Origin of the sequence: Leisingera sp. S232, assembly GCF_049800895.1 — a bacterium.
GTDB lineage: Bacteria > Pseudomonadota > Alphaproteobacteria > Rhodobacterales > Rhodobacteraceae > Leisingera.
On sequence record NZ_JBNAFX010000022.1, the window covers coordinates 1 to 48,615 of the forward strand.

Sequence of the window (48,615 nt, forward strand, 5' to 3'; positions counted from 1 at the left end):
GGCGCCTTCTGGATTTTTCAGAAGTCCTGCCAGAGATCGCGTGCGGCGTTGCTGCCGCTGTCGGCTGCCGCGGCGGCTGGGGCCGGGCTGGCTTCGAGATCCCAGCTGTTGTCGCCATGTGCGGAAGGGGCCGGGCTGGCGGCCGGTGCGGTCGGTGCTGCGGCAGCGGGGGCTGCCCGGCGGGCGGCAGGTGCTGCGCTGCCGGAGACCCGGAAATGTGCGACCATCTCCGCCAGTTTGCCTGCGTCGGTGTTCAGCATGTGGCCAGCCGCGGTGGCCTCTTCGACCATTGCTGCGTTCTGCTGGGTCACCTGATCCAGCTGGGTCACGCCGGTGTTGATCTCATGCAGGCCGGTCGATTGTTCGGCGGCGCCTTCGGCGATGCCAGACACCAGCTGCGAGATATGGGTGACCTGTTCGACGATGCTCTGCAGCGCCTCGCCGGCCTTGCCGACCAGATCGACGCCGCGTTCCACCTGTTTGGAACTGTCGCCGATCAGCGTCTTGATCTCCATCGCCGCGTCAGAGGACCGCTGCGCCAGGGCGCGCACCTCGCTGGCAACCACCGCAAAGCCCTTGCCGGCCTCGCCTGCCCGTGCCGCCTCGACGCCGGCGTTCAGCGCCAGCAGGTTGGTCTGGAAGGCGATGTCGTCGATCACGCTGATGATCTGGCTGATGTGGTTCGAGCTCTGCTCGATCTCGGTCATCGCCGAGACCGCGCTCTGCACCACTTCGCGGTTGTTCTCCGCCTCGGTGCGGGCCTCGGCCATGGTGGTTTCGACGCTGCGGGCGCCGTCGGCGGCGGATTTGACGCTGGCGGTCAGCTCATCCAGTGCCGCAGCTGTCTGCTCCAGCGTTGCCGCCTGGCTTTCGGTGCGGTGCGACAGGTCGTCGGAGGCCTGGCTGATCTCGGCGGCGCCATTGCGGATACTGCCGGAAGCTTCGATCACCTGCTGCACAGTGCCGCTAAGGTTGCTGACGGTGCTGTTGAAGTTCTGCCGCAGCTGCTCGTATTCTTCCGGGAAGGCAGAGGTGATCGGCTGCGAGAAATCGCCATCCGCCAGCTGCACCAGGCCGGCGCTGAGGTTTTCCACCACCTGCTGTTGCTGGCGCTGCATCTCGGCGCGCTCCTCTTCGGCGGCGCGGGCCAGCTTCAGGTCGTCCTGCATGGAGACCAGGGTCCGGCCGATCTTGCCGATTTCATCGCCGCGGTTTGCCGCGTCGACCTCGATGTCGAGATCGCCGGAGGACACGGCCTCCATATCGGTGCAGATCCGGTCAATCGGTCGGGTCACAGACCGCGCGAACAGCCAGCCAAAGAGCGACACAAAACCGGCGCAGATCAGCGATGCCAGCAGCAACATGTTGCGCTTCTTCACGGCGGGAGCCATCAGTTCAGCCCAATCCTGTTCCGCGATGATGGCCCAATTGGCAAAGGCCAGCGGCAGCGGTTCCGAATAGGCCAAAACCTTTTGCCCGTTCAGGCCGCTGACACCGCGCAGAACATGTGAGTCGCCGTCAAATGCTGTTTGCACCTGCTCTGCGTCCGGCAGTCGGGAGAGCACGTCAAAGCCGCCTTCAAAACGGGCCGGTGTCCGCGCCAGCAAGTCATCGCCTGCCAGATATACTTGGGTGGTGGTACCCATGCCCTTCTCACTGTTGACGATGGCCGCCAGCAGATCCACTGGGATCTGAACAGCCAGCACGCCGACGGTCAGATTGGCATCATTCACCACCGGCACAGCCGCAAAGGCTGCAGCCGAACCGCCAGACGGCGCATAAGGTGCCATATCTGCAAAAAACACCTCGCCGCGGTTGCCTTCCAGCGCTGCACGGTAAACGTTAGCCAGGCCGGAATCCTTGAACGGGCCGGACATCATATTGGTGCCGAAATCGTTTTCCTTGAACACCGAGTAGACGATATCGCCGGCCAGGTTGATCAGGAAGGCATCGTAATAGCCCTTGCTGTCAATCAGAGTTTTAAAGGCTGGATGAAAGGTTTCATGATGCATGTGGTAGGGCGAATCGCCTGAACCGCGGATCAGCAGGTGCTTCTGCCCCAAAGGATTAGGGTTGTCGTCGATATAGGCCTGGCGCAGGATCTGGCCCGCATTTCCGTCCAGATCATTCCAGGTCATGGTCAGCCATTCGATGGCAGTGGCCGTTGACGGCACCGCCGCCAGGGTCTTCACATCCGCGTGAATTCCATCCAGCAGTGTCTGAATTGAAAATTTCCGGTCTGCCACCATGGACCGGAACTGGTCCTCGGCATTTTTTTCAGCGCTGTTTTGGAAGCTGATAGTGCTGATGGTGACAAGAATCGCAGTCACAAGCACACCGAACCCAACAACAAAAAGCGGCAGTTTATGCGCCAGCTTGAGCGATTTGAACACTTTCATTCCGTCCTCCTAAGAGCAGTGCGGCCTAGGCTGCCGCAAGAGTAATGCCGGTCAGATTGCGCCGCAGATGTTAATTTGCCGCTTACAGGGGACGGTTTCTGCGGCATTTTTAGGCAGAAACACGCTCTAAACTGCTGCGCTCCGGCGTCACTTTCTGAAGGTTCGGTAAAGATGCAGCTGAAGGCTGTGCGCAGGGCGAACAAGGCGCCTGATTCTTCGCGGCGAAGTGATTCTCTGGTCACTGGCACACAGATAAAAATTGATCGGAATTCTTCCGTAAAATTGCTGCCGTTCTCCTTATGAATCTCTCTTTGCGCGGGTGGGGCGGCAATCAAATGTTAAGGCCCGGCACCTAAGACTTGCCTCATCGAACTCGAATTGATCGCCGACAACGGGGGTGCGAATCGCCGAATATGACTATGGAAACGCAAAAGCACGTTTTGGATCTGCCAAACGCCTTCGCGGAACTGGATCCGCTGATCGCCTTCCTTCAGGGAGCGCGCGCCAAGGCAGTCGAAATCGACTGCAGCGGCGTTGCCCTGATGCCCTCACGCTGCTTGCAGCTTCTGCTTGGTGCAGAACAGCAGTGGCGGTCCGAGGAGGTAGGCTTCGCAGTCACCAATATCACTGAATCCTGCCGCAAGTCCCTGACGCTTCTGGGGCTGGAGCCAAACCGTTTTGAAGACGAGGAAACAGCATGAAAACCAAAGTTCTGGCAATCGACGATTCCCGCACGATCCGGAATCTTCTCGCCGCGACCCTGGAAGAGGCCGGATTTGAATACCATTGTGCGGTCGATGGCCGCGATGGTGTCGACATGTACCCTGATGTGGACCCGGACGTGGTAATCACCGATATCAACATGCCGAACCTCGACGGTTTCGGCGTGATTGAGGAGCTGCGCGGCTCCGGCATTAATTCCAAAGTGCCGATTCTGGTGTTGACCACGGAAAGCGCACCGGAGCTGAAGGCCCGTGCCCGCGGTGCCGGCGCAACCGGCTGGATCACCAAGCCGTTTGACGATGCGTCGCTGATTTTTGCGCTCAAGCGCGTGACTGGAGCGGCGGCCTAGGATGTCGGGATCGATTCAGGATACCTTCTTTGAGGAGTGCGAAGAGCTCCTTGAAGCAACGGATGAAGGGCTGACCGCTATCGAAGGAGGCGATCACGACCCTGAGGTTGTCAATGCGATTTTCCGCGCCGTGCACTCTATCAAGGGTGGCGCCGGAGCCTTTGGCTTGGATGATCTGGTGGCTTTTGCCCACCGGTTCGAAACCGTGTTTGACGAAGTGCGCTCCAACCGGCTGGAGCTGGACCCGAAACTGGTTCAGCTGCTGCTGCGGTCCAGCGATCAACTGTCAGCGCTGGTCGAGGCCGCCCGGGATGGCGGCCAGATAGACGAGGCGCATAACGATACGCTGTTGGCAGCGCTGGATGAATATATCCCCGAAGAAGAGGAAGACCTCACCTTCGAGCCAATGGGGCTTGGTGCTGCACCGATGGTCGACCTGGGTGATATCGGCGGTGGTGAACCGGCGGAACCGCAGGAAGAGACCTATCGGATCCGTTTCCAGCCGCTAAAGGAAATGTACGGCACCGGCAACGAACCGTTCTTCCTGTTCCAGGCGCTCAAGGATATGGGTGAACTGACCGTCAAGCTGGACGACAACGAACTGCCCGGCTTTGACGCAATGGACACAAGCGAAGCCTATTTGGCCTGGGACCTGGTTCTGGTCACCAAGGAGCTGCGCTCTGTGGTTGAGGCTGTCTTTGAATTCGTCGAAGGCCTGTGCGAGCTGTCGATCGAAGGCGATGGCGATGCAGAGGCGGAAGCCAATGCGCTGGCGAATCTGGATGCGATGTTCAGCACACCGCCTGCAACCGCTGCTGCTCCTACCGCCCCTGCTGCCGCAGCAGCAGATGCCGCTGAGGGGGAGGCGCCATCAGCCCCTTTTGAACCGCCGGTCCCCGCACCTAAACCCGAAGCCAAGCCGGCACCTGCCGAAGAAAAGGCATCGGCCCCGAAAGCCGAGAGCGGCAAACAGGAGCAGCGCGGTGGACCCAAGCCGACTCTCCGCGTCGAGCTCGAGCGGGTGGACCGGCTGATCAACGCTGTCGGGGAGCTTATCATCAACCATTCGATGCTGGCTCAGCAGATCGCAAATCTTCCGGTATCTGATACGCGGGATGTCGAAACCGAGCTGGAGGGTTTTAAGAATCTGGCCCGCGACATTCAGGAAGGTGTCATGGCCATCCGTGCACAGCCGGTAAAGCCATTGTTCCAGCGGATGGCAAGGATTGTCCGGGAAGCTTCTTCTGCCACAGGCAAGACCTGCAAGCTCGTGAATGAGGGTGAAAATACCGAGGTGGACAAAACCGTGATCGAACGGCTGTCTGACCCGCTGACGCATATCCTGCGCAATGCGGTGGACCACGGTATTGAAAAACCTGAGGACCGCACTACCGCCGGGAAGTCCAACATCGGCGAAATCCGGCTTTCAGCCTCGCACCGCTCCGGCAGTGTCTGCATCGAGATCAAGGACGACGGTGCCGGCGTGAACCGCCCGCGGGTCAAACAGATCGCAATCGAAAAGGGCCTGATCCCGGAGAACGCCGAGCTGACGGATGCCGAGATCGACAACCTGCTGTTTGCACCGGGGTTCTCGACCGCCAAGGAGGTGTCTAACCTCTCTGGCCGCGGCGTGGGCATGGACGTGGTGAAAAATGCGGTAACCGGTCTCGGCGGGCGCATCAACATCTCGTCCACACCCGGCAAAGGGTCCACCTTTACCATCATCCTGCCGCTGACGCTGGCGGTGATGGATGGCATGGTGGTGTCAGTTGCCGATCAGACCATGGTGGTGCCGATCACATCAATCGTCGAGACCATGCGCGGCAGCGACGACATGATCAACAGCCTTGGCGCCGATGGCACCCTGCTGTCGATCCGCGGCAATTTCGTGCCGATCTGCGATGTTGCCGGCAGCCTGGGACTGTACCGCGAAAGCGATCAGCAGGCCGGAGTCTACCTGCTGGTGGAAACCGAAACCGGCCAGCGATGCGCCTTGGCAGTGGATGACATCCACGACCAGCGCCAGGTGGTGATCAAAAGCCTGGACGGCGTCTGCGGAGAGATCGCCGGCGTCGCCGCAGCAACCATCCTGGGCGACGGCAAGATCGCCATGATCCTGGATCCAGAAAGCATCATTGCGGCCTCGCCCACTGCGGCCGCCTTTGACACCGAGCGGAGAATGAGCAATGCAAGCTGAAGTGAAGCAAACAGATCAAGAAGTGAAACACGCTGAACACAGCGAGTTTGTCAGCTTCACCGTGGCCGGGCAGGCGTTCTGCCTGAAGATCACCCAGATCCGGGAGATCCGGCGCTGGTCACCGGTAACGATTTTGCCGCATGCCCCCGCCGATGTGCTGGGGGTGATGAACCTGCGCGGCGCAGTGATCCCCATCTATGATCTCTCTGCCCGTTTCGGCCTGCAGCAGACTGAGGCCAGCGAGCGCAATGTGGTCATCGTCGTTTCGGTGCACGGTAAACCGGTCGGCCTGCTGGCTGAATCTGTTTCCGAGATCATCTCGATCAACCCGGATGACATCCAGGACACCCCGCCGGTGGATAGCCGCAATACGATGGAGTATATCCAGGGCATCATCTCCCATGATGACACCATGGTGCGCATCATCAATCTGGATGCGGTCATCTCGGCTCCGGAACAGGTGATGCTGTGAGCGCAGAAGGTACCATCAATCCCAAAGTGGACAGCTTTTCCCTGTCGGATCAGGAGTTTGAAGCGATTGCGCAGTTCGCGCATAAGAACTTCGGCCTGGCGATGGCGAAAAGCAAGAAGCCACTGGTGTCGTCGCGCCTGGCCCGCAAGCTGCGCCAGCGCAATATCACCAACTTCAAGGACTACCTTGCCAGTCTGGACGGTCCTAATGCCGACGAGGAACGCAGCGGGCTGTTGTCGCTGCTGACCACAAATGTGACCCATTTCTTCCGGGAGCCACATCACTTTGAAACCCTGCGCAACGACGTGCTGCCGCCACTGATCGAACAGGCGCGCCGCGGCGGCCGGGTGCGGCTGTGGTCCGCGGGCTGTTCCAACGGGCAGGAGCCGTATTCGATCGCCATGACGCTGCTGGACGCCTGTCCGGAAGCAGCCAATCTGGATATCAAGATCCTGGGCACTGACATCGACCCGGTTGTGGTGCGCCACGCCCAGGCCGCCAAGTACCCTGAGGATGAGCTGGCCCAGATCGATGCCAAATACAGCAAACTGGTGCCCAAGCGCGATCCGGACGGGCGACTGCCGGACAGCCTGCGCAAGCTGATCACATTCGGGGTGCTGAACCTGATCGAACCCCTCCCTTTCAAGGGTAAGTTCGATGCGATTTTCTGCCGGAATGTTGCGATTTATTTCGACAATCCGACCCAGCAGAAAGTCTGGAGCGCCTTCCAGAATGCCCTGAACCCGGGCGGTACCCTCTTCATTGGTCACTCCGAGCGCATGTCAGGCCCGGCTGCGCAGCACCTGAAGACGGCCGGGATCACCACTTATGTCAACTCACCCGCTGGCAGGTAACCCCAGCCGCGGCTGCATGCAGAGCAGAAGGAAAGAAAAATGAGCTTGAAAGACTCTCTCCGTGTCATGGTTGTCGATGACATGTCGACAAGCCGGGGGATCATCACACAAAGCCTGGATGAGATCGGCATCAAGAATTACATGGTCGAGAATTCGGGCGAAGGTGCCTATCAGAAATTGACCCAAACGCCTGTGCATCTGGTGCTTTCGGACTACAACATGCCGGGTATGGATGGGCTGGGTCTCTTGAAGGCGCTGCGCAGCCACCAGGTCACCCAGCGGGTTGGCTTTATCCTGGTGACCGGTAAGCCCACCCCGGAAATCATCCAGGTCGGCAAGCAGATCGGTCTGAACAACATCGTCCGCAAGCCATTTACTGTGGCAACGATGAAACAGGCCATCGAACAGGTTGTCGGGCGGCTCTGAACATGGAACACCCCGACAAGGCCCTTGGCGAACTCTGCGCGGCATCGGCGTGGGAAATGGAGCAGCTGCGCAGCCAGATGCAAACGTTGGAGGACGTGGTCCTTGATGTTCTGGAGCGGGGCACCCCGCCAACCAGTCAGGAGCTGCGGGCGCTGCAGGACTTTGACCTGGTGATTCAGACCCTGTCGGGGCTTTCTGGGTTCTACCAGCGGGTGCAGGCCCAGGTGAACGAGTCCGGCCCGGCAGATCTGCCAGCTGCAGCTGCCGGGGTCACCCTTGAAAAACTGCGCGACCGGCTGCGCTCAGCCGGCAATTTGGCAAGCACTTAAAATTGCGCGGCCTTCGCCCGTTTCCGGGCGGGGGCTGTCTGCTGCAGACGTTCGTGGCGAATTTTCTTTTTCTTTGCTGCCGCTAAGGACTACATTGGGCATAGCTGAATTCGCTATCCCGGGTGTCCCCATGTCTTTTCTTTTCAAACCTTTGATTTTCACCGCCTGTCTGCTGTTTGCGGCAAGCGCGCAGGCAGCTGCTGACCGCATTGCTCTGGTTATCGGGGTTGCTGACTATCAACATCTGCCGCCGCTTGAGAACACCCGGAATGACGCCGTTGCCATGGCCGACACGCTGGAGGGCATCGGCTTTGATGTCAGCCTGGCGCTCGACCCTGGCACGTCGGAAATGGAACAGCTGCTGGAGGATTTTGCCTTCCGCTCCGAAGTCGCGGATCTGGCACTGGTCTATTTCGCCGGCCACGGGATTGAAGTGCAGGGTGAGAATTTTCTGATCCCTGCTGATGCCAAGGTTGCCAGCAACCGCGATGTACAGCGCCAGTCACTGTCCTTGAAACAATTGCTGAGCGCGGTCGACCGGGCCCGGAAGATGCGGATCGTGATCCTGGACAGCTGCCGCGACAACCCGCTGGGCGATTCCATCGCGCTGGAGCAAAGCAGCAGCCAGACGGCTGAAACCACAGCGACAACCCGTGGCGGCGGCGGCATGGCGCCAGCTGATCCGGACCGCGGCACGCTTGTGGCCTTTGCGGCCAAGGATGGCCAGGTGGCGCTGGACGGCAGCGGCAGCAATTCCCCCTATGCCACGGCTTTGATGGAAAAAATGGTGCAGCCTGGGCTGGAGATCAGCCTGTTGTTCCGCCAGGTCCGTGACCAGGTGCTGCAAAGCACCGCCAACCTGCAGGAGCCGCACACCTATGGCTCGCTCACAGGCGTACCCTTCTATCTGGCAGGCCCTGGTGAAAATGATGCTCCGATTTCTGTCGCCGATGCCTCCGCTGCATGGGCTGCCATCAAACCGGATCAGGAAGAACAGCTGCTGGCCCTGGCAGAGCTGGGAGACACCCGTTCGATGCTGGGCCTGGCCTATATTCGGCTCAACCCGAATGAGGGCCGGTTCGACCCTGCGGCAGCGGTGGATTTCCTGCAACGGGCTGCTGATGCCGGTTCGCCCGAAGCGCAGTTTGAACTGGCCAAACTATATGAGCGCGGCACCGGTGTTGATGTGGACACAGCCAAGGCGCTGGAGCTGTATCAGGCTGCTGCAGATCAGAATTTTGCCGATGCGATCAACGATCTTGGCTTCCTGCATTATCAGGGCGGCCTGGGGCTGCCGGCCAACCCCAAAAAGGCGCTGACGTTCTTTGAACGGGCCGCTGATCTGCGTCACCCGCAGGCACAGTTCAATTTTGCAGCGCTGATAGATGATGGGCTGATCCCCTCGAAAGGCCCCGAAGATTCAGCGCATTACCTGTATGCGGCGCTGCGCAGCGGGAGTTCTGATGTCCTTGGATTGCTGAGTGACCGCCCGAATATGTTCACTGCTGAAACCCGGCGGGCGCTCCAGCAGAAGCTGAAGGAGAACAACTTCTACGCCGGCTCGATCGACGGGGACTTCGGACCTGGAACCCAGCGCGGAATCCGGCAGGCCTATGGTCTGGAGGGATAACCGCCCTGCTTGCAGCCGATCCTGCGCTAAGGCTTTATCCACCGCAAGGTCGGCTCCGAGCCCAACTTGACCAATGCTGCGAAGCGAACCAAGGTCCACAAAGTAGCTTCACTCAAGGTTGCAGGTCAGTTCAAAAATGAGCGTAAGGGAAATGTATCACGACTTTCGAAAGCGCTTCCCTGAAGTGACCCAAGCTGCGGACGCCAGACACATCAAAGTTTGGGACAGCGTTGATGATGAAACTGCGTTTAGCTGGTTTGAAAGCCTTGCTGGCGCAATCAATGATCAAATGGGTGCTCCGGATGAAGGTGTTAATGTGTCGTCGGTTTTCTCCTATTTTGGGGAACAGCTTCAGGGCTCCGACAATGAGGTCAAAAACTGCATTGACGTTAGTTTTGTCGAGAACCTTTTTTGGGAGGTGCAACCGAATTCAGCGGCTAGTGCTTGGGATGTAATGCCAAAGTCTATGCAACAACTGTATCTGAGCTTTCATGGTCGTCCCCCGACAATAGATTAGCTGTACTTGACCCCTTACACCGAACAAAGCGAACTTTGGCGCAGCCGCAGAGAAAGCCCGCTTGGTCCGGCTCAGCCGACCTTCTTTGTCCCAATTAAGCTACTGTCTGTGGCGACCAAAACGCTCTCAAGCAGTTCAAAGGGTTACGGGATGGATTTTCACGCAAGTTCAAATGGTACAGAGCCCCCAAATGTCCTTAGCGCAGGATTTCGCCCCTATATGCACCTGACCCCACAATTCGAAAGCTCTCCGCAGCAGATCACTGGTCAGGTACCAGCGGATCGCCGCAGCGATTGTCTCCAGCAATGGCCTGCTTTGGCCGGCTGGATACTGCCGGGACAAACGGCCTACAGCAGCCCGTTTGCGATCCATTCATCCAGCTGGCGGCGGCTGATTTCGAAATGCATGCTGTCCTCGCGCCGGAACCCGGCACCCCAGACCCAGCCTTGGTCGTAGAAGAAATCCGCCATGATGGTGAGCCCCAGCTGGGTTTTTCCATCGGTGAAGTTATCCAGCTTACCGTCAATATTCAGGTCAACCGCCAGGCCATAGCTATGGGTGGACAGTGAATTGGTTGTGCCGCGAATCCGGCGCACGCATAGCGCGCCAGCGGTGTTGATGCGGGCATAAAGATCGGGGTCAGCCTGGCGGATGTTTTCAAAAACCACTTTCAGGCTTTCGATGGCCGGGCTCAGCATGCTGACACGGATCGGCCCGACCTGCTCGGTCACCAGTTTTTCCTTCAGGTCCGGATTTGTCATCGGCTGGCAGGTGTCGTTCAGATCCTGCCGCGGACGGCCCAGTCTCTCGGTCAGGTATTTGCCGCCGGTGACCCGCAGGCCGCGGTTCACGTTCAGCCGGTCCGCAATCAGAACCACCTGGGCATAATCCAGATCAGCGCCGCCTGTCTGATTCCAGATCGCGGCCTCGCCGGCCGCATCATCAGTGAAAGGGCTGCCTGTGTCAGCCCCTCCGGCAGGCAGGCTGGCAACTTCGTTCTGCAAGTCCGTCATCCTGGCCTGCAGATCCTCAACCTGCTGGCGCAGCATTTCAAGCTCGATCCGCGCTGTGGAATCGACACCACCGGCGCCTTGGTAATCTTCCTCGTTCAGCAGCCAGCTGAGCCCGAACCAGATAGCCGGAGCCAGCACAAGGCCGATGGCAATAATCACAGCTGGCAGTACCCGCATTTTTCCTCCTGGTTCATTTGCGCCCATTTCAATCCTTCACCGGCCGGCAGTAAACCCCCTGATTACAACTTGCCGGAAACACCGTGTTTTTTTCCTGCACAGGGCTCTGCCCGGCATTGGCAGGCTGCTGGTGCTGGTATAAGCTGTCCCCATGTTGCAGCGGTAGGGGAGAGCGCAGAGCATGATCCGCCTGAAAAGTATTTTTACAAGCATTCTGGGGGCCGGGTTGATTTTCGCGCCGATGGCACAGGCGCAATCCAATAGCGGCGAGCTGTCGGTAGAAGAAATCACAGAAGCCTTCAAGAAACAGAAGACCCGCGGCCTGGTCATTGTGCCCAGCAGCGCGGACACGGGCCAGGACACAACCGAGGAAACTGCGACTGTGGCTGCCGCGGCGGAGGAATACTCCCCCTTAGATCAGCAGACACAGATCAATATTCAGATCTCCTTTGATTTCGACAGTGCCGCTTTGCGGTCCGACCAGGAACCGAAACTGGCAAATATGTGCGCCTCGATGAAGGCTCTGGATGACACGGTTTTCCAGATCATCGGCCATACCGACAGTTCCGGCTCGGCAGCATATAACGAACGGCTGTCCCTGCTGCGCGCACAGGAGGTGCGGCGTCATCTGATCAGCTCCTGCGGCGTGCCAGAGAATATGCTGAAGGCCATCGGCATGGGCGAGACCGCCCCTTACAACCAAAACAACACCCGCGCCGATGAAAACCGCCGCGTTGAATTTCAGGCTCTGGGCTGACAACAGCCCGGACCCGCTCCGGCACAAAGGCCAGGGAGACCTCTATGCTTGAATCGCGCCCTGGCGACTTGTTCCAGCCGGGTGATCTGCTGAACAATACCTACAGGATTGAATGCCTGCTGGGCCGCGGCGGCACGTCCGATGTCTACAAGGCGCGCTCTGAAATCTCCGGCAATCTGGTTGCCCTGAAGGTGCTGAAGCAGGAGCTTGCCGCCAACGAGGATTTCACCGTCCTGATGGCGCGTGAAGAGAACATCCGCGAAATCCGTCACGCAGCCGTGGTGCGCTATTCGGAAAACCACCGCACCCCGGACGGCCATATTTATCTGCTGATGGACTATGTCGACGGTCCCGGTCTCGACAAGCGCCTGAAACAGGGGCCGATGTCGGCCGAAGATCTGCTGGTTGTCTGTCGCCGGGTGGTGCAGGGTCTGCAGGCGGCGCATACGCGCAATATCGTTCACCGCGATCTCAGCCCGGACAACATCATCCTGCGCGGCGGCGACCCGGCAGAGGCGGTGATCATTGATTTCGGCATCGCCAAGGATACCAACCCTGGTGCCCAGACCATTGTCGGCAATGAATTTGCCGGCAAATACTCTTATGCAGCGCCTGAGCAGATGAGCGGGAACACCGATGCCCGCTCTGACATCTATTCACTTGGCGCGCTTTTGCTGGCTAACTTTCGGGGCGCGGCGCCGAAATTGGGTGCCAACCCGATGGAAGTGGTTGAAAACAAGCAAAAGCCCGTGGACACCGATGGCCTGCCCGAGCCGCTGAAAGCGCTGATAGACCGGATGTGCGCCCCGGACCCGGATGACCGGTTCCAAAACGCAGGCGAAGTTCTGGCATTTCTGGACGACCCCAGTAGCGGGTCGGACGGCGGCAGCCTGGCAGATTTGCTGGATGCGCCGAATGAAGACGCCACCATCATCGTGCCGCAGACCAGCAGACCTGCGCCACCCCAATCTCCGCCCGCTGCAAAACCCGCAGCAGAAAAGGCGAAAAAGGGCGGTAGCGGGCTTTGGGCCGCTTTGTTGGTGCTTCTGCTGCTCGGCGGTGGCGGGGCCGGCGCCTATTTTGGTGGCTTTCTCGACAGTGTCCTGGGGCCTAGCTATCCGGTGGCCCGTCCTTATTCACTGATTGCAGAGAAACCGGCCGATGGCCCGGTCGAAATCGTTGGCAACGTACCTTCCGAAGCGGTGCGCGATGGCTTGCTGGGTTTATCGCAGGATGCCGACCTTACCCTTGCCTCCGGCGCCATTGCCGACAGTTGGGGCGCTGACATTCTGGACACCGTTAAACCGCTTAGCGGTCTGCGGGAATGGCGACTGGTTGTCAGCAACAACAAGGCGCGGCTGACCGGCACCACAGATGACACCAACGTCGCGGAAATGCTGAATGAGCTGTTTCGCAACGGGCTGCCCGGTGCCTTGGAAGGCAAAGCAGACATCCGGTTTGAACTGCCGATGCTGCCGGTCGCAGAAGTAAAAGCGATCATGAACAGCTTTGCCGATTGCGGGCCGCTGGTGCGCCAGGGCAACGGCCATTTTGAAGGTTACGGCCCAGCCGACCCGATCCTGATCAGCGGCCGCGTCGCCAGCACTGCCACCCGGCTGGAGCTGTTTGACGCGCTGCGCGCGCTGGCACATGAACGGCAGGTGGTTCTGGATGTGGAAGTGCTGAATGACGCTCTTTGTGTGGTTGAACAGCATCTGCCCAAAGCACCGTCCGGCGGGGCTGGGGTGGAATTTGCGGTTGGCGGGACATCCGTGGAGCCGAACCCCTCTGGCCGGTTCTTTGTCGGCGAAAACCCGGTGATCGACGTGGTTCTGCCCAACGGCGTGACCGACGGATATCTCACGGTTTCCATCCTTGATGTATCCGGGAATGTGTTCCACCTGCTGCCGAATATCTCGCGGGAGGACAACGCGGTTGCCAGCCTGCGCGACGGCGCACAGGGCGAGGTCCCGGTGCGGGTCGCCTACAGCTTGGAAGAATCCGCGGCCAATGGCGGCATCGCCTTCAAAGTGGATGACAGTTCGCTGGGCAAGAGCAAGGTGCTGGTTCTGCATTCCGCTGAACCCCTGTTCGATGGTATGCGGCCAACATCAGAAAGTGCGGTGGGATTTGCTGAGGCTTTGAAGGCCAGCTATGATGCAGACTCCAGCCGCATCCGCTCGCTCGACAGCCGTATCCTGGTGACCGCCAAGCCCTGACTGTGAAATCTACAATTCCGGGCCGGGCAGGATTTGCACTCCCGGCAGACATTCCTTGCACGCAGAACAGTATCCGCCTTACAAAATCGACCTTACAAAACGTCGATAACTATCGCGGTAACATTGTCGGCGCCGCCGCCTGTCAGCGCGAGCTGGATCAGCTGATCACCAACGGTTTCCAGCGGTGCGCTGCTCAGCATGTCTTCCAGAATCTGGAAGGTGGCATATTTGCTCAGCCCGTCAGAGCAGATCAGGAACCGGTCCCCAGGCTCTGTGTCGCCGCGGATTTTGTCAATTTCCAGCTCATCCCCCACGCCCACCGCTCGGGTAATGGCGTTGGAATGCGGATGCTGTTCCGCCTCGTCCCAGGTCATCTTTCCTGCCAGCACATATTCTGCTACGGCCGAATGGTCCTCTGTCAGCATTTCGATCTGGCCATTGCGCAGCCGGTAGATACGGCTGTCACCGGCCCACAACCCGACAAAATGCTGGTTTGCCATGATCAGTGCTGCAACCGTTGACCCGATTGTGCCGCCGCCCCGGGCCGCTGCCTCGGCGCGGATTGCCTTATGCGCGTTCTGAATCGCGTCCCGCAGCGCATGCATCCGGGCCGCCGGGTCCAGCCCCAACGGGATCATCGCCACTGAATCGGCAATCAGACGGCTGGCAAAATCACCTGCGTCATGGCCACCCATGCCATCAGCAACAAGCCAGATGTCATGCTCCGGCAGCGCCAGGACTGAGTCTTCATTAACCTTGCGCTTCAGGCCCACATGGGTTTGCGCGGTATAGCGGTATTTGCGCAGCTGGTTCATCACGCGGCCTCAACCCCGGCCCAGACCGGCGCGCCAAGATCAAACAGTGCCAAAGCCACCGCTCCCTGCGGCAGACCTCTGCAAGCCAGCGTCCGGGGCACCCCGTCCAGAACGGCCGTCCACAGGCTGCACCCGGCCAGCCGCGGGTCAAATGCCTGCAGCCGCTCCGGCCCTTGCGGGCCTGCCATGACCACCTCTGTGGCTGTTGGTTGCACTGTATCAGGCGCCGGTAGCGCTGCGAGCCGGTCGGCCAGGCTGTCTTTGGTCATGCTGTCCTCCAATGCGTCCAGTGCCAGCTCCTCAAGCTGCTCGAACAGAGTCTGCGCAGCCAGATGGCCGGGATCGGCAGAACCGGCCCCCGTCCGCGCGGCCACCAGAGTCAGCGGAAACCTGCGCCCGACCCGGTCAACCGACGGCATCATGACCCCCCAGACCGAGGCCGCACCGCCGCAGCCTGCCGGCAAGGTGAAGCGCCAGATCGGCGCTGTCATGTAATGGGCATCAAAGCCGGAGCCATAGGCCGTCTTGCCGTCCAGCATAACCTGCTGCAGCCAGGCATCCCAGACCCGCACAAAGCCGCCGGGGGTGCGCAGCCGGAAGAAATCCCCGGCCGAAGGCATTTTCCCATATGCGCCGAACCCGTCCATTACATCGACTTCGGGCAGCTGAATTTCGCCATGGCCGGCAGGGCGAAGGGATTGATGACAGATCCGGACTGCAGCTCAAACAGGGCCAGCCGCCCGCCAACGCGAAAGTTCACACGCCGACGGTCAGACACATTGGTGCGCCGCACTTCGGCCGCATCCAGCAGCCGGAACCAGGCCCAAGGCCCGTCCCGCGACAGCACGTTTTCGGCATCCCGTTTCTTGGGCAGCAGCGTCAGCCGGGCCAGCCCGACCGAGCCCGGCCAGGTGACGGCCACCGGCGTCGGCGCGCCGGACCGGTGGTTATAGGCGACTTTGGTACCGTCGATTTCCAGCATCACTTCCTTGGCCTTGGGGTCCAAGGCATTGACAGTAATTTGGAAATTCACCGCAGGCTGCGCGCCGCCGGCAAAGAAGGCCTCCTTGATTTCTGCCGCATACTGCATCTGCTGCAGCACTGCCGGGCTGATGCCCAGATCGACGTCGTTGACGCGTTTCCAGGTCCAGGGACGGCTGCGGGTGTCGACGTATTTCAGCAGATGCTCATTGAAGAAACTGTCAATCAGCCCGTTTGGAGAGAACAGTTTGGCAAAATCCGCCATTGCAACATCCGCCCGCGCCGACCGGTTGAACGGATAGCGGTTGGCCAAAGCCTTGTCACAGAACGGCAGCACCGCAGACTGCCAGCGCGCGTTGATTGATGCGCGGGTGCCCTCAGAGGTGATGCCCGAGGACCCGGCTGAAATCTGCGTTGCCCAGCGAGGCAGCGGCCCACCCATCCGGCTGGCGGTCTGCTGGAACTGCAACAGCGCCTGACCGCTCTGGCCACCGGTGGCAACACCGGAAAAGGACATCTTGTTCAGCTCCTGATAGACCAGCTGCAATTGCCCCATCAGGTCGTCCAGCTGCGAGGGCTGGCCTTCCGGACGGTTGACCAGGTCAAACAGCCACTGGAACCGTTCCTGCACATAAGCTCCCGGCGGCTTGGCCGCCTGCCCCGACGCATTCTCGGCAGAACCGACCAGCGCCTCCAGCAGGATCTGTCCCTGGATCGACAGAGTGGAGCGTGCTTCAATCGCGGCCACATTCTGGGCGCCCGCGGCCAAAGTTCCCGTATCCAGAACGGATTTGTCCTCATTCAACCGGGTTTCGTTGCTGACATCGGTCAGGATGTTGACGATGGGTGATGTCGGCCCGGACAGAACATTGGTGACTTCCACGGCGTGGGACAGCGATTCCAGCGGGATGATGTCGATATCGCCCAGGATCTGATCATAACGGCTGATATAGTCGTTGTAATACAGATCCAGAACATCACGGCTGAGCTTCAACAGCACCGCCTCGTTCTGGGCGGCCTCGCTTTGCTCACCCAGCACCCAGGCCTCCCGGTGAACCCGCTCAGCAACGCTGACCGCTTCGGGCAGGAACACATTGTGGAAGCCGTCATAGGTGAAGATGCCTTCGATGCCATCGTTCAGCGGCTTGCCGGAACTTCGGACCAGCACCCGTTTCACCGACGGCCCGCCAACATCCGTAATCCGCCATTTCGGCAGGCTGGTTGCCTGCTGGGAATTCAGAATGCCGTTATAGACCCGCTGCGCCAGCGGCATTTCCGACAGCAGATTCTGCGCCTGCGCAATCAGCGGACCATTCAGCGCAATCTCTTCCATCGGCTGCGATAAAAGCGCGGTCAGGTGATCCATCAGATCCGACCGCAGCTGGGTGCGGGAAATGCCGGGATAGGCAATTTTTTCCCAATCGAGCCGCATCCATTCCTTGACCAGATCCTGGTTCATCGGCCCCTGAAGGCCCAGCATCAGATAGATCTTCAGCGCCTCATACAGCGTATCGGGGTTGTTGATATTGCCCTCGATCTGCTGCTCCAGCCGCACCAGCAGCCGCGGCAGAAGACGCTGGTTCAGCGCCGTCCGATAGGTTTGGGCAGCTTGGGTGCCGATCACCTCTCCCTGATACAGGCCATAGGTCATCGCGCCATCGGGTTCCGGGTCAGACAGCACTGGATTGCCCGGCATGTCGCGCAAATTGTTCAACGCTGCCGCCACCGGCACCAGGTCTGTGTCGCCGATCGGGCTGGGCGGCAGCTGCGCCGCAGCGGCCTGATAGGCAGCCACTTGCCCCTCGGCATCTGTGATCAGGTCCGAGTTCTTGAGATACGACCGCACCCACAGCGTGCCCATCGCAATGGCCACCAGCACGGTTGCAGTAATGGCAATCCGCCGGGTCCAGCGGTAGCGGCGTTCAACCTTGTCGTCAGCCGACACCAGCCCGGCCTCCGGGAACATCACGCTCTCGAACAGACGGGTCAAAAAGAAACTGCGTCCAGTCCCCTGCCCGGTGCCGATTGCCTGACGGCCGATACCGAATGTCTGCGCCATCCCCAGCATCAGCCGGTCAATCGGCGTGCCTTCCTGGGTGCCGGAGGTAAAATAAACCCCGCGCAGCATCTGGCGCTGCTCATAGCGGTTGTCCTGGAACACCTCCATCAGGAACTCGCGGGCGACCCCGCGCATCGACGCGACCTGCGCCGGGAAGCCGGCAATCAGCGCCCGGCGCTGATGATCGGTCTCTGTCTGCATCTTCTCCAGCAGCTGCGCGTTGATCTGCCCCAGCAGCAGGCCGAATTCCTCGTCAAACCCGGCAATCGGCGGCTGTTCTTTCTTGCCCTTGGGCAAAGGCAGCGTGAAACCCCAGACCTGTTCGCGGTCTTCCTTGCCCAGAGAGTCGTGAAACTCCTGGAAGCCGGCAATCAGATCGGCCTTGGTGAACAGCACATAGACCGGGAAACGCACCCCCAGCTTTTCGCGCAGCTCCGCCAAGCGGCGGCGCACCGCAGCGGCGTGGCTTTTCTGGGTGATTTCATCCTGCAAGCTGAGATCAGACAGCGAAATCGCAATCAGCGCGCCATTGATCGGCTGCCGCTTGCGGTACTTCTTCAAGAGGCTCAGGAAGCCAAGCCAGGCGGCGTTATCCGCCTCGGCATCGCTTTCCTGTGTGGTATAGCGCCCGGCAGTGTCAATCAGCACCGCGTCATTGGTGAACCACCAGTCACAGTTGCGGGTGCCGCCGACGCCGCCGATCGCGGCTTTGCCCAGTTTCTCGGCCAGCGGGAACTGCAGACCGGAATTCACAATCGCCGTTGTCTTACCGGCGCCCGGCGGGCCGATCATGATATACCAGGGCAGATCGTTCAGATGCCGCCGTCCGCCCTTGGACTTGCGCAGCTCCTTCATTGCATCCTTGAACTTGCCGCGCAGCTCGCCGATTTCTTCGGACAGCACATCATCTTCCGAGGTATCGACAGCCTCCGCCATCTCCTCGGTCATCTCCTTGTCCTGGCGGCGGCGGCGCCAGAAAATGATGCCGACGGTGATGAAATACAACAGGAAGATCACCCCGATGGTGATCAGCCGCGACATCACACTGTCAAACGGGCGCCAGTCATCGCTGCCGATAAACGGCGCGAAGTACCAGACACAGGCCGACAACGCCGCGGCGAGGATCAGCAGGACCGTGTAGATCGACCGGAACAAAGGCAAGATATAGCGGCGGATCATCCTTTAACCTCCTGAACCAGCAGGATTTCGATCCTGCGGTTCTTAGCCCGCCCTGCGCGGGTACTGTTATCTGCAATCGGTTCCTTGTCGGCCCGGCCTTCGGCCGACAGCCGGTCCGTGTCGGTCATCACCTTGGCCATACCAGCCATCACAGATTTTGCCCGTGCCAGCGACAGCGCCATATTGGACGGGAAGCGGGAGGAGCGGATCGGGATATTGTCCGAATGTCCGGCCACGATAATCTTGCCCTTTTCGTCATTCAGTGCCTCGGCCACCCGGTTCACCGGACCGCGGAATTTCTCACTCAGCTGATCCGAACCAGAGCCGAACATACCGGACCCGGTCAGCCGGATGATCAGCGTGTTGCCCTTCTGGAAGACCTGCACGATGCCTTCCTTGATCTCCGGCTCCAGGAACCCGGACACCTTGGCGATCTGTTCTTCAGTGGTGGGTGCCGGCGGCGGCGGCGGTGGCGGCGGTGCGCGCCGTTCCAGCGCAACCTTGGGGCCAGAATCCACAATGGTCAGCTGACCCACTACATTTTCAGTCTTGTTCGACAGCATCCAGCTGAGCCCAAGAAACTGCAGCGCCAGAATGGCGCAGGTCGCGGCCATGGTGATCCACACCAGCCGCCAGACCGACAGTGCCTTGAACGGTTTGACCAGCCCCTCCCAATGGGGCGACAGGTCGCGCTCGACGGGACCGCGCTGGTTGCGGATGATCCGGGCCAGCGCGCCTCGGATCTGCAGATGCTTTTCCGAACCGCCCTGCTCCACCCGCAGGCGGCCCTCAAACCCCAGCGACAGGCACATATACAGGAACTCGAGCATATCGATATTGTTGCCCGGCTCCTTTTCCAGCCGGGCCAGCAAATCGTAAAACCGGTCGCCGCCGACAACTTCGCGATGGAAGGTCGCCACCATCGACTGCAGCCCCCAGGCGGATTGTCCGCCCCAGGGCGTGTTCAGCACCACATCGTCCAGCGTCGCGCACAGCGCATAGCGCGCAATCTTGACGGTCTGCGCGGCAAGGCCCGCCTGCAAGGCGCGGTTCTCGAACGCGCGCACCTCGGCCACCACATTCTTGCGCAACCCGTCTGGGTCCATGTGCTGCGCCCGGTTGCGGATCCGGCTGATCAGCGCAAACAGGGTCGAGGCACAGGCTGTTAGCTGGTTCATCCCCGTCAGCGCCATCTTCGGAGCCTTGGGGCCACCTGCTGCCGCCTGCGGTTTCGGCGCCGCCGCCTGCGGAACGCCATAGGCATCAAGCCCCGGCTCTTGCGGGATTGCGGGATCATCCGCAACCGGCTGCGACGGCGGAGTCTGCGGCATCGGCGTGGCCGTGCGGCGACCGCCCGGATTCGGCCTGATCACCGTCTTGTCGGTATCCCCGGGTTCGGCAAAGGGATCGTCATAATCAGCCATTTCAGCAACTTCCCTTACGCATTACGGATTGCCCACAGCTCCATCTTGAGCCCCGGATACTGCCCCGACACATGTACCGCGATACCACCCGACGTGGTCATCTTGCGCCAATAGGGGCTGTCTGCATCCATCTCGAAATAGACCACACCAGAGTGATAGGGGATCTGCCGCGGCGCCACCGGCAGCGGGCGCAGGGTGATCCCCGGCAAGGCTGAGTTCACCAGCTGGCGAATTTCCTCGACGGGGCCGATCTTGGCCTGGCCCGAGAAATGCTTGCGCACGTCCTCGGCCGGAATGTCAGCGCTGACCGCCAGCACAAAACCCGCATTGCCCAGCAGCTTGCGGTCGGCAATGACCCCCACCGAGATGCCGTATTTGCGCGCTTCCAGCTTGATCGGGATCGCGGTCTGTTCCAGTACCGAACTCAGATACTGGCGCAGCACCCGGATCACCGGCGCAAAACATGTCATCAGGTTGTCATGGGTGTAGGGCGGAAATTCCGGCGCCTGTTTTTCCGTGGACATGAACACCGACAGTTCCCCCGCCATGCCGGCGCAGGTGGAAAACAGCCGTTCCGGGTGCAGGTTCTCGATGTTGCGCAGGTGGCGGACCTGCGGCAGCATCCGGTTCACCACGGCCAGCAGCATGAAATCTGACACATCCGCCACGCCGCGGGCGCCGCCGGCCTCTGACAGACGGCCTGCCAGCGCCTCCATCCGGTGCGCCAGAAGCCCTTCCAGTTCGCGCAGGAAACCGCTCAGCGCAGGCGCTGCGCGCACATCCAGGCAGGACGGAATAAAGGCCTGATCCAGCACAATCTCCTTGTCCGAGCGCACTTCGATGATACGCGCCACGGGGATCGCCAGCAAGTCGGCCAGATCATCCACTTCCAACGCAAACTGCAGGCGCATCTTGCCCACGTCCAACTGCACCGGCTTGCGTTCGGTCGAGGTCACATCGGTCACTTCCACCGCATCCGGGCGCAGCCGGCTGGCTGACCGTTCGGCGCCGCTCAGATCGACCTCCGTGGCGCCCTGGCGGCGCTGCGGCACAGTCAGATAGACAATGCAGTCCTTCACCGTGGTCGGAACCTCCATGGCCGGCGGATGCGGATCCGCCATCGGCACCCGGAACACGGTGCCGTCATGGGTCAGCCCTTCGCAGGACTTGACTGCAAACTGGCCGATCTTCAGCGCCTCATGGTCGATCTCCAGCCCGTTCACACCCCAGGCATAGGGGCCAAGCCGCCGCGCCAGCCCGGCAACCAGCGCCTCGTTGTAACGGTCGGACTGCTGGAAGTGATGCGGCTGCAGAAACAGCCCCTCCGTCCAAAGTACCTTGCTGTCCCAGGACACCGGGATCTCCTCTCAATTGCAGGCGCGCGCGCAGAACGCGGCGCCGGTCATTCCTTCAGCCGGTCCAGCTGATCCTTGTAGGCCCGCGCGAATTCGCGGCTGAACAGGTCGTGAAAATCATTCTCAGCCTGGTCGGAAATCTCCGTATACAGCTGTTCGTACACATCCCAGTACTGGGCCTTCTTGCCGCGCAGCAGGCCACCCAATCCGCCCTTGGTCTCGATCTGGCTTTCCAGCGCCTTGGGGTCCAGGCGTTTCAGCACGCCTTTCAGCGCGGCCTCCATGCCGGTGACCATGGCCACCTCATGCGCCTTGATGTCCCGCAGCGCCTCCTCGGCGGCGGTCTCGGGCGACAGATACCCCTTGGTGGCTGGGCGCACCATCGCCTCAATTGCCTGTTCCGGGGTGATTGAGAACTTCAGCGGGTTGTTCCCACCGGCAGAAATCATCGTCTGCTCGATCCGGAATTCCGATTTGATCGACGTCCGCGTCATCAGGATTTCACGCAGGCCCGTGACCAGTGTTTTCATCACCCGTCCCATCCGCCCCATGGTGCCGGCATGCTCTGCCGGATCAAGGCTGACCTCAGCCCCCAAACCCTTGAGGAAAGCGGCGACCGCTTCCTGCGCCTCTGTCGAAGACGCCGCGGCAGGGGCAACAGTCTGTCCGCCGCTGTCCTGCTGCGGCGGAATTTCCTGGGGCGATGGCGGCGGTGCCTCTTGTGGCGGGGCCGCTGGCGGCATCTCAGAGGGCGGCGGCGGTGCGGGCTGAGGCGCCGGGACCTCCGGGGCTTCCGGCTCGCCGATGCCAGACAGGAAATCATCATCCCAGTCGTCAGGGATCACATTCGACTGCGCCACAGGCACTGCAAACCCGTCCGATGCGGTTGGATTGTGATTGGCGAGGCTCGCCCCCTCCCCTTCGCGCCCGTCGCTGGCTTTCTGGAAAAACGGATCCTCTTCTTCACCCAAGGGCGGCAGCAGCTCGTCGATCGGATCCACCGGGTTCAACTGCGCAGGCCCTGTCGGTCCCTCGCCCAGCAGATCGTCCAGAAAATCGCCACCCGGCCCGGCATCATCTAGCAGCTGCAACGGATCAGGCGCATTGGCCGCATTGCCGTGCGACGCCGGAGCCTGCGCCGCAGGGGCCGCAATCATGTCGCCGACATCCGTCAGATCATCGCGGATTTCCACCACCAACTCATAGTTGCCGACACATAGAACATCGCCGTTGTTCAGCGGTGTCGGTGTCCGGCCCAGCGGGATCTTGGAGTAATTCAGAAATGTACCGTTGGAGCTGAGATCCACCACCACCACGTTGCCATTGTGGTCCTCAATCACACAGTGATTGCGCGACAGCAGCTGGTCCGGATCCGGCAGCACCAGATCGCAGCTGGCGCCGCGGCCCACCGTAAGGCTCGGCCCCCGCATCGGAACAGGGGCCGCATCGCCGGGCATGGCGCCCGAGCTCTGGAATTTCAGTGTCACGCCCATGCCTGGGTTCAACCTCCCACCAATACGGTGACTTGCCCCAGGGTGATCATGCCGCCGCAGGCTGCTGTGTCCATGATACGCGCTGCAGGCAGGCTGTTGATCAGCACCGTGGCCGATCCTTTGACAATCGGATGCGGCGGCGCGGCCGTGCACATGTCGGACACCCGCGCTGCAGGCAGGCCGCCGACAAGGACAGTCACCGCGCAGGGCGGCAGAATTGGCGTCGGCACCGGCAGCACCGGCGGCGGCGGTGTGGAAGGCAGCATGCAAGCATGCAGATCCGTTACCCGGGCCTGTGGCATTCCCATCTGTGATTTCCTCCCCTTATCCTTGTGTTTCCACTTCCGGCACCCGGACCACCTGTCCCCTGCCGCCGCGGGCAATATCCAGCGCCCGCTCTACCAGAACACCGCCGTGTTCTTCAAACTTATCAGACAATTGACCCAAGGCCACCATATTCATGGCAAAGGCCGCCGCCTCAGAGGCCCCTGCCGGGGCAGGATATTGGTTCAATTCTCCGGGTCCCAGGGTTCCGGCAGCATACAGCACCGCCAGGGCGCAGTTCACCGTGTCATCATCCACATAGGCATGATCCAGGGTGATCCGTGCCTTGTCGCGGTTTTCCTCGGTGGGTTCGAACACCCAGGCCTCCGAAGCGGTCAGCGAGGCCGGGTCCTTGTCGGAACGCGGCCCGATATAGTCACGCGCGGCCAGGCAAGCCCACCACACCCGTTCCCGCGGGGGCAGCAGCACGGCCAGCGTGCGCAGTAAATCCACCAGAGCGCCCTTGCGCTCCAGCTCCTCCAGCACATCCCCTGCCTGCGCCGTAGGCGGCGCCTCCAGCGGCGTTTTCAGGATGACATTTGCCCGCGACAGCAGCTTGGCCACCGGGTCCGCAGGCATTTTCACCAGCTTTTCAAATCTTGCCGACATCTGTGCCCACCTAGTTGATCATCGTGAGGCCGCCCTTCAGGGTCAGCATCGCGTCGCCTTTGACAGTGGTCATCGGCGCTTTGGCTTCAACCATTCCGGTGCCTTCGATCTTGATCATCGGCCCTTTGATAGACACGCCGGAGTTGTCGATCTTCACTTCCGAAGCCCCCACGGTCAGCTTGATCTCCTGCCCTGCGCTCATGGCGATCTTGCCTGCGGTCACATCCACGGTCAGGTTCCCCAGAGACACAGTCTCCTTGTGGTTCCCCTTCGCGATCGTTTCGGTCAGGTTGCCGGTGTTGATGTCCAGTGTCACATTCCCCTTGTCGATCGTTTCGGCCAGGTTGCCCTTTTCCACATCCACCGTCATGTTGCCGGTTTTGACCGTCTCGGTCCGGTCGCCCTTGTTCACCGTCTCAGTGACATTTTCCTCAACTGTCAGAACATAGCTTTTCTCATCCGCCGCAGTGACCTCTGGCGATGGCGCTTCCAGGCCGACCGTCACCGTCGAGCGGTCCTTGACCAGCATCTGATGGTCCTTCTGCGCCTGCACCCGCATCAGCTCGCTGTCTTTCTTGTCGTCGAACATCAGCTCGTTATAGCCGCCGCCGCCCTTTGACGAATTGGTCTTGATCCCCAGCTGGGTCTGATCGTCAGGGTATTTGTAGGGCGGCATGGTCTCTGCATTGTACAGCATGCCGGTGCAGATCGGCCGGTCCGGATTGCCATCCTCGAACTGGATCACCACCTCCTGGCCGATCCGGGGCACCGCCACCATGCCCCATTCCTTGCCAGACCAGGGCGTCACCACCCGCACAAAGCAGGAAGCGGTGTCGTCCTTCTTGTTTTCCCGGTCCCAATGAAACTTGATCTTGATCCGGCCATGCTTGTCCGTGTGGATCTCTTCGCCGCTCGGGCCGACAACCGTCGCCGTCTGCAGCCCCTGCACTTCCGGCCAGGGCGTCACCAGCGGGGCCCGGAACTGATCCGCCTTCAGAATAGCACTGAAGGTGGAGGCATAAACGTCATGCTCCATTTCTTCCGGCACATCCATGTTGCGCGCTTTCAGGTCGCGCCGCATGGCACCTTGCTTGGCGCTTTCCTTTGCCTTCTGGCTTTCGCGCTCGCCGTAATCCCAGGCCACCTTGACGTGATGCTCAGCGTTGATGACCAGGTATTCCTTGTTGTTCTCCGCCACCGGGTGTTTCTTCATGGTAAAGGTGCTGCCGGTGCCCAGTGTCGGCACGCTGGAGGCGCCGCGCCAGGTGATGTGCTTGACCGCCTCCGCTTCCATCCGCACCCGCGCCAATTTGTTGCCCAGGCCGGAATTTTGCCGGTAGTGGCCCTGATAATCGTAGACCTCATAATCCTTGTAAGAATGCTTACCCTTCTGGATCGACGAGGTCGCCTTCAGATCCGCCGACGGTGTCAGGAAATCAAAATCATTCAATGTGACCTTGCCGCGGGTAATCCGCTCATCCTTGGCCCACTCGGAGATATGTTCCTCGCGCCGCCGGTCGCTGTCGTCGCGGGCATGGAATTCCACATCCGCGCCGCCAGCAATCGGGCTGTGGCCGCTGACCCCGTCGCACAGCACCAGCTTTTCAACCGCCGTATCACCGGCAACGCTGTCGAAGTAGAAGTAGATCCCCTCCTCCTCCATCAGCCGGCACAGGAACGCATAATCGCTTTCCCGGTACTGCAGGCAATATTCCCGACTCTGATAGCTTTCGCTCAGCTTGTCGGTGAAATCACTGAAGCCATGCTCATTGAACAGCTGCTTGATGATATCCACCGTGGTCTTTTCCTGGAACACCCGCAGATCCCCAGTCCGCGTCAGCATCCAGAACCAGGGGCGCACCTCGGCCACATACATCTCATAGCCGTTGCGAAAGCCCAGATACTCGACCGAGATGCACATGCCATTGAACTGATGCTCCGTCTGCTGGCGCATCACATGCACATTCATCTGCTTGCCGACCAGATCTTCCAGCTTGGGCTGTTTCTTGGTCGCCGCAAACTCGATCGTCGTCTCGGTAAGCTTGCTCAAGCCTTCGCGCACAATGGCCCGGCTCATCATCAGGCCGTCGGTGGAATATGTCCCCGACATCCAGGCGAGGTCATTTTCATGGCCCTTGCTTACAACCATGTCTCCTCCTTTCCGTGACGGGAACGGGGCCGGTAATTGCCGGCAGTGTTCTCAAACATTCGCATCACAAATCATCCAAAAGCGCGGCGAGGTCCGCATCCATTTCGTCATCGTCCCCATCATTGCCGTCATCGTCATCCCCGAATGATGACAGCAAGTCGTCCAGATCCCCGAGGCTGTCGTCATCGCCATCGTCTCCGCCCAAATCCAAATCAAGATCCAGGTCTTCCTCTTCATCGCCGCCAGCCGCAGGCGGCTTGGGCTTTGGCAGTCCGCGCGGATCCGCAGGCGAGGGCTCCGGCGCCGGCAATCCCGTCCAGGGCCCCAGGATTTCACTGCCCTTCAGCGAGTTGAACGAGGTCAGCCGCACCTCGTCGCGTCCCTTGACCGCGCTCACCGCCATGAACCCGCGTTCCTGCGCCTGCGCGATCTTGTCCAGATCGATATTGCGCTCTGTGCAGGGCAGCGCCACCTGGTCGCCGAACTTGTCGTTTACATAATGATAGGGCATCCCGCCCAGAGACATAATTTTGCCCAGCTGCAGCGACGGCCCATGTTCCGTAAAGGACCGCCCCAGCAGGATCGCCACCAGCACCACCGGGTTGGCCCACAGCATGCCTTTCAGGCCTTCTGCTTCAGTAAATTCCTCGAAATCAAACTCATAGCATGGATCAGTTTTTTCGCCATAGGGACGGCGCAGCAGGAACCGCGGGCTGGCCAGCCCCAGATGCCCGGCCTCTGCCATCCCCTGCAGCGTAGTCCAGGCATCCGCCACCAGCTTGGGCCGCTCCGGCTTGGGGGTTTTCAGGAACTCCGGCGAAATGCCAGCAAAGAACGGCGCATCCACATGCGCGGCCACCCGCGCAATCCGGCCCAGCAATTCCGCATGCGGCGGGGTTTCCTCAAACTGATACATGCCGATCAGCGCCGAATAACCGCCGCGCCCGTTTTCCTCGTCCAGCGGCTCCTCTGTCAGCAGCCGCACAAAGCCGGTTTTCGACAGGTCCTCTTCGGCGGCCAGATCCGCTGCCAGCTCCTCGGCAGAGATGTCATAAAGCATCACATCCAGCGTATCATCCGCCTCAATCGAGCGCGCCATCAGATCAAGCGAGCGCCACTGCGCCTCGACAGACTGGAACTCCGGGTGATGCAGCACCAGCCGCATCGCGTCCGACAGCGCCTCGTCCACCGCTTTTTGCATCGCAGCAACATCCGGGTCCGGCAGCGCCCGGATATGCGGCCCGACAACGCGCGCCAGCAGATCCTCCACCGGTGAGGCCTCGCGCAGGGAATTGCCGGTGTCGCCTATCAGCTGCTGAAACGCGCTCAGCCGCCTGTCTGCAGGCACCGAATTGCCCGCCGATGTCCGTTTCGGCGCCCGCGCCCTGGTGCCGTATTTCTCGGCCCAGACCTTCAGCGTGTTCGCCGCATGATCCGCCGTGGCGCCGCTTTGCAGCTGCTTGCGCAGCCCCACCAGCTCAGAGAACAGATCAACGTTTTCATACAGCTCATCCGGATGCAGCCCGTCCAGATCCGCCAGCTTGACCGCAATCCCGGCGCCATCCTTGCCAATCGGCAGCACCAGTTCAGTGGCAAAGCTCTCGATCACATCCTCGACCGTATCCGGGTCCAGCAGGATCGCCTTGCGCGCCGCCAGCGCATCGCCGGTTTCCAGCTGGCCCTTTGCCGCCCGGCCCGAGAAGTCGCCCAGAATGGCCAGCCGGAACCGCTTGCGCGCCAGCTTCTGCGGCTCAGGACGGTTCGCGCTCATGGTGCCATAGGCAAATTCCGGCTCGTCCGAGGCCGCCGGCGCCGCTGCTGCCGGCTTATCACCATCGGCGTCCAGATCCCCTAACAGCGCATCCAGATCATCACTGCCGGCATCAGCGGTGTCTTCATCCTCGCCGCCCAGACCGCCAAGCAGATCATCCAGATCCAGATCCCCGCCGTCACCGCCCATCAGGTCGTCCAGATCCGTGTCCGCGTCACCCAACCCGCCCAGCAGCGCGTCCAGGTCGTCTTCGGCGCTGTCCGCATCACCGATCTCTTCGGCGGCCGCTTCCTCGCCAAGCCCGGCCAGCAGACCGTCCAGATCGCCGCCCTCTTCCTCTTCGCTGCCAAGATCGCCCAGCAGGTCATCCAGATCGCCGCTGTCGGCATCCGCGCCAGCAGTCTCTTCCGCCTCATCCAGACCGCCCAGCAAGGCGTCCAGATTGTCGCTACCGTCTTCCTCAGCGGCTGGCTCATCCGCCAGCAGCGCGTCCAGATCAGAGGTTTCGCCCTCGTCCCCGGCGTCCAATCCGCCCAGCAGGTCATCCAAACTGCTATCACCTGCGGCATCCTCGGCACCGGCGTCATCTTCCGCCGCCGTCAACAGCGCATCGGAACCGTCCTCGGTGTCACCCTCTGCATCCAGACCTCCCAGCAGGCTGTCCAGATCATCCTCCGCGTCCGCTCCGCCACCCAGCAGCACGTCCAGATCGTCTTCTTCGTCGGTGGGTTCTTCGGTGTCGGCGGCATCTGCGAGGTCAGCCAGCACATCAGCGGTCTCGTCTGCGGCCTCGTCCTCCGGGTCATCGCTGCCAAGATCCGCAAGCAGATCATCCAGCCCGCTGTCTTCGGCGTCCGCGTCGTCTGGTGCGTCCAGCGTATCCAGCGTGGCACTCAGGTCATCGGCGCCGGTCTCCTCTTCCGGCGCGTCAAGCCCGCCGAGGATATCGTCCAGATCCGTGTCATCTTCCGCATCGTCTTGCAGCAGGCCATCCGCCAATCCGGCCAGAACGTCACCGGCGGTATCCGCCTCTTTGGTCTCTTCCGGTGCATCCAGACTGTCCAGAGCCGCGCTCAGATCCTCCTCTTCAGGCGCGTCGTCAGGCGCAGCCTCCAGCAAGCCTTCCAGAATGTCCTCGGCGCCGCTGTCTTCCATCTCTTCAATGTCTACGGCAGCCAGAGACTCCAGCGCATCCTCGGCCTCCTGGCCTGGTTCAGACTCTTCAGCCACGTCCGCCAGCAGATCGCCCAGCACGTCATCCAGGCTGTCGTCGTCCTCAGCGTCTGCAACCCCGGCATCGGCCAGACTGTCCAGGGCAGCAGCAGCCTCTTCATCACCTTCTTCGCCTTCGGAAACTTCCAGCGCAGCCAGACCATCCAGAATATCCGAGTGGTCTTCTGTCTCCTGTTCGTCGACTTCCGCGGCGGCAAGGCTTTCCAACGCGGCGCCTGCGACGTCCTCCGGTGCCTCTTCCAGGTCTATCGCAGCCAGTTCATCCAGCACCGAAGAAAGATCTTCTTCCGCAATTGCCTCCGGCACATCCGCAGCGGCCAGACTGTCCAAAGCGGCGCCAGCTGCATCCTCTGCCGCAGCGTCTTCAACGTCCAAGGCAACCAGGCTTTCCAGCGCATCCTCCGCAGCGGTATCCGCCACCTCTTCTACATCTGCATCTGCCAAGGCATCCAGAACGCCGGAATGGTCTTCCTCCCCGGCCTCTTCAATCTCGACAGAAGCCAGGCTTTCCAGCGCATCATCAGACGCCGTGTCCACGTCCTCCGGCACGTCCAGATCCGCGAGCGCATCCAGCACCCCGCTGTGATCCTCGCCTTCCGGCGCGTCCGGCTCCACCGCCGCAAGGCTCTCCAGCGCCGCGCCTACGGTATCTTCGCCGACAGCCTCTTCCAGTTCCAGCTCAGCCAGCCCGGCGAGGACATCACCCGAAGTATCCTCTTCCTGATCAGGGACTTCCGCCTGCGCCAGCCCTTCCAGAACAGACCCTGTCTGGTCATCCTCTTCGGCTTCCGGAAGCGCCGCCGCCGCCAGCGAGGCCAGCGCCTCTCCGGCGGCATCATCCTGCGCTGCCTCTTCGGGAACAGCAGCGCTCAGCCCCGCCAGCACATCCGCAGATGCATCCTCCGCATCCGCGTCCTTGGGCGCCGTCGCGCGCAGATCGTCCAGAACGCTGCCTGCGGCTTCATCGGGCTCGCGCTCCTCCGGCGCCTGTGCGGACAGCCCCGCCAGCACATCCCCGGATGTATCTTCTTCATCTTCAGGACGTTCGGCCTGCGCCAGCCCTTCCAGCACCGCTGCGGAACTGTCTTCCGCAACAGCCTCTGGGACTTCAGATGCCGCCAGCGACGCCAACGCATCTGCGGCCTCATCCGGCTGGCCTGTGTCTACCGGGGCCGCCGCGCTCAGCCCTGCCAGCACATCCGCCGATGCATCTTCTGCATCCGCGTCCTTGGGCGCCACTGCGCGCAGAGCATCCAGAACCCCGCCCGAACTGTCTTCTGGCGAGGCTTCTTCCGGTGCCTGCGCCGCAAGGCCTGCCAGGACATCACCCGCGGTGTCCGCCTCTTCTTCCGGCAGCTCCAGAGAGCGCAGACTGTCCAGTGCCGCCGCACTATCCGCATCTGCCGCCGGTGCCGACACCGCTGCAAGCAGTGACGGATCGTTCAGGATCGTTTCGATCAGCGTCTCGGCGCCAGTCTTGCCGTCCATATAGGCCATCAGGTTCTGCAGCTGGGTGCGCGCCTCCAGCAAGGGGCGCAACGCATCCACCTTGGCGGCAATCGCACCAGGAGAGAAATCCGCCATGCTCTCAAACGTCAGATCCACCGACAAGTTGCCTTCGCCGGTCAGCGTGTTTGGCACCGTAAAGGCCGCACGCGGCGCCAGCCCCTTCATCCGCTCGTCGAAATTATCGACATCGATTTCCAGAAATTTACGGTCCGCCACGGCCGGCTGCGCAACCCTGGACTTACCCGCCAGATCGCTCATCACCCCCATGACAAAGGGCAGCTGCACCTTTTTCTCGGCGCCGTACAGTTCCACATCATATTCGATCTGGACCCGCGGCGCCCGGTTGCGGGCAATGAATTTTTGCGAGCTGTCAGCCATTGCCCTGCCCTCTCAGCGCCGCAATCTCCGCACGCAAGCGTTTGATTTCCCCATGCAGCTCCATCACATGCGCATCAACCACATCTGTTTCCGACTTCACCAGATTGCGCAGCTTTTCGAATTCCGCCTCCGCATCGGCTTCCACCGCCGATTGCATGGTGTTGACCAGCAAACCGATGAACAGGTTCAACACGGAAAACGCAGTGATCACGATGAAGGGGACAAAAAACGCCCAGGCAAACGGGAATTGCTCCATCACTGGCCGCACGATCCCCATCGACCAGCTTTCCAATGTCATGATCTGGAACAGCGAATAAAGCGACCGCCCCAAAGTGCCGAACCATTCGTCAAACGCCTGCCCATACATCATCGTCGCCATCACGCCGAAAACATAGAACACGATAGAGATCATCACGATCACCGCGCCCATCCCCGGCAGCGCGTCCAGCAGCGCCTGCACAACCGCCCGCATCTGCGGAATGACCGACAGCAGCCGCAGCGCCCGCACCACCCGCAATCCGCGCAGGGCCGACAGGCTGTCATTGGCCGGGAACAGGCCAAAAGACACAACCACGAAATCAAAAATATTCCAGGCAGAGGAGAAGAACCGCAGGCCATAGGCAAACAGCTTCAGCGCCAGTTCCAGCACAAAGATCGCCAGCACAATGGTGTCGATCACATCCAGCAGCCCGCCCGCATGGGCCCGCACCGCGGCCGAAGTGCCAAGCCCAAGGGTGACCGCATTAAAGATGATGATGCCCAGAATGGCATTGGTCACCGACCTGCGCTCGACAAACTCCTGCGCCTTGGCGCGCAGGCCCATAGGTTTGGGGGCCACATTCTCAGCGTTCATTATGCTCTCCAATCCGACGGTTGCGGTTCCGTCAACGCTGTCTCACAGGATATCCGATGCCTCTTCAAAGACTCTCAATGCAAAATCAATGGCTTTCTTGACCTTTTCCGCATGCGACTTGATGGTTTTCAGATCCAGCTGGCCTTTGGCTTCCTTGGTTTTCTTCAGCGCAAAATCCGCAAACGCCCGACCGTTTTTCTCGGTCGTGTTAAACTCAATGATCTGCACGATCATATCGTTGATCTGCTTTTCCTGCTTTTTGGTCAGCGCCACCCCGTCGTCCTGCAGTTGCAGAAGCTGTTCCAAAGGCTTGGCCATCGACGATGCTTTTTGCCGTGCTGCAGTCAGCTTGACCTTGTATTCCTTGACGGTGTCTTCGACCTTGGTGATGTGGCTTTTGCCGACCTTACCGTCTTTGGTCGCCTTGGCCATTTTCTCAACGGCCTTCATCACATCTTCGCGCAGTTTGGCTTCCTTGGCGACGGCCTTCTTCACCTCTTTGGCAATGCCGTAAACTGACTTGGCGATTTTATAATACTCATCCACCTTGGCCCCTGCACTGGCCACCAGAGCTGCAATGGATTTGCCGATTTTGATCACACCCCAGGTGATCTTGGCGCCAATCTTGAGCTTCCATTTGGTGTATTCTTTGTTTTCCTTCTGGATTTTCTTCCAGGAGGCCGCAATCCGGTTCTGTGCTTCTTTCTCCAAGTTTTTGACCAGCTTTTTCAGCTCGTCATTGACCAGCTTGATCAGCTTGTCGACCTCGGCCTTATCGCTCATCCCCTCGATCTGCTTGTCGTACTTCTGGATCGCCGGACCAATTGCCACTTTGCGGTAATCATTCAGATACGCATAGACCGGCTCCATAATCCGGGCCAGCAGAGAGGTGTCGATTTCCTTGCCTGACACCTCCAGAGTGATCTTGCCATCAGGCAATTCAAAGTTCTTTGCCTTGACGGTGATCAGATCAAAAGATTTGTTTACTTTAGCCATTTCGTCCTCCTCCCCGAGCGTTGCCTGGAACGCCCCAATTCAATCAAAGCTGTAGGTGAACTCTCCGTCCTTGGCATCAATGGCGACTTTTTCCACATCAGCGCCCTCCATCAGACGGCGCAGAAACTCGTTGGAAATCTCCGGCAGCATGGTGTTGGTGACAATCGCGTCGATCATCCGGCCGCCTGAATCCAGCTCCTGGCAGCGGTTGACGATCTCTTCGACCACGCCGTCGGAATACTCGAACGGCACCCCATGCGCCTCCTGCACCCGTTTCTGGATCCGGCCCAGCTGCAGCTTGGTGATCTCGCCGATCATCTCCGGGCTGAGCGGATAATAGGGGATCGCCACCAGACGCCCCAACAAGGCCGGCGGGAACACCTTTACCAGCGGATCCCGGATTGCCTTGGCCATGCCCTCGGGGTCCGGCATCAGGTCAGGATCGGCGCACAGATCCATGATCGTTTCGGTGCCGACGTTGGAGGTCAGCAGGATCAGCGTGTTCTTGAAGTCGATAATGCGGCCTTCGCCGTCTTCCATGACCCCCTTGTCAAAGACCTGGAAAAAGATCTCATGCACATCCGGGTGGGCCTTTTCGACCTCGTCCAGCAGCACCACCGAATAGGGTTTGCGCCGCACCGCCTCGGTCAGCACCCCGCCCTCGCCATAGCCGACATAGCCCGGAGGCGCGCCTTTCAGGCTGCTGACCGTATGGGCCTCCTGATATTCCGACATGTTGATGGTGATGACATTCTGTTCGCCGCCATACAGCACCTCTGCCAGCGCCAGTGCGGTTTCGGTCTTACCGACGCCCGAGGTGCCGGCCAGCATGAAGACCCCGATCGGCTTGTTCGGATTGTCCAGCCCTGCGCGGCTGGTCTGGATGCGCTTGGCGATCATCTTCATCGCATGATCCTGGCCGATCACCCGTTTCGCCAGATGTTCCTCCAGGTTCAGAATGGTGTCGATTTCATCCTTGACCATGCGGCCGACCGGAATGCCGGTCCAGTCGCCAACCACGCTGGCAATCGCCTGATGATCGACGATCGGCAGGATCAGCGCCGAGTCGCCCTGCAGCGTCTCCAGTTCGGCGTTCTTGTCCTTCAGCTGCTGCATCAGCTCTGCGCGGTCGTCATCAGACAGCCCGCCTTCGGCGGCGCCCTGCGCACCGTCCTCCCCGGCATCAGCCGGAGCATCCACGGGCGCGGCCCCCTCCCGGAGCTTGGCGCGCAGGTCGAGAATGTCCTGCACAACCGCCTTTTCCTTGTCCCAGCGTTCGGTCAGACCTGCCAGCCGTTCTTCTTCGGCTGCCTTGGCAGCCTCCGCCGCCGCGCGCCGGTCATCGACATCATAGCCCGCAGTTTCATCCCGGCCGATGATCTCCAGCTCGGTGGTCAGCGCTTCAATGCGGCGCTGGCTGTCGTCGACCTCGGCCGGCACCGCGTGCTGGCTGACCGCGACGCGGGCGCAGGCGGTATCCAGAAGGCTGACGGATTTATCCGGCAGCTGCCGCGCCGGGATATAGCGGGCCGACAGGCTGACCGCCGCCTCGATCCCCTCGTCCAGCACCTGCACCCGGTGGTGGTTTTCCAGCATCGAGGCAATGCCGCGCATCATCAGGATCGCCTTCTGGATGCCCGGCTCGTCGACCTTGACCACCTGGAAACGGCGGGTCAGCGCCGGGTCTTTCTCGATGTATTTCTTGTATTCGGCCCAGGTGGTGGCCCCGATGGTGCGCAGCGTGCCGCGCGCCAGCGCCGGTTTCAACAGATTGGCCGCGTCGCCAGTGCCAGCCGCGCCGCCCGCACCGACCAGCGTATGGGTTTCATCGACAAACATCACAATCGGCACCGGGCTGGCCTGCACCTCGTCAATCACCTGACGCAGGCGGTTTTCAAACTCGCCCTTCATGCTGGCGCCCGCCTGCAACAGGCCCACATCCAGCACCAAGAGCCGCACATCCGCCAGCGCAGGCGGCACGTCGCCGCGCGCAATCCGCAGGGCAAAGCCCTCGACCACCGCGGTCTTGCCCACGCCTGCCTCGCCGGTCAGGATCGGGTTGTTCTGCCGCCGACGCATCAGAATATCGACGATCTGGCGGATTTCCTCGTCGCGGCCCACGATCGGATCAATCTCGCCCGCCTTGGCCTGCGCGGTCAGATCGGTGCAGAACTGCTCCAGCGCCTCGCCTTTGCCCATGGCTCCCGGTGCCATCGCACCCGACGCCTCGCCCGGCTCCGCGCCGCCGCCAGTGACATCCGATCCATCCTGCGCGCCCAGCCTCTCTTCGGGGGAACCATCGGTGGCATCATTGAAACTGTCCGCCAGATCATCAGCGCCAATTTTTGCCAGCTCCGGCGACATATTGGACAGGATGTTGCGCAGTGCCGGCGTCTTCAGCATCCCCAGCAGCAGATGGCCGCTGCGCACCTGCGAGGACGAATACAGAAGCGATCCCCAGACCCAGCCGCGTTCCATCGCATCCATCAGATGATCCGACAGGTCGGAAATCGTCGAGGCGCCGCGCGGCAGCATGTCCAAAGCGCGGGTCAGCTCGCTGGCGATCTTGCCCGTATCCAGGTCATAATGCTGGATGATCCGGTGGATGTCGCTGTCCTGCTGTGCCAGCAGCTGATGCATCCAATGCACCAGCTCCACATAGGGGTTGCCCCGCATCTTGCAGAACACGGTTGCGCTCTCAACGGCCTGGTATCCCAGCTTGTTCAACTTGCCAAACAGCGCCACACGGCTGATCTCTGTCATCTCAAATCCCTCCCTCTACAGGCTTCTCAGCCCCGGCGCCTAATCCCGGGTACAGGTACAAATCATTCACATCCGGCTGGTCCACATCCGGATCGGGCCGCGAACGCACCCAGCTGGTATGCCCCAGTCTGGTGCTGCCGCCCAAAGACGCGCGCGGCACCTCGTCACCTGCCAGCACCAGGTTCACATCCCAGTCCAGCACATCGCCAACATAAGAGCGCACAATCGCCCGCAGCCGGTCCAAAGCCGCGCCACCGGGCAAAAGCCGTTCGTAATCTTCCAGTTTCAACGGCCCGATGCGGATGCGGAATTTCGCGGTGCGGCTCCAGACCTTGTCGCCGATGCTGGTGGTCTGCCCCAGCCCGCCATAGCCCAGCTGCCAACGGTCGTCCGGCTCCAGCTCCAGCCAGCTGCCCACATATTCCTCCAAGGTGACAGGCACCTCAAAGAACGCCGACAGGATCGACACCAGACCCTCGGCGTTCTTGGCCCCCTTCGCCAGATGGCCCGCAAAATGCAGCTTGGCCAGATCCGGCATCTTGTCGCGGCCGGTGAATTTCACCCCGTTGTAGCCGATCAGCGATGCCACCTTGCGCGCCATCGGATCATCCGCGCGGTCAAAACTGACAGCCGGTGAGCCTTGCGTCCACGCCCGGTACAAAAGGCTCATCATCCGGTGCGTCAGCATATCCGCAAAACCCACCAGCGTCGGATCCCGGTGGTTGCGCTTACGGTCGCGCGCAAATTCGGTCAGATGCAGCGGCAGCGGCCCCTGTGGTCCGAACAGGCCAAAGAACCGGTTGGTCAGAACCGCAGGCTTGTCACCTGCCGCCGGTTTGAACGCAGCAATGGTCGAGGGCGGGAACGCCAGTTCCGCCTCCTGACCCAGACGGATCTTGTCCTCCCGCGGGCGGCGGCTTTCACCCAGGCGCGGAGCCTCTTCGAAATGTGCCTCCAAAACACGGAGGGCCTGAAAAACATGATGTTTTTCAGGCTCCATGGCCAAATGGCCATACAGACTCAGATCATCCGGCCGAGGCCCTTTTCCGGTCGCCATCTGGCAATTTCCCCGCGTTTTTCAGTTTTCAGGACGGTCTCCGTGAACGAATTGATGCTGGCATAGCCGCGAAAGAACCGCTCCAGAACGGCCCCCAGCGCATAAATATTGCTGCCCTCGAAAAAGCTCTCGTCAAAGCCCAGGGTGATCTCCAGCCCCCGCACTGCGGTTGACAGAACCTCGTCGCTCATCCGCCGCACAATGGGGCGGGCGCCAACCGACAGGATGCCTTCCAGCTGCTTTTCCGTCACCCGGTCGCCTAGCGGTGCATAAAGCCCGACCAGCTCGCGCAGCGCCTCCGCCGACTGCCCCTTGCCGGTTTCCGCAATGGAGACATAGTTCAGGCTCAGATGTGAGATCAGCCGCCAGGCTGTGTCGCCCTGCGCCAGTGTCGGGTGTGGGCGGGTCGGCGATACCGGCAGCGTCACCGTCTTGACCGGGCCGCCTTCGGGCAGGTGGAACACATCATCATTGCCGGTGGCCAGCAGCATCGGCAGGTCGCGGTTGGTGCACATCGCAGTGACCGCCAGCTGCTCCAGCCCGGCCGAATAAGGCGCCTGCGCCCTGTCGACCAGCGTCACATACATTTCCGATCCCAGGTAGGAACTGCGCACCCCGCGCAGGCGCTCCTTCTCAGACCGCTGCCGCATCCGGCGCTTTACGGTGTAATAGGCCGGGTGCGTTTCGCCCGCTGCGGTAAAGTCATTGGCACTATAGAACGGGCGGAACACAACATCGTCCTCGCCCTCGCCGCTGATGCCGGTCACGCTCTGCAGCGCATAGATCTCGAAATCCAGCCCCGCGGTCCGGTTCGGGATCACATGGTGTTCGGTATCAATCGGCGCAATCCGGACCCGGTCGCAGCGTTTTTCAAACAGGTTGACCGCCGGCACAGCATTCAGCTGAAACACCTCCGGCACCACCATCGGGGCAATTTCCGACAGTCCTTCGCGCAGAAGGATGTACAGATCGACCTCACTGCCCTCGGCTTTCTGCAAGCCCGCCTGCAGCCCCTGCAGCTCGACAAAGCGGAACCGCTCGGGCATCGCAAAATATTCCTGCAGCAACCGGTAGCCGTCATAGACCCGGCGCGGCATTGGCAGCAGCGCTTCTTCGGGGCTGAACCCTTTTTGCACCACCCGGGCGCCACGCAATGGCAACTGCCAGTCGGCCCGCCGGTCGGTGGAACGGGCCACAATCCCCTGAACCTGGGTGCACAGCAATTCCAGCAAAGGCCAGCTGTTGCCGGCCGCACCGGACAGATACAGAGACAGCTTGTCCATCTCCAGCTTGTTGATCGGATCACCGTCAATGCGCTTGATGCGCAGCCGGATACCGGCGCGAGCGTCATACCCGGTGGCCACACCGGCGGCCACCAGCTCGCCACGGCCATCGATATACTGCGCTTCGGTGATCTGGACCGGCCACATGGTCAAATCCGCAGCGGTGCGGAATTCACAGGGCGTCTGCTCGCCTTCGGTCAGCCGCGACCGCAGCGTCGAGCCGCGTTTCAGCACATAGCCGCTTTTGACGGCCGAGTTCGCCACATCCAGTTCAAACGCCGCAATCATCATCGACGGCGTCGGCGCCAGATAATGCGGATAGATGATCTCCAGCAGGTTCGAGGTAAAGTTCGGATATTGCAGCTCCAGCTCCAGCTGGACACGGGCCGACAGAAAGGCCACGCCTTCCAGCAGCCGCTCCACATAAGGGTCGAGCACCTCGACCCCCTCCATCCCCAGCCGAGCGGCAATCTTGGGATAGGCGGCAGCAAACTCCCCGCCCATGTCGCGCAGATAATTCAGTTCATTTTCATAATGGGTCAGCAGCCGTGTATCCATCACATGACCCTTTCCATCTGGACTTCACCGGTGGTCAGATCGACCTTGCTGCGCAGATACAGCTCCAGCGGCATCGGCTGCGCCCACATGTCGGCGCGGATTTCCAGCCCAATGGTCATCTGGGTCGCATCGGTGCCATCCTGCAGCAGCACATCAACCGACCCTTCGATGATCCGCGGCTCATAGGTTGCAATCGCCTGCTTGATCGACCGGCGGATGGTTTCAGCCTTTTCGCTGGTCGAGGCCTCGCCCGCCACTTCCACCAGCCCGTAGTTCAGCACCGACGCCGAAACGGCGGGAAACCTCTCCGAGTCAAAATGGCTTTCGACATTCTGGGTGTTCAACAGCCAGGACAGATCGCGCTGGATGATTTCCCGCAGGCGCATCAGATCGATCACCCGGCTCTCTCGGGTTTCCTTCTGATTGCCGGGTGCATTGTCGGTCAGCCGGTCCAGCAGCGAGGGCTGCAGGCGTTCGGCCAGTGTCTTGTCAGCCATTCTCTTCGCCGTGCCCATCCATCCGGAGTGTGCGCACGTCCATGATGGCAATGTCCTCATCACCGATCGCCAGCAGCCGCTGGCCCAGACCGGTATAGGTTTCCGCGCCCGCGTCCTCCCAGACAGTGGCCCGGGCCAGCATCGACAGCCCATCAGCCTTTTCGCTGCCCGGATAACGGGTCGGGATCATCACCGCCACTTCGCCGCCTCCCGCCAGGGTCAGCGTGCCCGCCGTCCAGACCGCATCGCGCAGATCGCTGGGCTCATCCGCTTCAAACGCGACAATCTTGGAAAACGGCAGCCAATAGTATTTGCCGTTGATCACCGCTTCCAACACCGGGCCCAGCCGCATGTCGGCATCCGCGATCCACTCGAACCGCTTGCCGTTCACTTCGCCCGAACTGGCCGGTGCCGCATCAAACGCTTTGGCGCGCAGCTCTGCCGCCTCTGTGGGCTTGCCGGTTGCCAGCAGTTTCTGCGCCTCGATCAGATGCGCCAGCCATTCCTCAGGCTCACCCAGGATCAAGGGCGCCTTTTCACCGGCAAACACTTTCTCCCGGTAGACTTCGCAGATGATCGCCTCGCGATAGGCCTGGGCCATAACCGTGGCGCCCTCATCCAGTCCGGCGGCTGCCTTCAGCTGGGCAATGGCCCGGTTCCAGTCCCCCAGAACGCACAACAGCTGAAACAGGAACACCCGCAGCTTCGGATTGCTCGCATCCGCACGGATCTTGGCTTGCAGCGCCTCCAGCGCCGCCTTGGGATCACCAGCTTTCAGATGCTCTTCGGGGGTCATGGGGCTCTACTCCGCAACTGGGATGGATGCTGCAAAAACGTCAGAAAAAACGGACCCCGGGCGGCAATACACCCGGGGTCCGCCAATTGGTTTACTCGACCTTGCCGGTCTGTACGTTCCAGGTAAAGTTCGGCTTCTGTGCAGTGAGCTTGCCGGATTTCTGGTCGGTTGCCTTGTACTCGTGGATGATTGAGGCATAAGCCATGGACCAGGTTTCTTCCGGAATGCCGTCTTCGCTGGAAGAGATCGAATAGCTGTCGATCACAACATCCTTCAATGTCCAGGTCGAATAAGCCTGCAGGCCTTCCGATGCACTTTCACCGGAACGGCACCAGTACATCTTGATTTCCGGGCGTACGGTGCCATTTGCCACAGCAAGCGCCAGATCGTTCGATGCCTTGCCCATTTGCGACGTCACTTCAATTTTCCCGAAGTTCGAGTTCGCATGCATACGCTGAGTGGAGCCCAGATCGGTCATTTCCACTGCGCGTTCGACATTCCAGCTTGCAGACTGGATGACGATCATTTTTTCAAAACCGGTAACAGTCGAGTCGCCTTTAATATCCTTAATTTCGATGAACATGTTAGCAGCCATAGCTGTATCCTTTCATAATTGATTTGCGTGTCGTTTCGGTCAGGAGGAGGCGTTGGAGTGGAAATTAGCCTCCCTTTTCCGAGGGCAGTTTGGACACCAGACGAAGCGAGACCGAAAGCCCCTCCAACTGGTAATGCGGGCGCAGGAAGAATTTCGAGGTGTAATACCCCGGGTTGCCCTCGACCTCTTCCACAACCACTTCGGCTGCGGCCAGAGGTTTGCGCGCCTTCTGGTTCTCCGAAGAGATGTCCGCGTTGAAATCAACATAGTTGTTGATCCATTCCTGCAGCCAGGACTCCATGTCCTGACGGCTTTTGAACGAGCCGACTTTATCCCGCACCATACACTTGAGATAGTGCGCGAACCGGCAGGTGGCGAACAGATACGGCAGCCGCGCGCCCAGATTGGCGTTGGCGGTTGCGTCCGGGTCGTCATATTCGGCCGGCTTGTGCAGCGACTGCGCACCCATAAAGGTCGCAACATCAGTGTTCTTGCGGTGGATCAGCGGCATCATTCCGTTCTTCGCCAGTTCCGCCTCGCGCCGGTCATCAATGGCAATCTCGGTCGGGCATTTCTGATCAACGCCGCCATCGGTGGTCGGGAAGGTGTGGCTGGGCAGGTTTTCCAGCGTACCACCGCTTTCGACCCCACGGATGCGCGAGCACCAGCCGTACATCTTGAACGACCGGGTGATGTTCACCGCCATACCATATGCGGCGTTGACCCAGCCGTATTTCTCGCTGCCGGCACCGGCTGTGTCTTCCTCGAACGCGAACTCCTCAACCGGGTCGGTCTTGGAGCCATAGGGCAGACGGCCCAGGAACCGCGGCATCGCCAGCCCCACATATTTCGCATCTTCGCTGTCCCGCAGGGACCGCCAGGCGGCATATTCCGGGGTCTGGAAGATCTTGGTCAGATCGCGCGGGTTCGACAGTTCCGACCAGCTGTCCATCTGGAACAGCGTCGGCTTGGCGCCGGTGATCAGCGGCGCATGCGCCGCCGCGGCGATCTTGGACATCTCGCCCAAGAGCTCGATGTCCGGCGGCGAATGGTCAAAGTGATAGTCGGCCACCAGGGAACCATAGGGTTCACCGCCCAGCTGGCTAAATTCCTCGGTATAGATCTTCTTGAAGATCGGCGACTGGTCCCATGCCGTGCCCTTGAATTTCTTCAGGGTCTTCGACATTTCCTTCTTGGTGATCGGCATCACCCGGATTTTCAGCTGCTCATCGGTCTCGGTATTGTTGACCAGATAGTGCAGGCCTCGCCAAGCGCTTTCCAGCTGCTGGAATTCCTCGTTGTGCAGGATCAGGTTGACCTGCTCGGTCAGCTTCTCGTCAATCGCCGCCACGATGCTCTCGATTGAGCGCAGAGCGTCGTCGGAAATCAGGGCCGTGTTCGCCAGCGCCTGCTCGGCCAGGGTCTTGACCGCGCTTTCAACCGCCGTCTTGGCCTGATCCGACTTGGGGCGGAATTCTTTCTGCAACAGGCTCGCAAATTCGGCAGAGCCAAAGGCGGTTTCACCAGCAGCGGCTTCCGCCTGGAGTTCTTCTTCAGCCATCTTTGCCTCCCCTCTTATTCTTCGCTCTCGGCGTCGCCGCCAGGTTTCGGCTGTGCCGCCAGGGTCTTCAGCAGGCTCGGGTCCTGAATGATCTTGGAGATCAGATCCTCTGCACCGGTCTTGCCGTCCATATAGGTCATCAGATTCGACAGCTGGTTACGCGCTTCCAGCAGCTCGCGCAGCGGCGCAACCTTGGCTGCAATCGCCGCCGGTTTGAAATCGTCCATGCTGTCGAATGTGATGTCCACCGCCAGGTTGCCCTCGCCGGTCAGCGTGTTTGGCACGGTGAAGGCCGCGCGCGGCGCCATCGACTTCATCCGGTCATCGAAGTTGTCCACGTCGATTTCCAGGAACTTGCGATCCGCAACCGCGGGCTGCTCCACTTCGGATTTGCCCACCAGGTCGCTCATCACGCCCATCACGAAGGGCAATTGCACCTTCTTCTCGGCGCCGTACAGCTCCACGTCATATTCGATCTGGACCCTTGGTGCCCGGTTGCGGGCAATGAATTTCTGTGAACTTCCGGCCATCTAGGTCTCCTTGCTCGTCTTGCTTTCACGGATGCAGCAGCGGGTTCCACCGCTTGAACGTCCGTGTCCGTCAGTCGTCGTCGTCTTCGATGCCGCCAATAAGGTGCACATTATCCACCCCTTGCGGCGCCATATCATTCATAATGGTGAGGAAGTCGGCCCCCACCAGCCGTTTGCACCGCTCCAGCAGGATCGGCAGCGGGCTTGATGGTTCTGCCCGCCGGTAATAGCTGATGATGCGGTCCAGCGTATTGGACACATCCGCGGGCGAGTTGATCGCCCCCGGCGCAGAGGCCACCGGACGGCCGCCGCCGGCCTGCACCGCAGCACCGCCGTCTTCCGCGTCGGCTTCTGCTGCTTCGTCCTCATCGGCCTCATCTTCGGTGCTCATACTGGCATAGCTGCCAATCCGCTTGCCGATCTGCTGCAGCAGCTTGATCAGCGCGCTCAGATCCGGCCCCTGCCCCGGTGTCTGCTCGTCAAAAACGGCAGAGATCGCCCGAACGTTTTCTTCCGCCGTCTTTGCGGCCGCCAGCCGCGCCGCCACAACCTCCTGGTCGCTGTCCTGAAATGCCGCTCCGATGGTGGCACTGTCCGGAACATGCTCCATGTTCTCCGGCGCCATCATCACCCCTTCGGCGATTTCGATGTCGCGCAGGCAGAACCGGCCGAACCCACGGCTCTCGCTCAGCGGTGCCCGGCGCAGCGAGCGATACAGGGGCGACGGCCCCGCCATCCCGTCCGGCTGGCCGCATAGATCCTGAATGGCATTGATCCGCATCGTCGGATCGCCGTCGTCCTCATCCAGCTCCGGATGGCAGGTCTCCCAGAACTCTTCCAGGCAGCCACGGATATAGGTGGTCACATCGGCAAAACCGGGCAGGCCCTCGGAATGCAGCAGCGCATCTCCCAGAAACACCGCCGCCCGCAGATCGTGGCTGCGCTCCAGCACTTCCAGGGCTTTTTTCTGAACTTCGCGGTAGTCGGGATCGGTGGCTTCGATTGTCTCGTTGCCCACAACCGATTCTTCCCCCGGCTGGGCCGCCAGCTCCATTTCGGTGAACGCCGGGTCGTATTCCAGATTTTCTCCGCTAGGGGCATCATCCCCTTTGGATTGCAGCAATACTGCAGGATCCATCGTCTCTCGCCCCCCTGGGTGCATTCTCTTTTGGCTGCGTACCGGATCTGGTAACGCTACGTAAAGCGGAAGCCACTCTTTTCGAGCCTGGTGGTTAAACCCGCGGAATCCTCAAACAATAACTTGACCCCAAGAGAGCCTTATCGCCATCCTAATGTCAAACCTTTTCCAAGCTTTCAACTATGGCTGAATGATGAGTATTGATCGTATTTCTGGCAAAGAAGTCAAAGAGATGATCCGGGAGGGCGCCAAGAAGCGAATGAGTTTCGCTTTCTGCCTGGATGCCAGCAAGGACCCGCTGCTGATGATCCAGCCGGGCAAAAAACCGGAAACTCTGAAGACGCCGATGAAAAAAGCAGGCGGTGGCCCGCCCATGGCCTGGGGCACCTATGTTGTACGCTACGGCGACATGGAGATGATCTGCGAAAGCGCCCCGCAGAGGATGATCACAGAGCTCAAAAAGTTCTTCAAACGCAATCCTGCCAAGGTCAATGTGCTGTTTTATGACGACGGCGGCAACCTGCTGGACAGTCTCAAACCTGAAACCTCCGAAAGCGTGGTGGCCGAGAAAGACGTCTCTGACATTTCCGCCTCCGACATCGACCCCAAGGCCATCGCTCCGCTGAAACGGCGGCTGAAACGGATTCAGCCGCGCATCGGCCTGGCGCCCGGCCCCCTGGAGCTGAAACTGAAACGCGCGCTGGCCAAATCCGTCGGCCTGATCAACGACGGCCGCCTGCAGGAGGCCGAGACGATGATCGTGGTGATCGAACGCGCGGTGGCCCGGATCGGCGCCGACCGCGAGGATGAAGCCAAGTCAATGAAACGCGGCCAGCGCGAGATGGATCAGCGCTCGCTTGGCGCCCAGGTCAAACGCGCCCAGTCGCTGCAGGCCAATGTCGCCCGCGCCCCGGGCAACGCCCGCGACCGGCTGGGCCGCGCCCTGCATGTGGCCGCCCGCCACCTGAAACGCCGCGACCTGGACTCGGCCCGCGACGCCATGGACAAGATCGAAAAGGCGCTCACCTCATTGGTCTGATCCCAAGACCCAATCCGCACCCCGCGGGCTGGCAACGACAAACCGGAACCCGGAGACAGTGATGCCCCTCAAACGCCTGCTTTGTGCCCTCGCCATGCTCTGCTGCCTGCCAATCGCGGCTGCCGCGGACACTGGCCCGCTCCGCGTTGAGCTGAACAAGACCGAAGAAATCGACGGCGGCGGCTGCCGCGCCTTCTTCCTGTTTCGCAATCAGACCGGCAAAAGTTTTGAAGGGTTTGAAATGTCGCTGGCTATTCTCGACGGCCAGGGGGTGATCGACCGCCTGCTGTCGATCGACGCCGCCCCCCTGCCCGTCCAGCGCACCACCCTGAAACTGTTTGAGATCCCAGAGATTTCCTGCGGCAACATCTCTGAAATCCTGCTGCATGATGTCACCTCCTGCCAGCCCCAGAACGAGGACCAGATGGACTGCTTCCCGATCCTGGAACTTGGCTCCCGCGCCGCCGCACCGCTGGTGAAATAGGCCATGAGCAGCACCTGGGAATTCCTCGGCACCGGTGGGCCAGTGATTGTGATCCTGGCGCTGATGTCGCTTCTGTCGCTGACGGTGATTGCCGTCAAACTGGTCCAGCTCTGGCCGGTGCGCTCTGGTTCCAGCGGCCGCGAACAGGCGCTGGCCCAATGGAAGAACGGCGACCGCAAACAGGCGCAGGACAGCATCGCAGGCGGCAAATCCCCCGCCGACCGGGTCATGGCCTATGCCATGCAGGCGCTGCAGGAAGGCCTGCGCGGTCCGCTGCTGCAAGATGAGCTGCAGCGCCGCGGCAATGAGGAAGTCAGCCGCATGAACGCCCTCATCCGGCTTTTGGAACTCATCGCCATGGTCTCACCCCTCCTGGGCCTCCTTGGCACTGTCCTGGGCATGATCCAGTCGTTTCAGGAACTGGAACTGGCGCAGGGTGCGGCCAATGCCTCGGTGCTCGCAGGCGGTATCTGGCAGGCGCTGCTGACCACCGCTGCAGGGCTGCTGGTCGCGATCCCCGCCGCCGTCGCGGCAGGCCTGTTTGCGGCCCGCATCGACGCCGCCGCCCAAGCCATCGAAAGCGCCGCTGGCCGCCTGCTGCTGATCAACGGGTCGCGCTGACGCATGCGCTTCCTTCGCATCATAAACATCCCGGGCCGCCTGCGGCCCGGTTCACGCCCGGCCCGGCCCCCCAGGGCGGGCGTGAAAACGCCCCCCCTCGGGGCCGGGCATGAACCCAATTGTGGAACCGAACGGCTCCTCCTATGAACATCAACCGCCCAGCACGACCCCGCGCCCTGATCTCACTGGTGCCGATGATCGATGTCATGCTGATCCTCTTGGTGTTCTTCATGGTGACTTCCACCTATCTGAACCTCGACATGATCCCGGCTGTCAAACCCTCCGAAACCACGACAACGGGCGCCACCCAAGCCCCGGCAGCCACCCTGATGATCCGCCTCGGCGCCGATGGCGTGCCAGTGCTGCGCGGCACCACATTGGATGCAGACAGCCTCCAAGCCACCCTTTCCGCTGCGGTGGCGAACGACCCTTTGACCCAAGTCGTCATCCTCCCCTCCGGCGCCGCACAGACCCAGGCCCTGATCACGGTGATGGACGTGGCCGCACTGGCCGGCGTCACCCGCCTGCGTGTCCTGCGACTGGAGGCAGCGCAATGAAACTCAACCGTCCGGCCCGCCCCCCCCATTCGGAAACCATCATCGCGCTGATCGATGTGGTGTTCTTCCTCTTGGTGTTTTTCATGCTGATCGGCCGGATGGACGCCACCGCCCCCTTCGATGTGCGCCCCGCCACCGCCGTCACCGGCCGCGATATGCCCGCAGGCGGCATCACACTGGCGGTCTCAGCCACCGGAGAGCTGGCCCTTGATGGCGAGACCATCGCCCGCAGCGCCCTCCCCTCTGCCCTTTCCGCCCTCTTGGCGGACGACCCTGCCTTGCGCCTGCGCATCAATGCCCACCGCTCGGCAGAGCTGCGCAACGTGCTGCCGCTGGTCGCCCAGGGCGAGGCGCTGGGGTTCACCGATGTGGTGCTGGTGGTCACTCCGGAAACAGAGGGATGACGCGCGCACCGGCCATATGGGCACTGGGGCTTGCGGCCTCTGCCCTGGTCCACGCGGCCGGCGCCGGCGCGCTGCTGATTTCCCTCGCCCCGGACCCGCTGCTGCAGCAGCCGACACCGGAAAGCAGCCTCAGCCTGCAATCCCATCGCATCCCAAGGACAGCGGCCATCTCGCAGGTGGCAGAAGGCGAGGAAGCCTTTGAAAGCAAAGGCCAAACCCAAGGTCTCGCCGCTGGCAGCATTCCCCGGTCCAGAGCCCGGCCCAAAGCTCCTGCTGCTGACAGCCTGAAACCCGCGGCAGCCAAAGCTGCCGCCGCCGCTCCAGCCCAGGCACCCGCCAACAGGCTTGCCAGCGCCGCTCCCGCGGCTGCGCCGCTGCCCAATGCCGCCGCCCCGTTGACATCCGCACCAGTCGCGCAGCCAGACACGGCCCCCCTGCCGCAAACAGCACCCGCCAGCCAGCCCAGCCCCCAGGCGCAGCCCCAAACCTCCCCCCTGCCCGGCGCGGCACCCAACCCCCAGCAGACCCCCGCCGCCCGTCCCGACGCCCCCCGCATCAAGGCCGCGCTGGCGTTTCAGGGTGGCGCTGGCGACATTGATCCGGTCTCCCTCGCCGCCTTCCAAAGCTTCATGCAGCCCGGCGATGCCGCCGCCCAAGGCGATCCGCTGCGCGACGGTGTCTCCGGCATCCTGAGTGCGGTGCCCTGCGCCCGCCTGCAGGTCGCCTTTGTGCCGGAAACCGCAACGCTGGAAGTCCGCGGGCACCTGCCCGAAGACGGCTTGCGCAGCCCGGTTCTCGCCGCTCTCCAAACGCAAATGGGCACCGATATCACCGTCTCAGACCAGATGCGCCTGCTGCCGCGCCCGCAATGCGGTGCACTGGCGGGGATTTCCAATGTCGGCCTGCCGCAAAGCACGGATCAGATCACCAATCCGCTGCTGCTGGGGGACGATGCCCATGCCCGGGTGCTCGACTATTCCGGCGGCGAGCGTCTGTTCTTCGACCTCACCGCGCCGGACTATCCGGCCTATGTCTATGTGGATTATTTCGACGCCGGCGGCGCGGTGCTGCACCTGTCGCCAAACGCGCTGGTGCCGCTGGCTGAAGCTGCCCCCAAAACCGCCCTGCGTGTTGGTGCCAAGGCGGCTGGAGACCCCGGATTGCAAATCACCGTCGCGCCGCCATTTGGTCAGGAAATCGCCGTTGCTTTCGCGGCCTCACATCCGCTGTACGAAGGCACCCGGCCCCTCAGCGAACCGGCGCCCGCCTATCTGGAATTCCTGCGCGCGCAGGTGGCCGCAGCCCGCGCAGACCATGCTGATTTCAAAGGCGAATGGGTCTATTTCCTTATCACCACCCACGCCCCCTAACCATCCACCGCACGCCGCCGCACAGGAGGAGCTCCCGCGCCCGCAGGCCCGCGGCTGCCGCCGCCAGGCCTTGGCGGCCTTGGGCCCGGGGGGGGGGGGGGGGGGCCCCCCCCCCCCCCCCCCCGGGGGGGGGGGCCCCCCCGGGGGGGGGTGATTTGGTGGCAACAGGTGG

At 61.2% G+C, this 48,615-nt stretch carries 40 protein-coding genes and 1 pseudogene; 17 read left to right on the top strand and 24 right to left on the bottom strand.

Annotated elements, in window-relative coordinates:
- Positions 1-17: 17 nt before the first annotated feature.
- Complete coding sequence (locus ACP151_RS13650) at positions 18-2,399, bottom strand: methyl-accepting chemotaxis protein (protein ID WP_424979453.1); 2,382 nt, start codon at positions 2,397-2,399, stop codon at positions 18-20.
- 413 nt (positions 2,400-2,812) lie between these two features.
- Between ACP151_RS13650 and ACP151_RS13655 the strand changes: the two genes are divergently transcribed.
- From ACP151_RS13655 to ACP151_RS13695, 9 genes are all read left to right on the top strand, one after another.
- Positions 2,813-3,100 carry an STAS domain-containing protein gene (locus ACP151_RS13655; RefSeq protein ID WP_424979454.1) on the top strand — a complete coding sequence of 96 codons (288 nt, stop codon included), beginning with the start codon at positions 2,813-2,815 and terminating at the stop codon, positions 3,098-3,100.
- The gene (locus tag ACP151_RS13660; RefSeq protein WP_424979455.1) at positions 3,097-3,471 is read left to right on the top strand and encodes a response regulator; all 375 of its coding nucleotides are present in this window, start codon (positions 3,097-3,099) and stop codon (positions 3,469-3,471) included. Before ACP151_RS13655 ends, ACP151_RS13660 begins: the two co-directional genes overlap by 4 nt.
- A gap of 1 nt (position 3,472) precedes the next feature.
- Positions 3,473-5,668, top strand: coding sequence for a chemotaxis protein CheA (locus ACP151_RS13665; RefSeq protein ID WP_424979456.1), 2,196 nt, complete (start codon positions 3,473-3,475; stop codon positions 5,666-5,668).
- Positions 5,658-6,140 (top strand): chemotaxis protein CheW, encoded by a 483-nt coding sequence (locus tag ACP151_RS13670; RefSeq protein ID WP_424979457.1) that lies wholly within the window; start codon positions 5,658-5,660, stop codon positions 6,138-6,140. Before ACP151_RS13665 ends, ACP151_RS13670 begins: the two co-directional genes overlap by 11 nt.
- Complete coding sequence (locus tag ACP151_RS13675; protein ID WP_424979458.1) at positions 6,137-6,994, top strand: CheR family methyltransferase; 858 nt, start codon at positions 6,137-6,139, stop codon at positions 6,992-6,994. The genes ACP151_RS13670 and ACP151_RS13675 overlap by 4 nt, the downstream gene beginning before the upstream one ends.
- Before the next feature lie 39 nt (positions 6,995-7,033).
- Complete coding sequence (locus ACP151_RS13680; protein WP_424979459.1) at positions 7,034-7,420, top strand: response regulator; 387 nt, start codon at positions 7,034-7,036, stop codon at positions 7,418-7,420.
- A 2-nt stretch (positions 7,421-7,422) separates the two neighbouring features.
- The gene (locus tag ACP151_RS13685) at positions 7,423-7,749 is read left to right on the top strand and encodes a hypothetical protein (protein WP_424979460.1); all 327 of its coding nucleotides are present in this window, start codon (positions 7,423-7,425) and stop codon (positions 7,747-7,749) included.
- 130 nt (positions 7,750-7,879) lie between these two features.
- Entirely contained in the window at positions 7,880-9,379 is a 1,500-nt protein-coding gene (locus ACP151_RS13690) for a caspase family protein (RefSeq protein ID WP_424979461.1), read from the top strand.
- Between the two features lie 136 nt (positions 9,380-9,515).
- On the top strand, positions 9,516-9,896 hold the full coding sequence (locus tag ACP151_RS13695; RefSeq protein ID WP_424979462.1) for a DUF7674 family protein: 381 nt from the start codon (positions 9,516-9,518) through the stop codon (positions 9,894-9,896).
- Positions 9,897-10,243: 347 nt separating this feature from the next.
- On the opposite strand, the gene ACP151_RS13700 is transcribed toward ACP151_RS13695, so the two are convergent.
- Positions 10,244-11,086, bottom strand: a complete 843-nt coding sequence (locus ACP151_RS13700; RefSeq protein ID WP_424979463.1) for a M15 family metallopeptidase — start codon at positions 11,084-11,086, stop codon at positions 10,244-10,246.
- 181 nt (positions 11,087-11,267) lie between these two features.
- On the opposite strand from ACP151_RS13700, the gene ACP151_RS13705 reads away from it, so the two are divergent.
- Both ACP151_RS13705 and ACP151_RS13710 read left to right on the top strand, forming a co-directional pair.
- Positions 11,268-11,843: an OmpA family protein gene (locus tag ACP151_RS13705; protein WP_424979464.1), complete on the top strand. Its 576-nt coding sequence runs from the start codon at positions 11,268-11,270 to the stop codon at positions 11,841-11,843.
- A gap of 44 nt (positions 11,844-11,887) precedes the next feature.
- On the top strand, positions 11,888-14,062 hold the full coding sequence (locus ACP151_RS13710; protein WP_424979465.1) for a protein kinase domain-containing protein: 2,175 nt from the start codon (positions 11,888-11,890) through the stop codon (positions 14,060-14,062).
- 92 nt (positions 14,063-14,154) lie between these two features.
- Here ACP151_RS13710 and ACP151_RS13715 read toward each other — a convergent pair whose 3' ends face one another.
- The 22 genes and pseudogenes from ACP151_RS13715 to tssA all read right to left on the bottom strand — a co-directional run bounded on the left by ACP151_RS13715 (position 14,155) and on the right by tssA (position 43,968).
- Positions 14,155-14,877, bottom strand: a complete 723-nt coding sequence (locus ACP151_RS13715) for a PP2C family protein-serine/threonine phosphatase (RefSeq protein WP_424979466.1) — start codon at positions 14,875-14,877, stop codon at positions 14,155-14,157.
- Positions 14,877-15,524, bottom strand: coding sequence for a type VI secretion system-associated protein TagF (gene tagF / locus ACP151_RS13720; protein ID WP_424979467.1), 648 nt, complete (start codon positions 15,522-15,524; stop codon positions 14,877-14,879). The genes ACP151_RS13715 and tagF overlap by 1 nt, the downstream gene beginning before the upstream one ends.
- Positions 15,524-19,096 carry a type VI secretion system membrane subunit TssM gene (gene tssM / locus ACP151_RS13725; protein WP_424979468.1) on the bottom strand — a complete coding sequence of 1,191 codons (3,573 nt, stop codon included), beginning with the start codon at positions 19,094-19,096 and terminating at the stop codon, positions 15,524-15,526. Before tssM ends, tagF begins: the two co-directional genes overlap by 1 nt.
- Complete coding sequence (icmH, locus tag ACP151_RS13730; RefSeq protein ID WP_424979469.1) at positions 19,093-20,520, bottom strand: type IVB secretion system protein IcmH/DotU; 1,428 nt, start codon at positions 20,518-20,520, stop codon at positions 19,093-19,095. Before icmH ends, tssM begins: the two co-directional genes overlap by 4 nt.
- 14 nt (positions 20,521-20,534) lie before the next feature.
- Positions 20,535-21,875: a type VI secretion system baseplate subunit TssK gene (tssK, locus tag ACP151_RS13735; RefSeq protein WP_424979470.1), complete on the bottom strand. Its 1,341-nt coding sequence runs from the start codon at positions 21,873-21,875 to the stop codon at positions 20,535-20,537.
- A gap of 47 nt (positions 21,876-21,922) precedes the next feature.
- Positions 21,923-23,368 carry a type VI secretion system-associated FHA domain protein TagH gene (gene tagH / locus ACP151_RS13740; RefSeq protein ID WP_424979471.1) on the bottom strand — a complete coding sequence of 482 codons (1,446 nt, stop codon included), beginning with the start codon at positions 23,366-23,368 and terminating at the stop codon, positions 21,923-21,925.
- 8 nt (positions 23,369-23,376) lie between these two features.
- On the bottom strand, positions 23,377-23,676 hold the full coding sequence (locus ACP151_RS13745) for a PAAR domain-containing protein (RefSeq protein ID WP_424979472.1): 300 nt from the start codon (positions 23,674-23,676) through the stop codon (positions 23,377-23,379).
- A gap of 16 nt (positions 23,677-23,692) precedes the next feature.
- The gene (locus ACP151_RS13750; protein WP_424979473.1) at positions 23,693-24,301 is read right to left on the bottom strand and encodes a DUF6931 family protein; all 609 of its coding nucleotides are present in this window, start codon (positions 24,299-24,301) and stop codon (positions 23,693-23,695) included.
- Between the two features lie 10 nt (positions 24,302-24,311).
- Entirely contained in the window at positions 24,312-26,450 is a 2,139-nt protein-coding gene (locus ACP151_RS13755; protein ID WP_424979474.1) for a type VI secretion system Vgr family protein, read from the bottom strand.
- Positions 26,451-26,514: 64 nt separating this feature from the next.
- The gene (locus ACP151_RS13760) at positions 26,515-29,376 is read right to left on the bottom strand and encodes a type VI secretion system contractile sheath domain-containing protein (protein WP_424979512.1); all 2,862 of its coding nucleotides are present in this window, start codon (positions 29,374-29,376) and stop codon (positions 26,515-26,517) included.
- Positions 29,377-30,843: 1,467 nt separating this feature from the next.
- Positions 30,844-31,341 (bottom strand): annotated as a pseudogene (tssB, locus tag ACP151_RS13765) (type VI secretion system contractile sheath small subunit); the annotation flags it as partial.
- Positions 31,334-32,194: an ion transporter gene (locus ACP151_RS13770; protein ID WP_424979476.1), complete on the bottom strand. Its 861-nt coding sequence runs from the start codon at positions 32,192-32,194 to the stop codon at positions 31,334-31,336. The gene ACP151_RS13770 and the pseudogene tssB (ACP151_RS13765), both read right to left, overlap by 8 nt.
- A gap of 42 nt (positions 32,195-32,236) precedes the next feature.
- Positions 32,237-33,190, bottom strand: a complete 954-nt coding sequence (locus tag ACP151_RS13775) for a hypothetical protein (RefSeq protein WP_424979477.1) — start codon at positions 33,188-33,190, stop codon at positions 32,237-32,239.
- Between the two features lie 39 nt (positions 33,191-33,229).
- Positions 33,230-35,953, bottom strand: a complete 2,724-nt coding sequence (tssH, locus tag ACP151_RS13780; protein WP_424979478.1) for a type VI secretion system ATPase TssH — start codon at positions 35,951-35,953, stop codon at positions 33,230-33,232.
- Between the two features lies 1 nt (position 35,954).
- Complete coding sequence (gene tssG / locus ACP151_RS13785; RefSeq protein WP_424979479.1) at positions 35,955-37,010, bottom strand: type VI secretion system baseplate subunit TssG; 1,056 nt, start codon at positions 37,008-37,010, stop codon at positions 35,955-35,957.
- Entirely contained in the window at positions 36,974-38,851 is a 1,878-nt protein-coding gene (gene tssF / locus ACP151_RS13790; protein ID WP_424979480.1) for a type VI secretion system baseplate subunit TssF, read from the bottom strand. Before tssF ends, tssG begins: the two co-directional genes overlap by 37 nt.
- The gene (gene tssE / locus ACP151_RS13795) at positions 38,851-39,348 is read right to left on the bottom strand and encodes a type VI secretion system baseplate subunit TssE (protein WP_424979481.1); all 498 of its coding nucleotides are present in this window, start codon (positions 39,346-39,348) and stop codon (positions 38,851-38,853) included. The genes tssF and tssE overlap by 1 nt, the downstream gene beginning before the upstream one ends.
- Positions 39,341-40,144 carry a type VI secretion system accessory protein TagJ gene (locus tag ACP151_RS13800; protein ID WP_424979482.1) on the bottom strand — a complete coding sequence of 268 codons (804 nt, stop codon included), beginning with the start codon at positions 40,142-40,144 and terminating at the stop codon, positions 39,341-39,343. The genes tssE and ACP151_RS13800 overlap by 8 nt, the downstream gene beginning before the upstream one ends.
- A 91-nt stretch (positions 40,145-40,235) precedes the next feature.
- Positions 40,236-40,739, bottom strand: coding sequence for an Hcp family type VI secretion system effector (locus ACP151_RS13805; protein WP_424979483.1), 504 nt, complete (start codon positions 40,737-40,739; stop codon positions 40,236-40,238).
- A gap of 64 nt (positions 40,740-40,803) precedes the next feature.
- Complete coding sequence (tssC, locus tag ACP151_RS13810) at positions 40,804-42,300, bottom strand: type VI secretion system contractile sheath large subunit (protein WP_424979484.1); 1,497 nt, start codon at positions 42,298-42,300, stop codon at positions 40,804-40,806.
- Between the two features lie 14 nt (positions 42,301-42,314).
- Positions 42,315-42,830 carry a type VI secretion system contractile sheath small subunit gene (tssB, locus tag ACP151_RS13815; RefSeq protein ID WP_424979485.1) on the bottom strand — a complete coding sequence of 172 codons (516 nt, stop codon included), beginning with the start codon at positions 42,828-42,830 and terminating at the stop codon, positions 42,315-42,317.
- A gap of 70 nt (positions 42,831-42,900) precedes the next feature.
- Entirely contained in the window at positions 42,901-43,968 is a 1,068-nt protein-coding gene (gene tssA, locus ACP151_RS13820) for a type VI secretion system protein TssA (protein WP_424979486.1), read from the bottom strand.
- 190 nt (positions 43,969-44,158) lie between these two features.
- Here tssA and ACP151_RS13825 point away from each other — a divergent pair, with 190 nt between their 5' ends.
- From ACP151_RS13825 to ACP151_RS13850, 6 genes are all read left to right on the top strand, one after another.
- The gene (locus tag ACP151_RS13825) at positions 44,159-45,007 is read left to right on the top strand and encodes a hypothetical protein (protein WP_424979487.1); all 849 of its coding nucleotides are present in this window, start codon (positions 44,159-44,161) and stop codon (positions 45,005-45,007) included.
- Between the two features lie 61 nt (positions 45,008-45,068).
- Positions 45,069-45,491, top strand: coding sequence for a hypothetical protein (locus tag ACP151_RS13830; RefSeq protein WP_424979488.1), 423 nt, complete (start codon positions 45,069-45,071; stop codon positions 45,489-45,491).
- 3 nt (positions 45,492-45,494) lie between these two features.
- Complete coding sequence (locus ACP151_RS13835) at positions 45,495-46,112, top strand: MotA/TolQ/ExbB proton channel family protein (protein WP_424979489.1); 618 nt, start codon at positions 45,495-45,497, stop codon at positions 46,110-46,112.
- 143 nt (positions 46,113-46,255) lie between these two features.
- The gene (locus ACP151_RS13840; protein ID WP_424979490.1) at positions 46,256-46,669 is read left to right on the top strand and encodes an ExbD/TolR family protein; all 414 of its coding nucleotides are present in this window, start codon (positions 46,256-46,258) and stop codon (positions 46,667-46,669) included.
- A complete protein-coding gene (locus ACP151_RS13845) occupies positions 46,666-47,073 on the top strand; it encodes an ExbD/TolR family protein (RefSeq protein WP_424979491.1) in 408 nt (135 codons plus the stop codon). Before ACP151_RS13840 ends, ACP151_RS13845 begins: the two co-directional genes overlap by 4 nt.
- A complete protein-coding gene (locus ACP151_RS13850; RefSeq protein ID WP_424979492.1) occupies positions 47,070-48,443 on the top strand; it encodes a DUF4384 domain-containing protein in 1,374 nt (457 codons plus the stop codon). Before ACP151_RS13845 ends, ACP151_RS13850 begins: the two co-directional genes overlap by 4 nt.
- Positions 48,444-48,615 lie beyond the last annotated feature (172 nt).

Bases quoted from the DNA above. Each gene is read 5' to 3' on its own strand.
- tssM (WP_424979468.1), bottom strand. From the start codon at position 19,096: ATGATCCGCCGCTATATCTTGCCTTTGTTCCGGTCGATCTACACGGTC.
- ACP151_RS13760 (WP_424979512.1), bottom strand. From the start codon at position 29,376: ATGGAAGACAGCGGCGCCGAGGACATTCTGGAAGGCTTGCTGGAGGCT.
- ACP151_RS13710 (WP_424979465.1), top strand. From the start codon at position 11,888: ATGCTTGAATCGCGCCCTGGCGACTTGTTCCAGCCGGGTGATCTGCTG.
- tssB (WP_424979485.1), bottom strand. From the start codon at position 42,830: ATGGCCGGAAGTTCACAGAAATTCATTGCCCGCAACCGGGCACCAAGG.
- ACP151_RS13805 (WP_424979483.1), bottom strand. From the start codon at position 40,739: ATGGCTGCTAACATGTTCATCGAAATTAAGGATATTAAAGGCGACTCG.
- tssH (WP_424979478.1), bottom strand. From the start codon at position 35,953: ATGACAGAGATCAGCCGTGTGGCGCTGTTTGGCAAGTTGAACAAGCTG.
- ACP151_RS13745 (WP_424979472.1), bottom strand. From the start codon at position 23,676: ATGGGAATGCCACAGGCCCGGGTAACGGATCTGCATGCTTGCATGCTG.
- ACP151_RS13835 (WP_424979489.1), top strand. From the start codon at position 45,495: ATGAGCAGCACCTGGGAATTCCTCGGCACCGGTGGGCCAGTGATTGTG.
- ACP151_RS13800 (WP_424979482.1), bottom strand. From the start codon at position 40,144: ATGACCCCCGAAGAGCATCTGAAAGCTGGTGATCCCAAGGCGGCGCTG.
- tagH (WP_424979471.1), bottom strand. From the start codon at position 23,368: ATGGGCGTGACACTGAAATTCCAGAGCTCGGGCGCCATGCCCGGCGAT.
- ACP151_RS13705 (WP_424979464.1), top strand. From the start codon at position 11,268: ATGATCCGCCTGAAAAGTATTTTTACAAGCATTCTGGGGGCCGGGTTG.
- ACP151_RS13655 (WP_424979454.1), top strand. From the start codon at position 2,813: ATGACTATGGAAACGCAAAAGCACGTTTTGGATCTGCCAAACGCCTTC.
- tagF (WP_424979467.1), bottom strand. From the start codon at position 15,524: ATGGACGGGTTCGGCGCATATGGGAAAATGCCTTCGGCCGGGGATTTC.
- ACP151_RS13825 (WP_424979487.1), top strand. From the start codon at position 44,159: ATGATGAGTATTGATCGTATTTCTGGCAAAGAAGTCAAAGAGATGATC.
- tssC (WP_424979484.1), bottom strand. From the start codon at position 42,300: ATGGCTGAAGAAGAACTCCAGGCGGAAGCCGCTGCTGGTGAAACCGCC.
- ACP151_RS13680 (WP_424979459.1), top strand. From the start codon at position 7,034: ATGAGCTTGAAAGACTCTCTCCGTGTCATGGTTGTCGATGACATGTCG.
- ACP151_RS13850 (WP_424979492.1), top strand. From the start codon at position 47,070: ATGACGCGCGCACCGGCCATATGGGCACTGGGGCTTGCGGCCTCTGCC.
- ACP151_RS13695 (WP_424979462.1), top strand. From the start codon at position 9,516: ATGAGCGTAAGGGAAATGTATCACGACTTTCGAAAGCGCTTCCCTGAA.
- ACP151_RS13665 (WP_424979456.1), top strand. From the start codon at position 3,473: ATGTCGGGATCGATTCAGGATACCTTCTTTGAGGAGTGCGAAGAGCTC.
- ACP151_RS13670 (WP_424979457.1), top strand. From the start codon at position 5,658: ATGCAAGCTGAAGTGAAGCAAACAGATCAAGAAGTGAAACACGCTGAA.
- ACP151_RS13755 (WP_424979474.1), bottom strand. From the start codon at position 26,450: ATGGTTGTAAGCAAGGGCCATGAAAATGACCTCGCCTGGATGTCGGGG.
- ACP151_RS13770 (WP_424979476.1), bottom strand. From the start codon at position 32,194: ATGAACGCTGAGAATGTGGCCCCCAAACCTATGGGCCTGCGCGCCAAG.
- ACP151_RS13840 (WP_424979490.1), top strand. From the start codon at position 46,256: ATGAACATCAACCGCCCAGCACGACCCCGCGCCCTGATCTCACTGGTG.
- tssA (WP_424979486.1), bottom strand. From the start codon at position 43,968: ATGGATCCTGCAGTATTGCTGCAATCCAAAGGGGATGATGCCCCTAGC.
- ACP151_RS13690 (WP_424979461.1), top strand. From the start codon at position 7,880: ATGTCTTTTCTTTTCAAACCTTTGATTTTCACCGCCTGTCTGCTGTTT.
- ACP151_RS13715 (WP_424979466.1), bottom strand. From the start codon at position 14,877: ATGAACCAGCTGCGCAAATACCGCTATACCGCGCAAACCCATGTGGGC.
- tssF (WP_424979480.1), bottom strand. From the start codon at position 38,851: ATGGATACACGGCTGCTGACCCATTATGAAAATGAACTGAATTATCTG.
- ACP151_RS13845 (WP_424979491.1), top strand. From the start codon at position 46,666: ATGAAACTCAACCGTCCGGCCCGCCCCCCCCATTCGGAAACCATCATC.
- ACP151_RS13750 (WP_424979473.1), bottom strand. From the start codon at position 24,301: ATGTCGGCAAGATTTGAAAAGCTGGTGAAAATGCCTGCGGACCCGGTG.
- ACP151_RS13650 (WP_424979453.1), bottom strand. From the start codon at position 2,399: ATGAAAGTGTTCAAATCGCTCAAGCTGGCGCATAAACTGCCGCTTTTT.
- icmH (WP_424979469.1), bottom strand. From the start codon at position 20,520: ATGGCTGATTATGACGATCCCTTTGCCGAACCCGGGGATACCGACAAG.
- ACP151_RS13685 (WP_424979460.1), top strand. From the start codon at position 7,423: ATGGAACACCCCGACAAGGCCCTTGGCGAACTCTGCGCGGCATCGGCG.
- tssE (WP_424979481.1), bottom strand. From the start codon at position 39,348: ATGGCTGACAAGACACTGGCCGAACGCCTGCAGCCCTCGCTGCTGGAC.
- ACP151_RS13660 (WP_424979455.1), top strand. From the start codon at position 3,097: ATGAAAACCAAAGTTCTGGCAATCGACGATTCCCGCACGATCCGGAAT.
- tssG (WP_424979479.1), bottom strand. From the start codon at position 37,010: ATGGCGACCGGAAAAGGGCCTCGGCCGGATGATCTGAGTCTGTATGGC.
- ACP151_RS13830 (WP_424979488.1), top strand. From the start codon at position 45,069: ATGCCCCTCAAACGCCTGCTTTGTGCCCTCGCCATGCTCTGCTGCCTG.
- ACP151_RS13775 (WP_424979477.1), bottom strand. From the start codon at position 33,190: ATGGCTAAAGTAAACAAATCTTTTGATCTGATCACCGTCAAGGCAAAG.
- ACP151_RS13700 (WP_424979463.1), bottom strand. From the start codon at position 11,086: ATGCGGGTACTGCCAGCTGTGATTATTGCCATCGGCCTTGTGCTGGCT.